The organism is Dialister histaminiformans (assembly GCF_900103425.1).
In the GTDB taxonomy this organism is placed as follows: domain Bacteria; phylum Bacillota; class Negativicutes; order Veillonellales; family Dialisteraceae; genus Allisonella; species Allisonella histaminiformans.
The window spans coordinates 57,672-113,348 of the sequence record NZ_FMXA01000004.1; the positions used below are offsets into that span (position 1 = coordinate 57,672).

General features: G+C 46.4%; 68 protein-coding genes and 1 tRNA gene (2 of these 69 running past the window's edge). 60 read left to right on the top strand and 9 right to left on the bottom strand.

Going from position 1 to position 55,677, the window contains the following annotated elements:
* Together speC and potE (BLQ79_RS01505) are read left to right on the top strand one after the other, a co-directional pair.
* A protein-coding gene (gene speC, locus BLQ79_RS01500) for an ornithine decarboxylase (protein WP_091363110.1) crosses the window boundary here: on the top strand, positions 1 to 706 show its 3' end. 1,517 nt of this gene lie to the left of the window's left edge; 706 of the gene's 2,223 nt are visible here — the last part of the coding sequence; its start codon lies off the left edge, out of view; it ends in the stop codon at positions 704 to 706.
* Positions 707 to 878: 172 nt separating this feature from the next.
* On the top strand, positions 879 to 2,192 hold the full coding sequence (potE, locus tag BLQ79_RS01505) for a putrescine-ornithine antiporter (protein ID WP_091363112.1): 1,314 nt from the start codon (positions 879 to 881) through the stop codon (positions 2,190 to 2,192).
* A 63-nt stretch (positions 2,193 to 2,255) separates the two neighbouring features.
* Here potE (BLQ79_RS01505) and BLQ79_RS01510 read toward each other — a convergent pair whose 3' ends face one another.
* Entirely contained in the window at positions 2,256 to 2,570 is a 315-nt protein-coding gene (locus BLQ79_RS01510; RefSeq protein ID WP_091363115.1) for a YerC/YecD family TrpR-related protein, read from the bottom strand.
* Positions 2,571 to 2,947: 377 nt separating this feature from the next.
* Between BLQ79_RS01510 and hisS the strand changes: the two genes are divergently transcribed.
* From hisS to potE (BLQ79_RS01525), 3 genes are all read left to right on the top strand, one after another.
* Complete coding sequence (gene hisS, locus BLQ79_RS01515) at positions 2,948 to 4,207, top strand: histidine--tRNA ligase (protein ID WP_407639614.1); 1,260 nt, start codon at positions 2,948 to 2,950, stop codon at positions 4,205 to 4,207.
* 231 nt (positions 4,208 to 4,438) lie between these two features.
* Complete coding sequence (gene potE, locus BLQ79_RS01520) at positions 4,439 to 5,752, top strand: putrescine-ornithine antiporter (protein ID WP_200779802.1); 1,314 nt, start codon at positions 4,439 to 4,441, stop codon at positions 5,750 to 5,752.
* 235 nt (positions 5,753 to 5,987) lie between these two features.
* Positions 5,988 to 7,301: a putrescine-ornithine antiporter gene (gene potE, locus BLQ79_RS01525; RefSeq protein ID WP_091363119.1), complete on the top strand. Its 1,314-nt coding sequence runs from the start codon at positions 5,988 to 5,990 to the stop codon at positions 7,299 to 7,301.
* A 144-nt stretch (positions 7,302 to 7,445) separates the two neighbouring features.
* On the opposite strand, the gene BLQ79_RS01530 is transcribed toward potE (BLQ79_RS01525), so the two are convergent.
* A complete protein-coding gene (locus BLQ79_RS01530; protein ID WP_234944885.1) occupies positions 7,446 to 8,507 on the bottom strand; it encodes a threonine aldolase family protein in 1,062 nt (353 codons plus the stop codon).
* A 280-nt stretch (positions 8,508 to 8,787) separates the two neighbouring features.
* Here BLQ79_RS01530 and BLQ79_RS01535 point away from each other — a divergent pair, with 280 nt between their 5' ends.
* Positions 8,788 to 10,020 (top strand): multidrug effflux MFS transporter, encoded by a 1,233-nt coding sequence (locus BLQ79_RS01535; protein ID WP_234944886.1) that lies wholly within the window; start codon positions 8,788 to 8,790, stop codon positions 10,018 to 10,020.
* A 139-nt stretch (positions 10,021 to 10,159) separates the two neighbouring features.
* Here the strand turns inward: BLQ79_RS01535 and BLQ79_RS01540 are convergent, their stop codons facing one another.
* On the bottom strand, positions 10,160 to 10,588 hold the full coding sequence (locus BLQ79_RS01540; protein WP_143270042.1) for a universal stress protein: 429 nt from the start codon (positions 10,586 to 10,588) through the stop codon (positions 10,160 to 10,162).
* 249 nt (positions 10,589 to 10,837) lie between these two features.
* On the opposite strand from BLQ79_RS01540, the gene BLQ79_RS01545 reads away from it, so the two are divergent.
* The 43 genes from BLQ79_RS01545 (at position 10,838) to BLQ79_RS01755 (ending at position 36,971) form a co-directional block, all read left to right on the top strand.
* Positions 10,838 to 11,323, top strand: a complete 486-nt coding sequence (locus BLQ79_RS01545) for a QueT transporter family protein (RefSeq protein WP_200779804.1) — start codon at positions 10,838 to 10,840, stop codon at positions 11,321 to 11,323.
* A gap of 434 nt (positions 11,324 to 11,757) precedes the next feature.
* Positions 11,758 to 12,018 carry a L7Ae/L30e/S12e/Gadd45 family ribosomal protein gene (locus BLQ79_RS01550; RefSeq protein ID WP_234944887.1) on the top strand — a complete coding sequence of 87 codons (261 nt, stop codon included), beginning with the start codon at positions 11,758 to 11,760 and terminating at the stop codon, positions 12,016 to 12,018.
* 133 nt (positions 12,019 to 12,151) lie between these two features.
* Positions 12,152 to 12,526: a 30S ribosomal protein S12 gene (rpsL, locus tag BLQ79_RS01555; protein WP_091363126.1), complete on the top strand. Its 375-nt coding sequence runs from the start codon at positions 12,152 to 12,154 to the stop codon at positions 12,524 to 12,526.
* A 51-nt stretch (positions 12,527 to 12,577) separates the two neighbouring features.
* Positions 12,578 to 13,048 (top strand): 30S ribosomal protein S7, encoded by a 471-nt coding sequence (gene rpsG, locus BLQ79_RS01560; RefSeq protein ID WP_091363127.1) that lies wholly within the window; start codon positions 12,578 to 12,580, stop codon positions 13,046 to 13,048.
* Between the two features lie 20 nt (positions 13,049 to 13,068).
* Entirely contained in the window at positions 13,069 to 15,147 is a 2,079-nt protein-coding gene (gene fusA / locus BLQ79_RS01565; RefSeq protein ID WP_091363128.1) for an elongation factor G, read from the top strand.
* A gap of 31 nt (positions 15,148 to 15,178) precedes the next feature.
* Positions 15,179 to 16,366: an elongation factor Tu gene (tuf, locus tag BLQ79_RS01570; protein ID WP_091363130.1), complete on the top strand. Its 1,188-nt coding sequence runs from the start codon at positions 15,179 to 15,181 to the stop codon at positions 16,364 to 16,366.
* Positions 16,367 to 16,665: 299 nt separating this feature from the next.
* On the top strand, positions 16,666 to 17,064 hold the full coding sequence (locus tag BLQ79_RS01575; protein ID WP_407387981.1) for a PadR family transcriptional regulator: 399 nt from the start codon (positions 16,666 to 16,668) through the stop codon (positions 17,062 to 17,064).
* Positions 17,061 to 17,669: a DUF1700 domain-containing protein gene (locus BLQ79_RS01580; RefSeq protein ID WP_091363132.1), complete on the top strand. Its 609-nt coding sequence runs from the start codon at positions 17,061 to 17,063 to the stop codon at positions 17,667 to 17,669. The genes BLQ79_RS01575 and BLQ79_RS01580 overlap by 4 nt, the downstream gene beginning before the upstream one ends.
* On the top strand, positions 17,666 to 18,010 hold the full coding sequence (locus BLQ79_RS01585) for a hypothetical protein (protein WP_091363134.1): 345 nt from the start codon (positions 17,666 to 17,668) through the stop codon (positions 18,008 to 18,010). Before BLQ79_RS01580 ends, BLQ79_RS01585 begins: the two co-directional genes overlap by 4 nt.
* 56 nt (positions 18,011 to 18,066) lie before the next feature.
* Positions 18,067 to 18,420 carry a hypothetical protein gene (locus BLQ79_RS01590; protein ID WP_091363136.1) on the top strand — a complete coding sequence of 118 codons (354 nt, stop codon included), beginning with the start codon at positions 18,067 to 18,069 and terminating at the stop codon, positions 18,418 to 18,420.
* Positions 18,421 to 18,449: 29 nt separating this feature from the next.
* Positions 18,450 to 19,040, top strand: a complete 591-nt coding sequence (locus BLQ79_RS01595; protein ID WP_091363138.1) for a hypothetical protein — start codon at positions 18,450 to 18,452, stop codon at positions 19,038 to 19,040.
* A 565-nt stretch (positions 19,041 to 19,605) separates the two neighbouring features.
* Positions 19,606 to 19,917 carry a 30S ribosomal protein S10 gene (gene rpsJ / locus BLQ79_RS01600; RefSeq protein WP_091363140.1) on the top strand — a complete coding sequence of 104 codons (312 nt, stop codon included), beginning with the start codon at positions 19,606 to 19,608 and terminating at the stop codon, positions 19,915 to 19,917.
* A 12-nt stretch (positions 19,918 to 19,929) separates the two neighbouring features.
* A complete protein-coding gene (gene rplC / locus BLQ79_RS01605; RefSeq protein WP_091363142.1) occupies positions 19,930 to 20,571 on the top strand; it encodes a 50S ribosomal protein L3 in 642 nt (213 codons plus the stop codon).
* Positions 20,572 to 20,611: 40 nt separating this feature from the next.
* On the top strand, positions 20,612 to 21,238 hold the full coding sequence (rplD, locus tag BLQ79_RS01610) for a 50S ribosomal protein L4 (protein WP_091363144.1): 627 nt from the start codon (positions 20,612 to 20,614) through the stop codon (positions 21,236 to 21,238).
* Entirely contained in the window at positions 21,238 to 21,522 is a 285-nt protein-coding gene (gene rplW, locus BLQ79_RS01615) for a 50S ribosomal protein L23 (RefSeq protein WP_091363146.1), read from the top strand. Before rplD ends, rplW begins: the two co-directional genes overlap by 1 nt.
* A 12-nt stretch (positions 21,523 to 21,534) precedes the next feature.
* Positions 21,535 to 22,362: a 50S ribosomal protein L2 gene (gene rplB / locus BLQ79_RS01620; protein ID WP_091363148.1), complete on the top strand. Its 828-nt coding sequence runs from the start codon at positions 21,535 to 21,537 to the stop codon at positions 22,360 to 22,362.
* Positions 22,363 to 22,380: 18 nt separating this feature from the next.
* Positions 22,381 to 22,677 carry a 30S ribosomal protein S19 gene (gene rpsS / locus BLQ79_RS01625; RefSeq protein ID WP_091363150.1) on the top strand — a complete coding sequence of 99 codons (297 nt, stop codon included), beginning with the start codon at positions 22,381 to 22,383 and terminating at the stop codon, positions 22,675 to 22,677.
* 15 nt (positions 22,678 to 22,692) lie between these two features.
* Positions 22,693 to 23,028: a 50S ribosomal protein L22 gene (gene rplV / locus BLQ79_RS01630; RefSeq protein WP_091363152.1), complete on the top strand. Its 336-nt coding sequence runs from the start codon at positions 22,693 to 22,695 to the stop codon at positions 23,026 to 23,028.
* Positions 23,029 to 23,046: 18 nt separating this feature from the next.
* Positions 23,047 to 23,805 (top strand): 30S ribosomal protein S3, encoded by a 759-nt coding sequence (rpsC, locus tag BLQ79_RS01635; RefSeq protein ID WP_091363155.1) that lies wholly within the window; start codon positions 23,047 to 23,049, stop codon positions 23,803 to 23,805.
* Positions 23,805 to 24,233, top strand: coding sequence for a 50S ribosomal protein L16 (rplP, locus tag BLQ79_RS01640; RefSeq protein WP_091363157.1), 429 nt, complete (start codon positions 23,805 to 23,807; stop codon positions 24,231 to 24,233). Before rpsC ends, rplP begins: the two co-directional genes overlap by 1 nt.
* A gap of 1 nt (position 24,234) precedes the next feature.
* Positions 24,235 to 24,441: a 50S ribosomal protein L29 gene (gene rpmC / locus BLQ79_RS01645; RefSeq protein WP_091363159.1), complete on the top strand. Its 207-nt coding sequence runs from the start codon at positions 24,235 to 24,237 to the stop codon at positions 24,439 to 24,441.
* 27 nt (positions 24,442 to 24,468) lie between these two features.
* On the top strand, positions 24,469 to 24,729 hold the full coding sequence (rpsQ, locus tag BLQ79_RS01650) for a 30S ribosomal protein S17 (protein ID WP_091363161.1): 261 nt from the start codon (positions 24,469 to 24,471) through the stop codon (positions 24,727 to 24,729).
* Between the two features lie 27 nt (positions 24,730 to 24,756).
* Positions 24,757 to 25,125, top strand: a complete 369-nt coding sequence (gene rplN / locus BLQ79_RS01655; RefSeq protein ID WP_091363164.1) for a 50S ribosomal protein L14 — start codon at positions 24,757 to 24,759, stop codon at positions 25,123 to 25,125.
* A 16-nt stretch (positions 25,126 to 25,141) separates the two neighbouring features.
* Positions 25,142 to 25,474: a 50S ribosomal protein L24 gene (gene rplX / locus BLQ79_RS01660; RefSeq protein WP_091363166.1), complete on the top strand. Its 333-nt coding sequence runs from the start codon at positions 25,142 to 25,144 to the stop codon at positions 25,472 to 25,474.
* Positions 25,475 to 25,493: 19 nt separating this feature from the next.
* Entirely contained in the window at positions 25,494 to 26,033 is a 540-nt protein-coding gene (rplE, locus tag BLQ79_RS01665) for a 50S ribosomal protein L5 (RefSeq protein ID WP_091363169.1), read from the top strand.
* An 11-nt stretch (positions 26,034 to 26,044) separates the two neighbouring features.
* Positions 26,045 to 26,314 carry a 30S ribosomal protein S14 gene (gene rpsN, locus BLQ79_RS01670; protein ID WP_091363171.1) on the top strand — a complete coding sequence of 90 codons (270 nt, stop codon included), beginning with the start codon at positions 26,045 to 26,047 and terminating at the stop codon, positions 26,312 to 26,314.
* A 24-nt stretch (positions 26,315 to 26,338) separates the two neighbouring features.
* On the top strand, positions 26,339 to 26,737 hold the full coding sequence (gene rpsH, locus BLQ79_RS01675; protein ID WP_091363174.1) for a 30S ribosomal protein S8: 399 nt from the start codon (positions 26,339 to 26,341) through the stop codon (positions 26,735 to 26,737).
* 18 nt (positions 26,738 to 26,755) lie between these two features.
* Positions 26,756 to 27,295, top strand: coding sequence for a 50S ribosomal protein L6 (gene rplF, locus BLQ79_RS01680; RefSeq protein ID WP_091363176.1), 540 nt, complete (start codon positions 26,756 to 26,758; stop codon positions 27,293 to 27,295).
* Between the two features lie 19 nt (positions 27,296 to 27,314).
* Positions 27,315 to 27,680 carry a 50S ribosomal protein L18 gene (rplR, locus tag BLQ79_RS01685; RefSeq protein ID WP_091363178.1) on the top strand — a complete coding sequence of 122 codons (366 nt, stop codon included), beginning with the start codon at positions 27,315 to 27,317 and terminating at the stop codon, positions 27,678 to 27,680.
* Between the two features lie 18 nt (positions 27,681 to 27,698).
* Positions 27,699 to 28,199, top strand: coding sequence for a 30S ribosomal protein S5 (rpsE, locus tag BLQ79_RS01690; protein WP_091363180.1), 501 nt, complete (start codon positions 27,699 to 27,701; stop codon positions 28,197 to 28,199).
* 13 nt (positions 28,200 to 28,212) lie between these two features.
* Complete coding sequence (gene rpmD, locus BLQ79_RS01695) at positions 28,213 to 28,389, top strand: 50S ribosomal protein L30 (RefSeq protein ID WP_091363182.1); 177 nt, start codon at positions 28,213 to 28,215, stop codon at positions 28,387 to 28,389.
* A gap of 20 nt (positions 28,390 to 28,409) precedes the next feature.
* Entirely contained in the window at positions 28,410 to 28,850 is a 441-nt protein-coding gene (gene rplO, locus BLQ79_RS01700; protein WP_091363184.1) for a 50S ribosomal protein L15, read from the top strand.
* 1 nt (position 28,851) lies between these two features.
* Positions 28,852 to 30,114: a preprotein translocase subunit SecY gene (gene secY, locus BLQ79_RS01705; RefSeq protein WP_091363186.1), complete on the top strand. Its 1,263-nt coding sequence runs from the start codon at positions 28,852 to 28,854 to the stop codon at positions 30,112 to 30,114.
* A gap of 12 nt (positions 30,115 to 30,126) precedes the next feature.
* Entirely contained in the window at positions 30,127 to 30,780 is a 654-nt protein-coding gene (locus BLQ79_RS01710) for an adenylate kinase (RefSeq protein ID WP_091363188.1), read from the top strand.
* Positions 30,777 to 31,529 carry a type I methionyl aminopeptidase gene (gene map, locus BLQ79_RS01715; RefSeq protein ID WP_091363191.1) on the top strand — a complete coding sequence of 251 codons (753 nt, stop codon included), beginning with the start codon at positions 30,777 to 30,779 and terminating at the stop codon, positions 31,527 to 31,529. Before BLQ79_RS01710 ends, map begins: the two co-directional genes overlap by 4 nt.
* Positions 31,530 to 31,601: 72 nt before the next feature.
* Entirely contained in the window at positions 31,602 to 31,820 is a 219-nt protein-coding gene (gene infA / locus BLQ79_RS01720) for a translation initiation factor IF-1 (protein ID WP_022513915.1), read from the top strand.
* Between the two features lie 16 nt (positions 31,821 to 31,836).
* Positions 31,837 to 31,950 (top strand): 50S ribosomal protein L36, encoded by a 114-nt coding sequence (gene rpmJ / locus BLQ79_RS01725; protein ID WP_008859825.1) that lies wholly within the window; start codon positions 31,837 to 31,839, stop codon positions 31,948 to 31,950.
* Between the two features lie 21 nt (positions 31,951 to 31,971).
* Positions 31,972 to 32,349 carry a 30S ribosomal protein S13 gene (gene rpsM, locus BLQ79_RS01730; RefSeq protein WP_091363192.1) on the top strand — a complete coding sequence of 126 codons (378 nt, stop codon included), beginning with the start codon at positions 31,972 to 31,974 and terminating at the stop codon, positions 32,347 to 32,349.
* 18 nt (positions 32,350 to 32,367) lie between these two features.
* Positions 32,368 to 32,745, top strand: a complete 378-nt coding sequence (rpsK, locus tag BLQ79_RS01735; RefSeq protein WP_091363195.1) for a 30S ribosomal protein S11 — start codon at positions 32,368 to 32,370, stop codon at positions 32,743 to 32,745.
* Between the two features lie 52 nt (positions 32,746 to 32,797).
* Entirely contained in the window at positions 32,798 to 33,790 is a 993-nt protein-coding gene (locus BLQ79_RS01740; RefSeq protein WP_091363196.1) for a DNA-directed RNA polymerase subunit alpha, read from the top strand.
* A gap of 21 nt (positions 33,791 to 33,811) precedes the next feature.
* On the top strand, positions 33,812 to 34,150 hold the full coding sequence (gene rplQ / locus BLQ79_RS01745) for a 50S ribosomal protein L17 (protein ID WP_091363198.1): 339 nt from the start codon (positions 33,812 to 33,814) through the stop codon (positions 34,148 to 34,150).
* Positions 34,151 to 34,358: 208 nt separating this feature from the next.
* Positions 34,359 to 35,312 (top strand): L-lactate dehydrogenase, encoded by a 954-nt coding sequence (locus tag BLQ79_RS01750; protein ID WP_091363200.1) that lies wholly within the window; start codon positions 34,359 to 34,361, stop codon positions 35,310 to 35,312.
* A gap of 267 nt (positions 35,313 to 35,579) precedes the next feature.
* Positions 35,580 to 36,971, top strand: coding sequence for an NCS2 family permease (locus BLQ79_RS01755; protein WP_091363202.1), 1,392 nt, complete (start codon positions 35,580 to 35,582; stop codon positions 36,969 to 36,971).
* A 102-nt stretch (positions 36,972 to 37,073) separates the two neighbouring features.
* Here BLQ79_RS01755 and BLQ79_RS01760 read toward each other — a convergent pair whose 3' ends face one another.
* The 4 genes from BLQ79_RS01760 to BLQ79_RS08225 form a co-directional block, all read right to left on the bottom strand.
* Positions 37,074 to 38,051, bottom strand: coding sequence for an AEC family transporter (locus BLQ79_RS01760; RefSeq protein WP_091363204.1), 978 nt, complete (start codon positions 38,049 to 38,051; stop codon positions 37,074 to 37,076).
* 13 nt (positions 38,052 to 38,064) lie between these two features.
* The gene (locus BLQ79_RS01765; protein WP_091363207.1) at positions 38,065 to 39,015 is read right to left on the bottom strand and encodes an AEC family transporter; all 951 of its coding nucleotides are present in this window, start codon (positions 39,013 to 39,015) and stop codon (positions 38,065 to 38,067) included.
* 174 nt (positions 39,016 to 39,189) lie between these two features.
* Entirely contained in the window at positions 39,190 to 41,511 is a 2,322-nt protein-coding gene (locus BLQ79_RS01770; RefSeq protein WP_091363210.1) for a transglutaminase-like domain-containing protein, read from the bottom strand.
* Positions 41,504 to 42,154 (bottom strand): DUF58 domain-containing protein, encoded by a 651-nt coding sequence (locus BLQ79_RS08225; RefSeq protein ID WP_159427813.1) that lies wholly within the window; start codon positions 42,152 to 42,154, stop codon positions 41,504 to 41,506. The genes BLQ79_RS01770 and BLQ79_RS08225 overlap by 8 nt, the downstream gene beginning before the upstream one ends.
* A 58-nt stretch (positions 42,155 to 42,212) precedes the next feature.
* Here BLQ79_RS08225 and BLQ79_RS08230 point away from each other — a divergent pair, with 58 nt between their 5' ends.
* Positions 42,213 to 42,509: a hypothetical protein gene (locus BLQ79_RS08230; RefSeq protein WP_159427814.1), complete on the top strand. Its 297-nt coding sequence runs from the start codon at positions 42,213 to 42,215 to the stop codon at positions 42,507 to 42,509.
* 14 nt (positions 42,510 to 42,523) lie between these two features.
* Here the strand turns inward: BLQ79_RS08230 and BLQ79_RS01780 are convergent, their stop codons facing one another.
* Complete coding sequence (locus tag BLQ79_RS01780; RefSeq protein WP_091363215.1) at positions 42,524 to 43,465, bottom strand: AAA family ATPase; 942 nt, start codon at positions 43,463 to 43,465, stop codon at positions 42,524 to 42,526.
* 221 nt (positions 43,466 to 43,686) lie between these two features.
* On the opposite strand from BLQ79_RS01780, the gene BLQ79_RS01785 reads away from it, so the two are divergent.
* From BLQ79_RS01785 to BLQ79_RS01820, 8 genes are all read left to right on the top strand, one after another.
* Positions 43,687 to 43,776: transfer RNA gene (locus BLQ79_RS01785), tRNA-Ser, on the top strand.
* 84 nt (positions 43,777 to 43,860) lie between these two features.
* Positions 43,861 to 44,736 (top strand): YitT family protein, encoded by an 876-nt coding sequence (locus BLQ79_RS01790; RefSeq protein ID WP_091363217.1) that lies wholly within the window; start codon positions 43,861 to 43,863, stop codon positions 44,734 to 44,736.
* A 154-nt stretch (positions 44,737 to 44,890) separates the two neighbouring features.
* Complete coding sequence (gene tig / locus BLQ79_RS01795) at positions 44,891 to 46,228, top strand: trigger factor (RefSeq protein WP_091363219.1); 1,338 nt, start codon at positions 44,891 to 44,893, stop codon at positions 46,226 to 46,228.
* Positions 46,229 to 46,372: 144 nt separating this feature from the next.
* On the top strand, positions 46,373 to 46,975 hold the full coding sequence (gene clpP, locus BLQ79_RS01800; protein ID WP_091363221.1) for an ATP-dependent Clp endopeptidase proteolytic subunit ClpP: 603 nt from the start codon (positions 46,373 to 46,375) through the stop codon (positions 46,973 to 46,975).
* Positions 46,976 to 46,986: 11 nt separating this feature from the next.
* Positions 46,987 to 48,294 (top strand): ATP-dependent Clp protease ATP-binding subunit ClpX, encoded by a 1,308-nt coding sequence (clpX, locus tag BLQ79_RS01805; RefSeq protein ID WP_327020061.1) that lies wholly within the window; start codon positions 46,987 to 46,989, stop codon positions 48,292 to 48,294.
* 147 nt (positions 48,295 to 48,441) lie between these two features.
* The gene (lon, locus tag BLQ79_RS01810; RefSeq protein WP_091363223.1) at positions 48,442 to 50,766 is read left to right on the top strand and encodes an endopeptidase La; all 2,325 of its coding nucleotides are present in this window, start codon (positions 48,442 to 48,444) and stop codon (positions 50,764 to 50,766) included.
* An 85-nt stretch (positions 50,767 to 50,851) separates the two neighbouring features.
* Entirely contained in the window at positions 50,852 to 51,493 is a 642-nt protein-coding gene (yihA, locus tag BLQ79_RS01815) for a ribosome biogenesis GTP-binding protein YihA/YsxC (RefSeq protein WP_091363225.1), read from the top strand.
* Between the two features lie 5 nt (positions 51,494 to 51,498).
* Positions 51,499 to 51,981, top strand: coding sequence for a hypothetical protein (locus tag BLQ79_RS01820; RefSeq protein ID WP_091363227.1), 483 nt, complete (start codon positions 51,499 to 51,501; stop codon positions 51,979 to 51,981).
* Positions 51,982 to 52,170: 189 nt separating this feature from the next.
* Here the strand turns inward: BLQ79_RS01820 and BLQ79_RS01825 are convergent, their stop codons facing one another.
* Positions 52,171 to 53,004: a MetQ/NlpA family ABC transporter substrate-binding protein gene (locus tag BLQ79_RS01825; RefSeq protein ID WP_091363229.1), complete on the bottom strand. Its 834-nt coding sequence runs from the start codon at positions 53,002 to 53,004 to the stop codon at positions 52,171 to 52,173.
* Positions 53,005 to 53,271: 267 nt separating this feature from the next.
* On the opposite strand from BLQ79_RS01825, the gene BLQ79_RS01830 reads away from it, so the two are divergent.
* Together BLQ79_RS01830 and BLQ79_RS01835 are read left to right on the top strand one after the other, a co-directional pair.
* Positions 53,272 to 54,516, top strand: coding sequence for an O-antigen ligase family protein (locus BLQ79_RS01830; RefSeq protein ID WP_091363231.1), 1,245 nt, complete (start codon positions 53,272 to 53,274; stop codon positions 54,514 to 54,516).
* Between the two features lie 170 nt (positions 54,517 to 54,686).
* Positions 54,687 to 55,677 carry the 5' portion of an acyl-CoA carboxylase subunit beta gene (locus BLQ79_RS01835; protein ID WP_091363233.1) on the top strand. The gene runs 545 nt beyond the window's last position, so 991 of the gene's 1,536 nt are visible here — the first part of the coding sequence; its start codon is at positions 54,687 to 54,689; its stop codon lies beyond the right edge, outside the window.

Genomic DNA, 55,677 nt, shown 5'->3' on the forward strand with positions numbered 1-55,677 from the left:
TAACGTAGAAGATGACTCCTTTGAAGACTTTGGTATTAATGCGACTATCCTCTTCGCATTCCTGCGTGAAAACAACATTACCCCGGAAAAGACTTCTCTGTATAGCCTGCTCTTCCTGATTACTCCGGCAGAAACCAAGGTTAAGCTGGACAACCTTATTGCACAGCTCGTTCGCTTTGAAAAGCTGGTTGATGAAGATGCTCCACTGTATGAAGTGCTTCCAACCACTTACAAACAGTATTTTGCTCAGTACCGTGATTACTCTATCAGACAGCTGTGCCAGGAAATGCATGACTTCTACAAGAGCAATAATGTCAAGGAACTGCAGAAGGAACTGTTTATGAAGGATTATCTCCCAGAACAGGGCATCAGTGCTCAGCAGGCACATAATGCATTGGTTCGCAATGATGGTGAACTGGTTCCGCTGTCCCAGATTGAAGGCCGCATTGCTCTGGACGATGCGCTTCCATATCCGCCAGGAGTTGTTTGCGTAATGTCCGGTGAACGTTGGTCCAAGACAGCAACCAAGTATTTCCAGACTTTGGTAGATGGAATCAATGCGCTTCCAGGATTTGCTCCAGAAATTCAGGGCGTAGTTATGGGAACTGATAAGGATGGCAAAGCCATGGCTTCCGGTTACGTGCTGAAGAAGGAATTGGAAGATGAATATAAGGCTAAATATGTAACCGAACGAGTTAATGACTAATTATCATTGGATTGTAAAAGTTCCTATTTAGATATTCGTAATCATAAGGCGGAAAGCTTTTGAAAACGGAATATAGTGTGTGATTAGAAATGGAGTGAAGAACGCGTGAAACGATCTTCACTCCATTTTTTATGTTCTTTTAGTTATTTCATGAAGGGGTGATGGTTATAAGATGGATAACCACAAAAATAAGATGACTTTATTGCAGCTAACTGTTCTGACGGCTGTAAGTATGATGGGATCTGGTATTATTATGCTCCCAGCAAAACTGGGGCAACTGGGAAGTATATCCATATTATCCTGGCTGGTAACGGCTGTAGGGGCAATGTGTCTTGCTTATGCATTTGGGCAATGTGGTATGTACAGTCAGAAAAAAGGGGGAATGGGAGGTTATGCAGAATATGTTTTTGGTAAAAGCGGTAATTTTATAGCCAATTTTACATATGGTATATCTGTGGTAATTGCGGACGCAGCGATGGCATTAGCTGCGGCTGGATATGGAGCTTCGCTTTTGGGGATAAAGCTGACATCCTTGGAGGCTGCAATCGGGACTGTTTTAATTTTATGGGCGACAACAATTCTTAATTTCAGAGGCCCGGCTGGTACCGGCAGGATTTCAAGTATCACTATCTGGGGTGTTATATTGCCTTGTCTGTTTTTATCTACAGTTGGGTGGTTCTGGTTTTCTCCAGATATGTATTTTTCTAACTGGAATGTGCAGAATCTTTCCCTGGGCGAAGCCGTTTCGCAGGCTATTACGATGACATTATGGGCCTTTCTTGGGTTAGAGACTGCCTGTGCGAATTCTGATGCGGTAGAAAATCCGCATAAAACTGTTCCTAAAGCTATACTGGGAGGGGTACTTCTGGCGGCGGTATGCTATATAGTGACTACTAATGTGATGTTTGGAATGGTACCAGCTCAGGATCTGGCCAATAGTGAAGCTCCCTTTGGATATGTTTACTCTGTGTTGCTTGGGGGAACTGCAGGAAAAGTTGTAGTAGCCATGGTTTTGGTAAATGATTTTGGTTCCCTTATTGGATGGCAGTTTACCGTAGGGAATGTATTTAAAGCGGCAGCGGATGCTAAAGAATTTCCACGTATCTTTGGCTGGATTAATTCCTATTCAGCACCTGTGGCAGGAATGATTATTATTACATCAATTCAGTCTATACTTGCTTTTATGACAGTAAGCCCATCATTAATCAAGCAGTATGAAATATTGGTAGATTTGGCAGTGGTTACTAATGTCATACCGTATATTCTATCTATGTCTGCTTTGGATGTGTTGATGAAAATTGAAGCGAACATTTCCGGGAAGTCTTCGCGAGGATTGTCTGCTGTGGCGCTGATTGGTGCTATTTATAGTATTTATGCTTGCTATGCTGCAGGCGAACAGGCGATGACAGGGGGCGCCATTGTTATTTTTGCTGGTTGGGTAATATATGGAAAAATTCAGAATCGGCAATATGTTTTGTTCAAATAAAAGAAAAAGTACAGGAGGTCTTCTCAAGGGAAGGTCCTGTACTTTTTCTTTAATCTTTAACGATTAATCATTCTGGGTTTTGTAAATTATTCCGTGAAGTTTATTGAAGCGTTTAATTGCAAGTTTATATCCGCCAGTGCCGTATTGATAAGCTCTTTTGATTCGTGATATTGTGCCTGCACTAACGCCTGTTGATTCACGGATGGCGTCATAATTTTCGCCACGATCCAGTAAACGGGCAACTTCAAATCGCTGTCCCATTTCATGCAATTCATCGATAGTGCATAAATCCTGAAAAAAGCCATAAAATTCATCTTTTTCGCTTAAGGTTTTGATTGCATCAAATAAATGATCCAATTCAGCACATTTCATGTTCATCTTTTGAAGTCCCTCTCTTTTTTTATAAACAGTTTATGATAATTATTAGCTTATTAATTATATAACAAAATGAATTGTTATAGAAGATACTTATTTTAAAGGGGCATACGATTAACGGAAGGACGAATTAAAAAATTAAAGTTATATCCATATAGAGAATGAAATTAATCTAAAGTGATAAATAGTGAAGGTTGTTGGTTTTGCATTGACTGGGCTGAGAATAACAGTAAATATCCGGGAAATAGCTATTTAACTCTTTAAAGTATTAACTTGACTACTAGGTAGAGAGTAATAGATAATGTATACAATTCAAATAAAAGAAATTTTCGTATATTTGAATTATTTTTGCTCAAGGATTATTGAAAGGGAGGATCATTATGCAAGCATTAAGAGGAACTCAGGATATTCTGCCGAGAGATATCTGGAAATGGAATTATGTAGAGAAAAAAATAAGAGAATGGTGCAGGTTGTATCGTTTTGGCGAAATTCGTACCCCTATGTTTGAGGCAACCGAGTTGTTCCTCCGTGGGATTGGGGATACTACCGACGTTGTAACGAAAGAAATGTATACATTTAACGATCGTGGTGGTCGATCAATTACCCTTCGTCCAGAAAATACAGCGGCTGTTGTAAGATCCTTCCTTGAACATAAAGCGTATGCCGATGATAATGTACATAAAGTGTTTTATATTGGATCCATGTTCAGATATGATCGTCCACAGGCAGGGCGATTCAGAGAATTTCACCAATTTGGTGTAGAAACATTAGGATCTTACTCTCCAGCTGCCGATGCTGAATGTATTGCGCTGGCGGTAGATTTCTTTCACTCGCTTGGACTCAAGGATTTAAAGCTTCTGATTAATTCTATAGGCCATGTTGAATGTCGAAAAGCATATCGTGAGCGTTTGATAAAGTTCCTTGAACCAAAGAAAGATCAGTTGTGTGATGATTGTAAGGAACGTTTATATAAGAATCCATTAAGAGTGCTCGATTGCAAGGAAGACGGATGCAAGGCCGCATCTGAAGGGGCTCCACAGATTACGGATTATCTTTGTGAGGATTGCCACAATAAGTTTGAGGCCGTAAAGAAATATCTGACTGCACTGGGAATTCCTTACGAAATCGATTCTCGACTGGTGCGTGGTTTGGATTATTATACGAATACAGCGTTTGAAATCCAGTATGCTCCATTGGGGGCGCAAAGCACAATTTGTGGTGGTGGTCGTTATGATGGACTCGTTGAAGAAATCGGTGGGCCGGCAACCCCAGGTATTGGGTTTGCCATCGGCTTGGAACGTCTAATTTTAGCACTGGAAAAACAGAACCTGTTACCGGCAGAACCTAAGGATGAGAATGTATTTGTTGCGGTTATGGGAGAAGATGCTATGGCTGAAGGGCTTCGGATAGAAGACGGATTAAGAAGAAATGGAGTTCCGGCAGAAATTGATTTGCAGAACCGAAGCTTGAAGGGGCAGTTAAAGCAGGCTAACAAGCAGGGGGCTGCCTATGCAGTTATCATTGGAGAACAGGAGCTGAAACAGAAGCTGGGGGTTGTTCGTGATATGAATAACAATTCTCAGGAAAATGTAGCACTGGATGATATTGTAGAATATCTTAAGAAACAGATGCAAAGATAAGGACTTAGATAATCAAATTAAGATAAAAAACCTTCTGATTGATATTATCAGCCGGAAGGTTTTTTATTTTCAGTAGTACTTTAGTTAAGTAAGAATACAAATAGTCATATAGTTAACGAGACAGAAAAACTTATTTAATGACAAATAATTAATACTTTGTTATGATTTGTGTGATAATTTCTTGAAATTAGAGGCACGGAGTGGTGGCGCTCCTCTCGGGACGGAAGAAAGATGAGGGAATTTTTTATGCCACAGAATAACAAAGTAGGACTTATTCAGTTTACGATTTTAACTACGGTGAGCATGACGGATGGAATTATCATGTTGCCAACTATGGTAGCTACCGTGGGAGCTATCTCTATTTATGCCTGGATTGAAACCATTATTTGTGTAATGATTCTTGCTTATGCATTTGCTAAATGTGGCGCCTATAGCAAGAAAAGTGGTGGACTTGGTGGATATGCGGAATATGCTTTCGGAAGATCAGGTAATTTTATAGCGAATTTTACATATGCTATTGCTCTTATGATAGCGAATGTAGGTATTGCTATTTCTGTTGTAGCGTATTCTAGTGCCTTTTTTGATGTTGAGCTAAGTCCGGTTGATGCAGCTTTTTTAGCAGGAGTGGTTATGATTATGACTACTGCAGCTAATTTTTGGGGAACCAGAATGACAGTTAAGCTGGGGTTTACGGCGATGATGTGCAAATTGATTCCGGCAGCAATTATGAGTATCTGCGGATTGTATTTTTTTGATCCTCAGATTTTTAATGCAGCATGGAATCCGCATCACTATACCGCGGTAAGGGCGATTGGTTCAGCTAATTCTTTTACGCTATGGGCTTTTTTAGGATTGGAGTCGGCATGTTCCAATATGGATCGAGTGGAAAATCCAAGAAAAAATGTTCCTGTTGCGGTAATATCAGCTACAGCTATTATTGGGATTTTTTCAATTATATATACTACAGTTATTCAGGGAATAGTACCAAATTCAGTATTGTCGGTTTCTAATGCCCCGTTTGGTGATGCTTTTGCTTATATGTATGGGCCTGTAGCCGGTAGAATTGTCACAGCATTTATGATTTTTGGATGTGCGGGCGCATTAATTGCTTGGCAATTTACTTTAGGGGAATTGCTTCGTGAAGGTGCAGGTGAAGGATATTTTCCTGAAATTTTTGGGAAGGTGACCAAAGATGGCGTACCGGTAAAAGGCATGATTGTTATGGTACTTATTCAGCTGATTATGATTTTTTTCACAATCAGCCCTACAATGGTTAAACAGTTTGATGTATTGATTCAGCTAGCTACGGTGGACAACTTGGTTCCTTACGTGTTGGCTATGGCCTCTCTGGATATTATGCAGAAAGAAGCTGGACATAATGAGCGCACGACCAGATTGGCTGCGGTTATAGGTGGGGCATACAGTATGTATGCTACGTATCAGTGTGGCATGGATGCGGTTACGGCAGGTATGATGACGGTGCTTCTGGGGTATATGATTTATGGAGTATATGCTGGACAGAAACCCTATACAGGTCATTTATAATGGGGAACTTTCCTAAAAGATAGTGTCGTGAAGGTGATATGTTAATATGTTATTAAGGTGCAACATTTAGTAAGACCATATAAAATAATTTGATATATTATGTAAATGCAAACAATTGGCATTTTCTGCTATTATGAGGGGCAGTATTTGACTGCACCATAATTAGCAGATAACGGGTTAAGAGAGGGAGACAGTTTATTTTGTCTCCCTTTTTTGTGTGAGAAGGTGAGATTCTATGGGACATAGTAAAAATAAGGTCGGGGTTATTCAGTTTACTATCCTGACTATTGTGAGCATGACGGATGGTATTATTATGATTCCGACCCTTGCTGCAGGAGTAGGAGCTATTTCGTTATATGCGTGGATTACTACGACATTGGGAGCCGTGATTCTGGCGTATGCGTTTGCCAAGTGTGGGCGATTTAATAAAAAATCAGGAGGCCTTGGAGGATATGCAGAGTATGGTTTCGGTAAGGCGGGGAATTTTCTGGCCAATTATACTTATGCTATTTCACTGATGATAGCGAATGTAGGAATTGCTATTTCCGTCGTTTCCTATGCCAGCTCTTTTTTTAATGCACAGCTATCAACAATGCAGGTCATTATGTATTCTGCAATGATTCTTATACTTACTGCTGTAGCAGTAGTGGGAGGGACCTCTTTTTCCGTGAAGATGAGTTCTCTGTCGATGATTCTTCAGATGGTACCAGTGCTGATTATCAGTATGGTAGGACTTTTCTTTTTTAAACCGGATATTTTTTCAGCAGCATGGAATCCGCATCATTATACGTTTGTACAGACTATTGGTTTGTCCAATTCCTTTACGCTGTGGGCTTTTCTTGGGCTGGAATCCGCCTGTTCCAATATGGAACGTGTAAAAAATCCGGAGCGCAATGTGCCGATTGCAGTCATTGCGGCTACCGTGGCTATTGGGGTATTTTCCATTTTGTATACTACGGTGATACAGGGAATAGTCCCCAATGCGGTACTGGCACAGTCTAATGCACCGTTTGGGGAGGCCTGTGCCTATATGTTTGGCCCGAAGGCAGGGCATGTGGTGACGGCGCTTATGATTTTCGGGTGTGGCGGTGCACTGATAGCCTGGCAGTTTACCCTGGTGGAACTTCTTCGTGCAGGAGCACAGGAGGGATACTTCCCAAAAGTGTTTGGTCGGGTTAATGCCTATGAAATTCCGATTCGGGGAATTGCAGTGATGTTACTTGTTCAGATGATGCTGTTATCTATGACCGGAAGTCCATCCATGGTGGCGCAGTTTGATGCGCTTATCAAGTTGTCCACGGTAGCTAATCTCGTTCCTTATGTACTGGCTATGGCCTCTCTGGATATTATGCAACGACAGGCAGGGAAAGATTCCGATTTAACCCGTATGGCTGCCGTAGCCGGGGGAGCATACAGTATTTATGCCTGTATTCAGTGTGGAATGGATTCTGTGACCTATGGTATGGTAACAGTTCTGGTGGGGCTAATGATTTATGGATTATATGCTGTTCGTTTGCAGACACCATATCGCTCTCGTCGGATGCGGTAGGTAAGAGGGCGAAGTACGGATGATTTTATCCGGTAAAGGAAAAGGACGCTGCCTGTCAGGGCAAACGTCCTTTTATTATTGCATATATTCATTTACTGAATCGTCATTTGGTATGGAACAGCAAATTACATGGCTGCAGCTGAATCAGTCACTAACTGCTAACGTTTTAAAAACACGACAGAGGCAATCAGTTTCTTCTTTGGTAGTGGCCCAGCTGGTGGCGAGGCGGATGACGGTGTGGGCTTCGTCGTATTTTTCCCAGAAGCTGTAAGATACTTCTTTGGCCAGAGGATTCAGCAGCTGGTTGGGAAGGATGACAAAAATCTGGTTCGTGGGGGCGTCGAAGAATAACCTGTATCCGCTTTCTCTGAGTACATGGCGGATGGTATTGGCTGCTTCGATGGCAGGTTGTCCAATCGTTTCATAGAGATGATTGGTAAACAGGGTTTCAAACTGCAGTCCGAGGAGCCATCCTTTGGCCAGCAGGGCGCCATGCTGTTTTATGATGGTGAAAAAATGGGGAATGGTGTTTTTGCGTGGAAGGACGACAGCTTCGCCAAACAGGGTTCCGCATTTGGTACCACCGATATAGAACGCATCGCAGCATTCCGCAATCAGGGGCAGGGTCAGTTCATTTTCCGGAGCGGCGAGGGCGTAGGCCAGGCGGGCACCGTCCAGATACAGCGGGATGTGATGCGCTGCACAGACTCTGTGCAGCGCTCTGAGTTCGTCTGCTGTATACAGAGTGCCGTATTCTGTAGGATGGGAAATGTACACCATGCCAGGCATAACCATATGATCCCGGCTGCCATCCTGTGTCCAGTTGCTGAGGTAAGTTTCCACATCTTCGGCGCGCAGCTTGCCGAGGGTATGCGGCAGAGGCAGCACCTTGTGTCCGCCCCATTCGATGGCGCCGGCTTCATGAACACTGATATGACCGGTATTGGCAGCGATTACGCCCTGGTAGGAAGCCAGCATGGCGTCAATGACGGTAGCGTTGGTCTGCGTGCCGCCTATGAGGAAAAATACATCCGCGTTCGGGGTATGACAGGCGTTTCGAATCCTGTTCCGGGCACTTTCGCAGATATCATCTGAACCGTAACCAGGCATAGGAATCCGGTTTATTTCAGAAAGACGTCTGATGATTTCCGGATGCGCGCCTTCCATATAATCGGAAGCGAAAGGAAGAAGAGTGGACATGGTCATAACGGAGGCCTCCTGATATTAATGACTGCTGAACAGTCAGTTAATAGATGGTTTCTTGTGACTAAGGTGAAAAATCTGTCAATATCTGAATTATAGAAGATACTCAATTGATGCACAAGTGGGGAGCCTTGTGCAGGATAGAGAAATATCCGGTGGGAGAGGGGCAGTAGCCGAGCTGTAGTCGCCAATTCATATGAATTTCATTTTTAAATGTGTTAAAATAGCCCATGAAAAAGAATGCTATCTATGCATTTTTCGGGGGCTGATGATGAATAATCGAATGAAATGTTTTCTTATTGTGTTTCTCGGGATGCTGGCGGCTATGGCACCGCTTTCAACGGATATGTATCTGCCGGCGCTTCCGGAGTTTTCCAATGATTTCCATATATCCGCATCGCTCGCGCAGCTGACTCTTACCATGACGCTCATTGGGATGGCTGTGGGGCAGATACTGGGCGGTCCGGTGAGTGACTATCTGGGGAGAAGAAACCCGCTTTTGCTTGGGATGGCTGTTTTTACAGCGGCATCTGTATTGTGTTTTATCACCTCATCGATTCATATGTTCCTTGGTCTTCGCCTTATACAGGGAATTGCCGGAGCGTTTGGTATTGTAATCAGCCGGGCGATTGCCAGAGATGTAGCCAGCGGACCGGAACTGCTTCAGTTTTATTCCATTCTGATGATGGTCAATGGGCTGGCTCCTATCGCGGCACCGGTAATTGGCGGACAAATACTCCGATTCACTTCATGGCATGGCATTTTTGCCGCTATGGCTGTGGTAGGCGGTCTGATGTTCCTGTTAACCATGGTGTATCAGGAAACACTTCCGCCACAGAAACGTATATCCGATATTAAAAGCAGCTTTAAATCTTTTCCGCTGCTGCTGAAAAACCGGTATTTCTGCGGCCAGTGTCTGATTCAGTGCTTTGTCTTTGGTGGGGTCTTTACATATATTGGAGGATCTTCCTTCCTGTTTCAGAACATTTATCACGTATCGGCGCAGGTTTACAGTTATATTTTTGGCTTTATTGGACTGGGACTGCTCTTTATGGGAGCCCTGCCGGCCAGACTGTCCGGTACGGTAAGCGGCGCGTCCATGCTGCGGGCTGCCCTGTGGGGGCATCTGACAGGCGCAGTTCTATTTCTGGCAGGAGTATTACTTTTTGCTCCGCTCTGGTATAGCATAGTTTCCCTGTTTATAGCCATTGTGCCGTTGTCTGTGCTGGGCGCTTCTTCTACCTCTATGGCACTGGAAAGCTGTGGTAAGAACGCGGGCAGCGCTTCCGCCATACTGGGATTTTCTTCCATGGTATTGGGCGGCGTACTTATGCCGGTAGCCGGAGCGATGGGAGAAAACTCTGCTCTGCCTATGGCTCTCATTATGGTTTGCTGTTTCGCCCTCGGGCTCGGCGCGTTTTATCATTATGTGGCACCGGCGCACAGAGGAAAAGACGGAGGGCTGACATCTAAGCGTGAAGAGGAACAGCCAGCCGCTGCGGAGAATCAGAACTGATGATGAATGAAAAAGGGATTCCGGTGGATATATCCGGCGTCTGTCCTTAGCGGCTGTGCTCTGGGATATCTGTTAATACGGACATAAAAAAATGGAGTGGTCATGCCATATGGCATAATCACTCCATTTTGATTATCGTTTATCTGATTACAAATACCGGACATTCAGCGTTGTGAACGATTTCAGTACTTACGCTGCCCATGAAGAAGCGGCGTACGCTGCCAAGTCCACGGCTTCCGAGAATAATGCAATCGGCTTTGCCGGTTTCCTGTTCTTCAATAATGGCCTTTGCCGGATCACCATAAAGAACTACTTTGGTGAGCTTTACGTTTTCCGGAACATCTTTGACTACAGAGTCAATAACGGCCATACCCTGTTTCTGCAGGCCTTCTTCAGTGAATTTTTCCAGATTGCCCAGGGACAGAATCGGCTGTTCGTTATTGAAATTAATAACGGTAACAACTTCCAGTTCAGCACCATATTTCAATGCCAGGTCTGCGCCTGTGCGGAATGCATCAATAGAAGGATTAGAACCATCAACCGGGACAAGAATTTTTCTGAATTCCATAATAATAACCTGCCTTTCCTGTACGGAAAACAATATATTGCCTTCTTATATACTGAGTAAAAGCGGGATAGAATATATAGATATCCTGCTATTCATATTTTACTTTATAGTAAGGAGTTTATCAATATAAGATTCGAATTTTCCTGCTTATATTCCAGGTGGGACGGCAAGGCAGGAAAATAGTATACGTCCTTGCACATGTGGTATGATGGTAATGCATGCTTCATTTTGTTTTTCAGGAGATTGATATTGAAAAATATACAGAGTTTATTAATGAATGCGGTTATCGCGGCAGTTTATGCAGTTCTTACTATAGGATTGTCACCTATCAGTTATGGGCCTATACAGGTCAGATTATCTGAATGTATGGTTCTGCTGGCTTTTTATAACAGAAAATGGATTCCCGGCCTGACCATAGGGTGTCTGCTGGCTAATTTAAACAGCCCGTTTGGAGTGACAGATATGGTTGTGGGAACCACAGCCACATTAGTATCCCTCCTCCTCATGCGGTTTGCACCTAATGTGTTTACCGCGTCTCTGGCACCGGTACTGATTAATGGGATATTTATCGGGCTGGAACTGGCCTGGCTTTCACAAATTGGGCCGGGAGATTCCCTGGCCGGAGTTATGGCCTATATCGGACTGGGAGAATTTGTGTCTGTCTCTGTAGTCGGAGTCGTCCTTTTCCATGTACTGCTGAAAAATCCGGTACTGAAGAAGTACATCATGGATTAATATCCGGCTAAGCGGGCTGGCAGGAACCGTAGGAGTGACTGGCAGGGAAGCCTTTTTATGAATCGTACAGGACGGAGCCTTTTTGTATCCTGCATAGAAGGAATATTTTATATATAGAAGATGCAAGCGTAAAATATTTTTCGTTAAACAAAAAATTAAGATCATGGAAGAACTTATTTCCCTGTTCAAGATTAAGAATAGTATGAAACAGGCTGAACAGAAATAAGGCAGAGTGGGATATATGAAAAGCTGTGGACATCCATGGCTTTTTATTTTGCCTGAAAATAACTTGGGAAAAGAGAAAAAGATACGCACGGATACGTGGTAAAAAGATAGACGATAAAATCTTAAAAAATTGCGATAAAAAAGTTGACACGCAGAATTTCTAATGCTATACTTCTCTTGTTGCCTCAAGGCAGCATCTTTTAAAGTAGGTGATAGATTTGAATTTGGAAGACCTGAAGATTTCCCATGTAGCGGTAGGAATCAAGGAAACACATCGCGCGCTGGAAAAGCAGAATGTAAAATGTGTATTCATTGCTTCTGACTGTGATGAGTTTATGACTCAGTCAGTTCGTGAATTGTGTGAATCTCGTCAAATTCCGGTTATATCTGCATTTACCAAGAAGGAAATTGGCAGGGCGTGTGGCATTAAAGTAAAAGCTGCAGCGTGTGCTGTCATTGAACCCCGGTAATATTCATTATCGTATGGAAAAAGTGAAGGATTATTCCTTCGGTTTCTTCTTTTATCAGAAACAGGCTTTTTTGCAGATTCTGCGATTTTGAATTAATTATAAATTTACTCTCTGAAGAAAGGAGGTGCCCATTTTGCCGACAATCAATCAGCTGGTTCGCAAAGGAAGACAGGTTCTGTCCACCAAAGCGAAGACCCCGGCTCTTAAAGGATCCCCGCAGAAGCGTGGTGTCTGCACAAGAGTTTATACAGCTACCCCGAAGAAGCCGAACTCTGCTCTTCGTAAGGTTGCCCGTGTCAGATTGACCAACGGAATTGAAGTTTCCGCTTACATTCCAGGTATTGGCCACAATCTGCAGGAACACAGCGTCGTTCTCATCAGAGGCGGCCGTGTCAAGGATCTTCCAGGTGTTCGTTATCACATCATCCGCGGTGCTCTCGATACCGTAGGTGTTGCTGGCCGTATGCAGTCCCGTTCTAAGTACGGTGCTAAGAGCGAAAAGAAGTAATTTCGCAGAATTAAAGTGATTAACAAACAATTTTTTTAGGAGGATACTTGTATGCCGAGAAAAGGTGCTGTACAGAGACGTGACGTACTCCCGGATCCAGTATACGGTTCCAAGGTAGTAACACGTTTCATTAACAAGGTTATGCTGGATGGCAAGAAGGGCGTCGCTGAATCTATCGTTTATGGCGCTTTCGATATCTGCCACAGCAAGCTCAACAAAGAACCGCTCGAAATTTTCGAACAGGCTCTTAATAATGTTATGCCGGTTCTGGAAGTTCGCGCTCGCCGTGTCGGCGGTGCTAACTATCAGGTACCGATTGAAGTCAGACCAGAACGCCGTCTGACTCTGGGCATCCGTTGGATGGTCAACTATGCTCGTCTCCGTAGCGAACGTACTATGGAAGAACGTCTTGCAGGTGAACTGATGGACGCTTTCAATAACACAGGCGCAGCAGTAAAGAAGAAAGAAGATACTCATAAGATGGCAGAAGCCAATAAGGCATTTGCTCATTATCGCTGGTAATTGAAAGAAGGAGAAAAATCGTGGCTAGAGAATTTCCGCTTGTAAAAACCCGTAATATCGGTATCATGGCACACATCGATGCCGGCAAGACAACTACCACGGAACGTATTCTTTATTACACCGGTGTAAATCATAAGATTGGTGAAGTTCATGATGGCGCAGCTACCATGGACTGGATGGAACAGGAACAGGAACGCGGGATTACCATTACTTCCGCAGCTACCACCTGCCATTGGAAAGGATACAGAGTAAACATCATTGATACCCCAGGGCATGTAGACTTCACTGTAGAAGTTGAACGTTCTCTGCGCGTACTTGATGGTTCCGTAGCAGTATTCAGTGCTAAGGACGGCGTTCAGACTCAGTCTGAAACCGTTTGGAGACAGGCAGATCATTACCATGTACCGCGTATCGCATTTATTAACAAGATGGATACCGTAGGCGCAAATTTCCTTCACGCAGTTCAGACCATTGACGACAGACTTCATGCTAAGGCTATTGCAATGCAGCTCCCGATTGGCGCCGAATCCACATTCAAGGGCATTATCGACCTGCTGGAACGCGAAGCTGAAATCTACGACAGTGACGACGGAAAACAGTTCCATAAGGAACCAGTATCCGACGACATGAAGGATATGGTTGAAGAATATCGTGATAAGATTGTTGAAGCCGCTGCTGAAGGCGACGACGACCTTATGATGAAGTATCTGGAAGGCGAAGAAATTTCTATTGATGAAATCAAAGCTGCCCTCCGTAAGCAGGTTCTGGCTTGCAAGCTGTTCCCGGTATTCTGCGGATCCGCTTACAAGAATAAGGGTATTCAGATGCTGCTGGACGCAGTAATTGATTACCTGCCAAGCCCACTGGATGTACTGCCGGTTAAGGGAACTGACCCGAAGACCGGAGAAGAAATCTCCCGTAAGGCAAGCGACAAGGAACCACTGGCTGCTCTTGCATTCAAGATTATGGCCGATCCTTTCGTTGGTAAGCTCGCTTATTTCCGCGTTTACTCCGGTATTATGGAACAGGGCACCTACGTTCTGAATTCCACTAAGGGCAAGAAGGAACGTGTAGGCCGTCTGCTCCAGATGCATGCAAATCACCGTAAGGAAATTGATGTTGCATACACCGGCGATATCGCTGCAGCTGTAGGCTTCAAGGATGTCACCACTGGTGATACCCTCTGCTCTGAAGATCAGCCAATCATCCTGGAAAAGATGGAATTCCCGGATCCGGTTATTTCTGTAGCCGTTGAACCGAAGACCAAGGCTGACCAGGAAAAGATGGGCATTGCGCTCCAGAGACTGGCAGAAGAAGACCCGACATTCCGCGTACATACCGATCCGGAATCCAGCCAGACAATTATTTCCGGCATGGGTGAACTTCACCTGGAAATCATTGTTGATCGTATGAAGCGAGAATTCCATGTTGAATGTAATGTTGGTAAGCCGCAGGTTGCATACCGCGAAACCATTCGCAAGACCGTTGAAGCTGAAGGTAAGTTCATTCGTCAGACCGGCGGTCATGGTCAGTATGGTCACTGCTGGCTCCGTCTGGAACCGATGGAAGCAGGCAAGGGCTTTGAATTCGTTAACGAAGTTGTCGGCGGCGTAATTCCGAAGGAATTCATTAAGCCGGTACAGCAGGGTGTTGAATCTGCTATGGAAGATGGCGTTGTTGCCGGCTATCCAATGGTAGATATCAAGGTTGCTGTATATGATGGTTCTTACCATGATGTCGACTCTTCCGAAGCAGCATTCAAGATTGCCGGTTCCATGGCATTCAAGGCTGCTGCCAAGAAGGCAAACCCGGTTCTGCTCGAACCTTATATGAAGGTTGAAGTAGACGTTCCGGAACAGTACATGGGTGATGTAATCGGATCCCTGAACTCCCGCCGTGGACGTATCGAAGGCATGGAAACAGAAAATGGCGAATCCAGAATCAATGGTTTCGTTCCGCTGTCTGAAATGTTTGGCTACGCAACTACACTCCGCAGCTCTACTCAGGGCCGTGGTACATTCACAATGACATTTGATCATTATGAAGATGTTCCGAAGGCAATCGCTGACAAGATCACCGAAGAACGCCTTGGAAAATAAATTTTAATCCCTATATTGGAGGAATTTAAAAATGGCAAAAGCACATTATGAAAGAACTAAGCCGCATGTTAACATTGGTACTATCGGCCACGTTGACCACGGCAAGACAACTCTGACTGCAGCAATTACCAAGGTACTGGCTGAAGAAGGTAAGGCAGACTTCCTCGACTATGCAGCCATTGATAAGGCTCCGGAAGAAAGAGCTCGTGGTATTACCATCAATACTTCCACTGTTGAATATGAAACCGAAACCCGTCACTACGCACACGTAGACTGCCCAGGGCACGCTGACTATGTTAAGAACATGATCACCGGCGCAGCTCAGATGGACGGCGCTATCCTGGTTGTATCCGCAGCTGACGGCCCGATGCCGCAGACCCGCGAACACATCCTTCTTGCTAAGCAGGTAGGCGTTCCGGCAATCGTAGTATTCCTGAACAAGGCTGACCAGGTTGATGATCCGGAACTGATTGAACTGGTAGAAATGGAAGTCAGAGACCTCCTGACCGAATATGGCTATCCAGGCGATGAAGTACCGATTATCGTTGGTTCCGCACTTGGCGCTCTCAACGGCGATCCGAAGTATGAACAGTCCATCCACGACCTCATGAAGGCTGTTGATGAATATGTTCCAACTCCAGAACGTGATACCGACAAGCCATTCCTGATGCCAGTCGAAGACGTATTCACCATTACCGGCCGTGGCACCGTAGCAACTGGCCGAGTAGAACGTGGTACTGTCAAGGTAGGCGACGCAGCAGAAATCGTTGGTCTCCAGGATAAGCCAACTGAAACTGTTGTAACCGGCGTAGAAATGTTCAGAAAGACCCTTGACCAGGCACTGGCTGGTGATAACATCGGCGCACTGCTCCGTGGTATCGACCGTAAGGACATTGAACGTGGTCAGGTACTGGCTAAGCCGGGCACTGTACACCCACACACCGAATTCACCGCTCAGGTATACGTTCTGACCAAGGAAGAAGGCGGCCGTCATACTCCGTTCTTCAACGGCTATCGCCCGCAGTTCTTCTTCAGAACCACTGACGTAACCGGCGACATTCAGCTGCCGGAAGGCACCGAAATGTGCATGCCAGGCGATAATGTAGAAATGGACGTTAAGCTCATTACTCCAATCGCTATGGAAGAAGGTCAGCGCTTCGCAATTCGTGAAGGCGGCCACACCGTAGGTGCAGGCGTTGTAGCTAAGATTGTTAAGTAATTAACAACTTTGAAACCTATAAAGCCATAAAAAAGGATGAGGATTTGATTCCTCATCCTTTTTTGCGTTGAAACAAAATAGATTTTTAATCTGGCGATGAACCGGAAAACTTACGAAACAGGAAATAAAAATGGAACACATTTTTATTTCCGTTCAAAACACTTAAATGAATTTACCTATAATTTATAGAATGGTACCTTGCAATGCAAAGTACCATGTGATATAGTAGTACCATCAACCGGTAATGAAATCATTCCTCATATACACATAGATTTACGGGTGTAAAAAAGCAGGATGGAATGCTGGTGAAATGCGGCGGAAAAGTGATTTTCCGGGAAAGGATAGATCCAATGAACATTCAGCTGAAGAAGGGGGTCATGGAAATCGTTGTATTGTCCATGCTGCAGAGAAAAGATTTTTATGGATATGAGCTGGTAACCGAAATCTCTAAGTATATTGAAATGTCAGAAGGAACCATTTACCCGCTTCTGAACCGGTTTAAAAAAGATGGACTGGTGGAAACGTATCTGGCAGAATCACATAGCGGACCGCCGAGAAAATATTATCGAATTACAAAGGACGGTAAGGTTGAATATCAGGAGTCTGTCAGAGAATGGATTGAATTTACGAAAGCAGTGCAGAAACTGTTGGAAGAGAATAAAAAGCTGAGTATGAGTAAAGGAGGTCAGGCAGAATGACAAGAGAAGAATTTATGGACCTGCTGAGATACTATTTTCGGAATATTAATCAGACCCAGGTCAATGAAATCCTGGCTGACTATGAATCTCATTTTGAGGAAGGTAAAGCGGCGGGGTTATCTGAAGAAGAAATTGCACGCGAACTGGGCTCTCCAAAAGAAATATTCGAAATGTATCAGGATGAAGGAATGATTCGGGAGAAGAAGTCCACGACATTTATGGATGTTGCATCACAGGCGGAGAAAACAGCCTCCCAGACATGGGAAGAAGTAAGTGCACAGCTCCCGGAGAAAGTGAATCATGCAACACATGTCATGGTCAAAGGGTTTAGAATTGTCTGCGATGTTATTGCCGTTCTGATTTTAGGATTCACACTCCTTCTTGTATTTCTGCTTTCCATGCAGTTCCAACCGGTGATGGGAATGGATCCACTTCCTGTATTTTCACCGATTACCATGGGTGCATTTGGATTCTCCGGATTCTTCCTTGCACTGGCAGTTTTCTTTGTAGGGGAAGAAGGAAAGAAGATTTTTGAAGAGAAGTCTGTACAGAGAGAAAAAACACCATCCGGAGATACAGACAAGGAAGGAGAGGAGCAGAAATGAGAAAAGTAACAATATGTCTGGTACTTGCATTTGCATCGTTTCTGATAGCCATCGGCTCTTTCTTTACTCATGATGTGGCCGCCTATCATAAGTGGATGAGTACTAATGGTCCGAGAATGATGGAGCGCTTCCATCCGGGAGATAGAAATCATATGGGACGTGGTCCTGAAGACAGGCATGGACCGGGTGAACATGAAAGAAGGTCTGAAGACATGAATGCGGATGAAAATCACATGGGACCAGAAGGGGATCATATGAAAGACAGGGGACCACACATGAGTGATGAAATGGCAGGAAATAATGCAGGTGGTAATAATTCCCCATCAGCCGTTAATTCATAATCAACATAAAATGGATAAAGTGGTTGTAACGTATAAACTATTAAAGGAGGGGTATCATGAATAAGAAGATTATTGCAGCCGTAATGGGCCTTGGTTTTCTGACATTTGCAGCAGGACTGGTTTCTGAAGTTTCAGCAGCCGGTGTACCGGAACCACAGGCGTATGCGCAGCAGACACAGAATAACCGACATCCTGACAATCATAAGTCGAAAGTAAAAAAGGTTAAAAAAGCTCCTCAGAAAAAAATAAAGAATAAGAAGGCACCGAAAAAACAGGTCAGCAAATACAGAACAGATAATAAAGGAAAGCCGCAGGAAATAAACGGAGTAAAGAAGGGCGAACCTCGTCCGAATATCAATCCGGCGGATAAGGATAACCAAGATGTACATGTACAGCACCTGGATAGATAATTGAAAGGTTTCAGAAAGGGGAAAACAAAATGAAAAGATATATGACAAGACAGTTAGCTGCATCTATTATCGGTCTGGTTTTACTTGGTGGAGCAGGCTTTGCACAGGTATCCGCGCAGGAAGTAGCTCCGGCGCCGGTTGACAGCTCTGAGATCAGCAACATTGGCCGCGATTATCGCATTGCCCTCATCAACGCAAGAAGAGGTTATACGCCAGCAGTTCAGCGTCAGATAGCTGAAGCAGAAAAGAATGATGAAAAGGCAAAACCTGATTTTAGAAAAGAAAAATCCACCAGGCCAGACGGAAATAATAAGCGAGAAAGACCTGAGCGGATAAAAGGCATTCCTCCCACCGATGCCATGGGGCCTAAGGACCCAGCGGATATCCATAGAGGCCGGGCGGATGACTCCAGGAGACCTGAAAGGCCTTTGGGCAGGGAAAGAGTAAAGCATGCTCACAAGGATGATGGCCGGAGAGATGTACACAGGCATGAAAAGAAGGCGTTCCGGGACAAAGACAGGAGAGGGGATTTCAGAAGGCATAAAGGGGATGGTAAACATCACATGCCACAGGAACATAGGGACAATGGTCCACATCATGAAGTGGACGATGATAAATAAATTGTTATGAAGCCTTCACCCCCTAAGATTAATATGTAAAGAAGGAAAGGCACAGCGGTCAGGCAGGAACTGTGCCTTTTTTATTGCTCTGAAATGTTTCTGGAGAGCAGAAGGCACAACAGAGATATCTGAGGAACCTGAACCGTATGATAAAAGAAAGGGGTGCGGCTGCAGAATAAAGAGGATGGCCTTTAGCTTATGGTCGGCAGCATGAAGAAATTCGCCCTCTTGTACATTAGTAATTCATATGTTAAAATAACATCTGTGCATTTTTGACGGGTAAACCGCTCAGAGAAGTTTACTGCCAGTGGTTGAAAAACGACACCTCCAGCCGGGTGAAGAATTTCAAAGCGGAAAAGATTTGCTAAATTTTCTGTAAACTGGTTGCAAAAATGTCGGATAAATAGTATTATTTAAAGGCTGGGCACAAGCCCGTATCAGTATTTCGAATACTGCAATGCGCGGCTGGGTGTATTTAAAACTATGAAGTGGAAGGTGGCCTGTATTACAGGGGAATTTCCACGGAGCAGTTCATTCCAGAAATGAACGTCAGGAGGTTTACGAATTGGCAAAGCAGGAAAAAATTAGAATTCGCCTCAAGGGCTATGATCACAAAGCTGTTGATCAGAGCGCGGCGAAAATTGTGGAAACCGCAGTAAGAACCGGTTCCAGAGTCTCTGGTCCGATTCCGCTCCCAACCGAACGGAACGTGTACACAATTCTTCGTTCACCACATGTTAACAAGGACAGCCGTGAACAGTTTGAAATGCGTACTCACAAGAGACTGATTGACATCCTCGATCCATCTAAGAAGACCGCGGATGCGCTGATGAGACTGGAACTTCCAGCAGGCGTCAGCATTGAAATTAAAGCGTAAGGAGGTGCGAATATGTCTAAAGCTATTTTGGGTACAAAATTAGGAATGTCTCAGGTATTTGCAGCAAATGGAGATCTGATTCCAGTCACTGTTGTAGAAGTAAAGCCAAACGTTGTCGTAGCTGTTAAAAGCGTAGAATCCGACGGATATAACGCAGTCCAGCTCGGTTACGGCGAAGTTAAAGACAAACATTTGACCAAGCCGGTTAAGGGCCAGTTTGAAAAGGCTGGTGTCGCACCGGTTAAGTATCTGCGTGAATACAGACTGGCTGAAAAGCCGGAATACACAGTGGGCCAAACTCTGGCTGCTGATATTTTCGCAGAAGGCGAAGTTATCGACGTAATCGGCACCAGCAAGGGCAAAGGCTATGCAGGTACCATTAAGCGTTGGAACTTCCGCCGTGGACCGGAATCCCACGGTTCCAAGAACCATCGTCAGCCGGCATCTCTTGGTGCTCGTATGTCTGGCGGCGGCGGCAAGGTGTTTAAGGGCAAGAAGCTCCCGGGTCATATGGGCCACGCAAGAGTTACCGTGCAGCATCTGACTGTCGTTAAGGTAGATACAGCACGTAATCTTATGCTTGTTAAGGGCGGAATTCCTGGTGCTAAGGGAAGTCTCGTCATGGTTCAGTCTACAGTAAAGCCTGTAAAGTAATCGGTAGGCAAAATAACCGTTCTGAAAGGGAGGAACATCAATGCCGAATGTAACATTGTATAATGTAGCCGGCCAGGCAGCCGGTGAAATAAAGCTGAACGACAGCGTATTTGGCGTAGAATACAATGAAGCTGTCATTCATCAGGCAGTGGTGCGTCAGATGGCTAACGAACGCCTTGGCACACACGCTACCTTAACCAGAGGCCTTGTTCGCGGCGGCGGCAAGAAACCATGGAGACAGAAGGGCACAGGTCGTGCCAGAGTCGGATCCATCCGCTCCCCACTGTGGGTTGGCGGCGGTACAGTATTTGGACCGACACCAAGAAGCCATGCTAAGAGCATGAACAGAAAGGCTCGTCAGCTGGCAGTTAAATCTGCTCTGTCTGAAAAGCTCCGTTCCAATGAAATCGTTGTTCTCGATAAGATTGGTTTCGCAGCTCCAAAGACTAAGGACGCAATCAAGATGCTCGCTGCTTTCCATGTTGAAGGCAAGGCTCTGATTATCGATGGGGATGAAAGTGTTATGAACACGGTTCTTTCCGCTCGTAATATTCCGGGCGTTAAGGCTATCGCTCCGAGCGGCATCAACATCTATGATCTCGTTCATTACACCAAGCTCTTTATTACTAAGAGTGCAGTAGAAAAAATTGAGGAGGTACTCGCATAATGGAAGCTCGTGACATCCTCATTCGCCCAATTATCACCGAAAAGACAACAGCTCTTATGGAAGAGGGCAAGTACACATTCCGCGTACCGCTGGCAGCAACCAAGGTTGATATCCGCAACGCGGTAGAAGAAGTTTTCCACGTTAAGGTAACTGCTGTAAACACCATGCGCTATGAAGGCAAACTTAAGCGTATGGGCCGTACTCAGGGTCGCCGCAGCGATTGGAAGAAAGCAATTGTAACCCTTAAGCCGGGCGATGCAATTGAATTCTTTGAAGGGGTCTAAGGAGGAACATAAATGGCTTATAAAACATTTAAACCGTACACTCCAGGACGTCGTCAGATGACTGTTTCCACTTTTGAAGAAATTACAACTAACAAGCCAGAAAAGTCCCTGCTTGCACCGTTGCATAATCATGGTGGTCGTAACGGCTCTGGCAAGATGACAGTTCGTCATCAGGGTGGCGGCCATAAGCGTCAGTATAGAATTATTGACTTCAAGAGAAACAAGGACAACATTCCGGCAACTGTTGCAACCATTGAATACGATCCAAACCGTACATGCCGTATCGCTCTTCTGCACTATGCAGATGGTGAAAAGCGCTACATCCTCGCTCCAAGAGGACTTAAGGTTGGCGACGTAGTAACAAGCGGTCCGGAATCCGATATCAAGCCGGGCAATGCACTTCCACTGCTCAACATTCCACTCGGTACTACCGTTCATAATGTAGAACTGAAGATTGGTAAGGGCGGCCAGATGGTTCGTTCCGCAGGTGCAAGCGCTCAGCTCATGGCTAAGGAAGGCGACTATGCACTTCTCCGTCTGCCAAGCGGCGAACTGAGAAAAGTACATATTCGTTGCCGTGCAACAATCGGTGCGGTTGGTAATGAAGATCATGAAAATATCACAATTGGTAAGGCAGGCAGAAACCGCTGGCTCGGCGTTCGCCCGGCAAACCGTGGTGTAGTAATGAACCCGAATGACCATCCACACGGCGGTGGTGAAGGTAAGTCTCCGGTTGGACGTAAGCGTCCGGTTACTCCGTGGGGCAAGCCAGCTTACGGCGTGAAGACCCGCGATCACAAGAAGGCTTCTACCAAGCTGATTGTTAAGAGACGTAAGTAATTAATAAGGGGGATAAAAGTGTCCAGATCTATTAAGAAGGGCCCGTTCGTCGCATCCTCTCTCGTAAAAAAGATTGATGCACTGAACGCAGCTAATGAAAACAAAATTGTAAAAACCTGGTCCCGTGCTTCTACTATCCTTCCGAGTTTTGTAGGACATACCATTGCGGTTCACGACGGAAGAAAGCATGTACCGGTTTACGTTACTGAAGATATGGTTGGTCATAAGCTCGGCGAATTCGCTCCGACTCGTACATTCAAGGGGCACAACAAGAGCGATCAGGCTGCTGCTCCGAAGGCAGCTCCACAGGCTTAATGAGGAGGAAATATAATGGAAGTTCAGGCAATCTCTAGAAATATCCGCATTTCGCCTCGTAAAGTTCGTATCGTAGTCAACCTGATCCGCGGTAAGAACGTAAGAGAAGCTTTGGCTATTCTTCGCAACACACCAAAGGCTGCTTCCAAGGTTGTTGAAAAGACCCTGAGAAGTGCTATGGCAAATGCTGAAAACAATAATAATATGAACATTGATAATCTGTATGTTTCAACTACTTTTGTAGATGCAGGCCCAATTATGAAGCGTATTCATCCACGTTCTCGTGGACAGGCTTTCGGGATCATGAAACGTACCAGTACACTTACTGTAAAAGTTTCTGAAAGAAACTAATTAAAGGAGGGACACGTTTTGGGTCAGAAAGTAAATCCGCACGGAATGCGCGTTGGCGTAACCTGTGACTGGGACTCCAAGTGGTTTGCAGAAAAAGATTTTGCTGCAAAGCTCATTGAAGACGCAAAGATTCGTCAGTTTTTGAAGAAACACCTCTTCATTGCCGGCATCTCCAAGATTGGTATCAAGCGTGCAGGAAACCGCATTAAGCTGTCTATCTACACAGCTAAGCCGGGTATGGTTATCGGCCGCGGCGGCGCAGGTATTGAAGATATCAAGAAGGCTCTCAAGCCAATTACCAGCAGTGAAGTAGATATTGATATCGTTGAAATCAAGTCCATGGACATGAGCGCTATTCTGGTTGCTGAAAACATTGCTGCTCAGCTCGAAAAGCGTATCAGCTTCCGTCGTGCTGTTAAGCAGGCAGTTGGCAGAACCATGCGTGCTGGTGCCAAGGGTATTAAGGTAGCAGTCAGCGGCCGTCTCGGCGGTGCTGAAATCGCTCGCAGCGAAAGCTATCGTGAAGGTTCCATTCCGCTGCAGACACTGCGTGCCAACATTGATTATGGCGTAACAACCGCTCATACAACATTTGGTGCTATCGGTGTCAGAGTCTGGATTTACAAGGGCGAACTTGCTCCAGGCGAAATGGTTCCGGAAAATGAAAATGTTCGCGACAACAAGTCTCGTGGCAACAACCGCCGCGACAGACGTGGTGGCCGCAGAGGCGACCGCAGAGATCGCAGACCGAGAAATCAGGAAAGGGGTGACGACTAATGTTAATTCCAAAGCGTACTAAGTATCGCAAGCAGTTCCGTGGCCGTATGAAGGGCAGAGCTCACAAGGGCAATACCGTAACTTACGGTGAATATGGTCTGGTTGCTCTGGAACCAGCATGGGTCACCAACCGTCAGATTGAAGCCGCACGTATTGCTATGACTCGTTATACCAAGCGTGGTGGTAAGGTTTGGATCAAGATTTTCCCGGATAAGCCAGTTACCTCTAAGCCAATCGGCACTCGTCAGGGTAATGGTAAGGGTTCTGTTGAATATTGGGTAGCAGTTGCAAAACCTGGCCGCGTAATGTTCGAAATGGGCGGAGTCCCTGTCGAAGTAGCTAAGGAAGCTATGCGTCTGGCTAGTTACAAGCTGCCGATTAAGACCAAGTTTGTAGTTAAAGGTCATGAAGAAGTGGTAGGTGAATAAAATGAAGGTAAATGAAATTCGTAACCTCTCCACTGCCGAATTGAATGAAAAGATCGTCAGCTTAAGGGAAGAACTGTTTAACCTCCGTTTTCAGCTCGCTACAGGTCAGCTTGATAATCCGATGCGCATTCGTGAAGTAAGAAAGACAATCGCTCGTATCAAGACTGTTCAGCGTGAAGAAGAATTGAAGGCTGCTCAGAAAGCATAACAGTAAACCCCAAAGGAGGATCTAACCGTGGCAGAAGAAAGAAATTTGCGCAAGGTGCGCCAGGGAATCGTTGTCAGCGACAAGATGGACAAGACTGTCGTAGTTGCCGTTGAACGTAAGGTTCCACATAAGCTTTATAAAAAGTCTATTAATACCACAACCAAGTTTAAAGCGCATGACGAAAACAACGAATGCCGTGTCGGCGATACCGTCCGCATCGTAGAAACACGCCCGCTGTCCCGTGGCAAGCGTTGGCGCGTCGAAAAAATCGTTGCCCGTCAGAATTAAGGATAGATATATAGGAGGATTGGCACGATGATTCAGCAGGAAAGCAGACTCAACGTTGCAGACAATAGCGGAGCAAAAAATGTCCTGGTAATTAAGGTACTGGGCGGCTCCTTCCGCAAGAGCGGAAATATTGGCGATACCGTTGTTGTTACCGTCAAAGATGCAGCGCCTGGTGGCGTTGTTAAAAAAGGTCAGGTATGCAAGGCAGTCATCGTTCGTACAGTGAGCGGAATTAACCGTCCGGACGGCTCTCATATTCGTTTCGATGAAAATGCAGTTGTCCTGATTAAGGATGACAAGAGCCCGATCGGCACTCGTATTTTCGGACCAGTTGCAAGAGAACTTCGTGATAGAGATTACATGAAGATTATCTCCCTGGCACCGGAAGTGCTCTAATTTTTGGAGGTACACGATGAGTCAGAAATTGCATGTAAGAACCGGAGATACTGTTGTCGTTATCGCCGGCAAGGAAAAGGGCAAGCAGGGTAAAATCAAGGCTTGCGAACCAAAGAAGAATCGCGTAGTCGTTGAAGGCGTTAACATGGTGAAGAGACACACCAAGCCAAGCCAGGCTAACCCACAGGGCGGCATTATTGAAAAGGAAGCTCCGATCAACGTATCCAATGTTATGATTTTGGATCCGGAATCCAAAAAGCCGACCCGTATCAGAAAAGAAAAACAGGCCGACGGCTCTTATGTAAGAGTTGCTGTTAAGAGCGGCGCTGTTTTGGATAACGTAAAGTAAGCGGGAAGGAGGATAACAAGTGTCCAGATTAAGTGATTTGTACAACAAGCAGATCAGAAATGAAATGCAGGAAAAATTCGGATATACCAACGTTATGGATATTCCGAAGCTGGAAAAGATTGTAATCAACATCGGCGTTGGTGAAGCAACTGAAAACACCAAGACTGTTGATGCAGCAGCTTCTGATTTGGAAGCTATCACTGGCCAGAAGCCAATGATTTGTAAAGCTCACAAGTCCCTCGCAGCATGGAAGATTCGTGAAGGAATGCCACTCGGCTGCAAGGTCACTCTCAGAGGCGAAAGAATGTATGAATTCCTCGACCGTCTGATTAATATCGCTCTTCCCCGCGTTCGCGACTTCCGCGGCATCAGCTCCACCAGTTTCGATGGCAGAGGCAACTATGCTTTCGGTGTTAAGGAACAGCTGATTTTCCCGGAAATCGACTTCGAAAAGATCGACAGAGTACGTGGTATGGATATTATCGTAGTGACTACGGCTAAGACCGACGAAGAAGCAAGAGAACTGCTCACCAAGTTCGGTATGCCGTTCAAGAAATAACAGGAGGAACTATGGCAAAGAAGTCTATGTTGGCCCGTGAAAAGAAGAGAGAACTCATGGTCCAGAAATACGCAGCTAAGCGTAAGGCGCTCAAGGAAGCCGGCGATTATGAAGCTCTTAGCAAGCTTCCGCGCGATGCATCCCCGACTCGTCTTCATAACCGTTGCAAGCTGACAGGTCGTCCGCACGGTTATTTACGTAAGTTCGGAGTTTGCCGCAATCAGTTCCGTGAACTGGCTTACCGCGGAGAAATTCCGGGCGTAAGAAAAGCCAGCTGGTAATTTAGGTTTTAGGAGGATATTTAAATGGTAACAACCGATCCGATTGCGGATATGCTCACTCGTATTCGCAACGCGAACGATGCATATCATGCAACTGTAGATATGCCCGCTTCTAGAATTAAAGCTGCTGTGCTGGAAATCTTGAAGAACGAAGGCTTTATCAAAGATGTAGAACAGGTTGAAGTTGACAACCATCAGCACCTCAGAGTAACCCTCAAGTACGGCGCAAACCGTGAAAAGGTTATCAAGGGTCTGAAGAGAATTTCCAAGCCAGGTCTGAGAGCCTATGCAGGCAGAGAAGAACTGCCGAAGGTTCTTGGCGGACTGGGAATCGCAATCATCTCTACATCTAAGGGAATTATGACAGACAAGGCTGCCCGCAAGGCTGGCCTTGGCGGCGAAGTACTCGCTTATGTCTGGTAAGCAATTGGAGGTTATAAGATGTCAAGAATAGGCAAGAAACCGATTGCGGTACCGGCAGGCGTTGAAGTCAAGATTGACGGCCGCAAGGTTACTGTAAAAGGTCCAAAGGGTGAAATTTCCCGTGAATTCAATCAGGGCATGAACATTGCTCTGGAAAATAACGAAATCGTTATCACCCGTCCAGATGAAGAAAATGAAACCCGTGCACTCCACGGTCTTACCCGCGCACTGCTCCACAACATGGTTGTAGGCGTAACCGAAGGTTTCTCCAAGAAGCTGGAAATCGTTGGTGTTGGCTACCATGCTAAGATGCAGGGCAAAAACCTGAATCTGACCCTTGGTTTCTCTCACCCGGTAGTAGTAGTTCCACCGGAAGGTGTTGAAATTTCTACCCCATCTTCTATTGAAATCGTCGTATCCGGCGTTGATGCTCAGAAGGTTGGCCAGGTTGCTGCAGAAATCCGCAGCTGGCGTGAACCAGAACCATACAAGGGCAAAGGTATTCGTTACTCCGGTGAACATGTCCGCCGTAAGGCAGGCAAGACCGGCGCAAAGTAAGACAGGAGGTTACTAATAAATGCGTAAGAATGATAGCAGAAGCGCAGTGGTTCGTCGCCACCTGCGTCTTCGTAAACACATCTCCGGTACTGCACAGCGTCCGCGTCTCAACGTTTTCCGCAGCCTGAACAATATCTATGCTCAGGTTATTGATGACGAAGCTAAGGTGACACTGGTATCTGCTAGTACCTTGGATAAGGAAATCAAGGCTGCTTGCCCGAATGGCGGCAATGTAGCAGCTGCTAAGGAAGTTGGCAAGCTCGTTGCTAAGAGAGCTCTTGAAAAGGGAATCGATACCGTCGTATTCGATCGCGGCGGCTACATTTATCACGGCAGAGTACAGGCACTTGCTGAAGGTGCTCGTGAAGCCGGCCTGAAATTTTAAGGTAAAGGAGATAAGCACATGCCAAGATTTGAAAAACAGGAATCCGATCTGCAGGAAAACGTCGTTTTCATCAACCGGGTTGCTAAAACTGTTAAGGGCGGTCGTCGCGCATCCTTTGCTGCCGTTGTCGTTGTAGGCGATGGAAAGGGTAGAGTCGGAGCTGGTATCGGCAAGTCTGCTGAAGTTCCGGATGCTATCCGTAAGGGCGTTGAAGACGCTAAGAAGAATATGATTACCGTGGCAACGAAGAACGGAACCATTCCGCACTCCGTTACCGGTGAATACGGCGCAGGCCGTGTATTTATGAAGCCGGCTGCTGAAGGCTGCGGCGTTATCGCAGGCGGTCCAATTCGTTCCGTACTTGCTCTTGCAGGTATCCGCAACATCCTGACCAAGTCTCTGGGCTCCAATAACCCAATCAACATGGTCAGAGCAACTCTTGATGGACTTTCCCAGCTTGAAAATGCTGAACATGTTGCAGCACTTCGTGGCAAGACAATCGACGAAATTTATAACTAATAGGAGACTGATCATGAAGGTAACAATTACATTGAAAAAGAGTGTGATCGGCTCCAAACCTGATCAGGTTGCAACTGTGAAGGCTCTTGGACTTAAGAAGACCAACTCTTCTGTTGAACAGGAACTGACACCCCAGATTAAAGGTATGCTTCATAAAGTACGCCATCTGGTAGAAGTTAAAGAAAACTAATACAAGGAGGTGCTACTTTTATGAAATTGCATGAACTTAAGCCGGCAGAAGGCTCCAGAAAGCCAAGACGTCGTGTAGGTCGTGGTATCGGTTCCGGCATGGGTAAAACATCTACTCGTGGTACCAAGGGTCAGTTCTCCAGAACTGGCGGCGGCACCCGTCCGGGATTTGAAGGCGGTCAGATGCCTCTGTACCGCAGACTTCCAAAGCGTGGTTTTAAGAATACTTTCGCTAAGAAGTATGCAGAAGTAAATGTTGAACAGCTCAACTGCTTTGACAACGGCGCTGTTGTTGATCCGGCAGCTCTGATTGAAGCAGGCATTCTCAAGAATGTTCTTGATGGTGTTCGCGTCCTCGGCAATGGTGAACTGACCAAGTCCCTGACAGTTCAGGCACAGGGCTTCACCAAGTCCGCTCAGCAGAAAATTGAAGCAGCAGGTGGAAAAGCTGAGGTGATCTAATATGGGTAATCTCTTTGCAAATATTTTTGCGAACAAGGAACTCAAAGATCGCATCGTTTACACCTTTATGATGTTTATCGTCTTCAGGCTTGGGGTGCACATCCCTGTGCCTGGGGTTGATGCTTCAGTTATTGAAAATATTTTCCAATCCGGTAATCTGTTTGGATTCCTGGATTTATTCTCCGGCGGCGCTCTCAGCAAGTTCTCTATCTTCGCTATGAGTATTACCCCATTCATCAACGCACAGATTATTATGCAGATGCTTGTTGCGGTAATTCCGTCGCTTGAAGAATTACGTAAAGATGGTCAGGAAGGATTTAAGAAAATCCAGAAGATGACCCGTTATTTCACCATTTTCCTGGCATTTGTCCAGTCATTCGGGATTTCCTATGGCCTTCGTGCCAATGGAGCCCTGGTGGATAACAGCTGGTTCTTCCTTTTCTTTGTCTGTGTAGTACTTACAGCAGGCACATGCCTCCTCATGTGGATTGGTGAAAAAATCACTGAACACGGAATTGGCAATGGAATTTCCCTGATTATTTTTTGCGGTATCGTAGCTCGTTTCCCGGAAGCGCTGCAGACGATTGTTCAGTACCTCGAAGTAGGTACTATTACTCCTCTGCAGGCACTCCTCTTCGCAGCCATTGCCCTGGCTATGATTGTTGTTGTCATTGAAGTCAATGAAGGACAGCGTCGTATTCCGGTGCAGTATGCCAAGAGAGTTATCGGACGCAAGATGTATGGTGGTCACAGCACTTTCCTGCCTCTCAAGGTTAATCAGGCCGGTGTTATTCCGATCATCTTTGCATCTTCCATCCTTATGCTTCCTGTGACCCTGGCACAGTTCGTTCATGTGGGCTGGGTACAGGCGCTGGCCAAGTTCTTTGGCTGGGGAACCTGGGCTAATACTTGTCTCTATGCTATCCTCATTGTTATCTTCACCTATTTCTATACGGCGATTACCGTCAACGTTACAGAACTGGCTGATAACATGAAGAAATATGGCGGTTTCATCCCGGGCATCCGTCCTGGTGAACCAACCATGAGATATGTAGACAAGGTATTGACTCGAATTACCCTTACGGGTTCTGTTTTCCTTGCGTTTATTGCTATTCTTCCGAACTTTATCGGAAGCATTACCAATATTCAGGGGGTATACTTCGGTGGTACAGCATTGCTGATTATCGTCGGGGTAGCTCTGGACACTATGCGTCAGGCACAGTCCCTTATGGTAACACGCAACTATCAAGGCTTTATTAAATAAGGAGTTGGGATTATGTATATCTTATTAATGGGACCTCCTGGTGCCGGCAAGGGCACACAGGCGGAACGATTGATCCGTGAATACGGTATCCCTCAGATCTCTACCGGCGATATGTTCCGCGCTGCAGTTAAAGAAGGAACACCGCTTGGTAAAGAAGCCAAGAGTTATATGGATAAGGGGGCACTGGTACCGGACAGCGTTACTGTTGGTATCGTAAAGGAAAGACTTTCCAAGGATGATTGCAAGAAGGGCTGGATTCTGGATGGCTTCCCGCGCACAACCGCGCAGGCAGCTTCCCTGGACGCTATTCTTCATGACCTGGGAATTTCCCTTACCGCTGTCATTGGAATCAATGCAAACCGTGAGGATCTCGTAAAGAGAGTTAGCGGCAGACTTGTCTGCCGTAAATGCGGAGCTTCCTTCCACAGGGAATTCCGTCCACCGGTTAAAGCAGGCGTCTGCGATAACTGCGGTGGTGAACTGTATCAGCGCGCTGATGATAACGAAAAGACCATTCGTTCAAGACTGGCTGTGTACGATGAATCGACCAGACCGCTTATTGATTACTACAAGGCCAGCGGCACTTATGTAGAAATCAATGGCAATCAGCCAATGGACAAGGTCTTTGACGATATCAAGCAGGCACTGAAGAAGGCTAACGCATGATTAACATCCGTACGCCGGAAGAAATAGAAAAGATTGCCCGCGCAGGTAAACTGACCGCGGACACTCTTTCTTTTCTTGCCCAAAACATAAAACCAGGAATCAGTACCCTGGATATAGACAGAATGGCGGAAAAATACATCAGGGACCGTGGTGGTATACCCAGTGAAAAAGGCTATTATGGTTATCCTGGATCCATCTGCGCTTCAGTAAATGAAGTTGTAGTACATGGAATTCCGTCGGCTCGCAAAATTCTTCGAAAAGGTGATATCATTTCTCTCGATCTTGTGGTAGAATTAAATGGTTACATGGGAGATTCCTGTATCACTGTTCCTGTAGGACATTGCAGCAAGAAGGTGGCTCAACTTTTGAAGGTTACCGAAGAGTCACTGTATGCAGGTATTAAGCAGGCGGTTGTCGGCAATCATATTGGCGATATCGGTCATGCAGTGGAAAGTACCGTAAAGCCGTATGGATACGGTGTTCTGCGTGATTATGTAGGACATGGTATTGGTACGGAAATGCACGAAGACCCTGAAGTACCGAACTATGGTCAGCCAGGACATGGACCTATCCTTGAAGAAGGAATGGTTATCTGTATTGAACCTATGATCACCATGGGCTCCCCGGATACCTATACCCTTCGCGATGGTTGGGGTGTGGTAACTTATGACGGACTTCCGTCCGCTCATTTCGAACACACAGTAGCTATCACCAAAGATGGTCCGCGAATTCTGACAATGCGGTCATAATGTTACGGGGCCCTGTAATTCCCAGCCATCCGGCTGGGGGTTTGCAGGTTAAATCATCAGAAGGAGGCTCCCATGAGCAAGGAAGACGTCATTGAAGTGGAAGGTTTGGTTGTTGAAAAACTTCCAAATGCAATGTTCCGCGTCAAATTGGAAAATGGTCATATCGTACTGGCGCATATTTCCGGCAAGATGCGTATGAATTTCATTCGTATTCTGCCTGGGGACCGGGTGACCCTGGAACTGACCGCCTATGATTTGGACCATGGTAGAATCACCTACCGCTTCAAATAAGTAAGGAGGAAACAAGATGAAGGTCAGACCGTCCGTCAAGAAGATGTGTGACAAGTGCAAGATCATTAAGCGCAAGGGCCGTGTTATGGTCATTTGTGAAAATCCGAAACATAAGCAGAGACAAGGTTAATTAAAAGGAGGTACAGAGTAGATGGCACGTATAGCTGGTGTAGACTTACCAAGAGATAAGCGCGTTGAGATCGGCTTAACTTATATTTATGGAATTGGCCTCACTCTTTCCAGAGAAGTATTGAAAAAAGCCGGAGTAAATCCGGACGTCCGTGTTAGAGATCTGACAGAAGACGATGTAGCTAAGTTGCGTAACGTACTGGCTGATTATAAGGTAGAAGGCGATCTTCGCAGAGAAGTATCCCTCAACATTAAGCGTCTTGTAGAAATCGGTTCCTACAGAGGCATCCGTCATCGCGAAGGACTGCCAACCCGTGGACAGCGCACCAAGACAAATGCTCGTACACGTAAGGGTCCGAGAAAGACCATTGCAGGCAAGAAGCTTGCAACTAAGAAGTAATGTTGAAGGAGGAATAAAATGGCTACAGTAAAGAGAAAAGAAAAGAAACATGTAGAAACCGGTGCCGCTCACATTCGTTCCACATTCAACAATACGATTGTAACGATTACCGATTCCAACGGAAACACAATTTCCTGGGCATCAGCTGGTGGACTCGGTTTCAAAGGATCTCGTAAGAGCACTCCGTTTGCAGCACAGATGGCTGCAGAACAGGCTGCTAAGGTTGCTATTGAACATGGCATGCGTTCCGCTGACGTATTCGTTAAGGGACCAGGCGCAGGCCGTGAAGCAGCAATCCGCGCATTGCAGGCTGCTGGCATTGAAGTAAGCAGCATTAAGGACGTTACCCCGATTCCGCACAACGGCTGCCGTCCTCCAAAGCGCAGAAGAATTTAATATTGGCTTTTGCGTACATTAGCGCGGTACAGCGCGGAAGGAGGACTTTCGGATGATCGAAAATAGAAGCTTCACGATTGAAACTGTTGTACTTGACAATGATGACCGTCATGGAAAGTTCGTTTGCGAACCACTCGAACGCGGTTATGGCATTACTCTTGGCAACAGCCTTAGACGTGTATTGCTTTCATCTTTAAGCGGTGTGGCTATCACATCCATTAAAATTGATGGCGTACTTCATGAATTTTCTACCATTAACGGTGTTAGAGAAGACGTGACAGACATGATTCTGAACCTGAAGAAGATTCGTTTCATCGCTCATGATGAAGCTGAATTCCCAATCAAGTGCAGAATTGATGTTACCAAGGAAGGCATCCTGCATGCCGGCGATTTAGCGCTGCCGTCTGAAATCGACGTCCTGAATAAAGATTTGGCTATTTGTACCCTGGATACCGATGCTCATCTCGGAATGGAGATTACCATTGATCAGGGTCGTGGCTACGTACCTTTTAGTAAGAATAAGAGAGAAGACGACGTAATTGGCGTCATCCCGATTGATTCCATTTATTCTCCGGTTATTAAATGTAACTATGAAGTCAGCGATACCCGCGTGGGTAACGAAATGGATTTCGATAAGCTGACTCTGGAAGTACTGACAGACGGTTCTATTTCCGCTCCAGATGCAGTTGCAGTAGCAGCTAACATTCTGATTAACAGCTTCAAGAATTTCCTGTCTCTCGGTACCAAGGAAATCCCGTTGGAATCTGCTGAAGATAATCATGCAGCGGAAGCTGCTGATGTTGCAGAACAGGAAGAACCAAAGGTAGATATTTCTACTATTCCGATTGAAGATCTGGAACTGTCTGTTCGTGCATTCAACTGCCTCAAGAGAGCAGATATCAATACTCTTGATCAGCTGACAGCAAAATCGGAAGATGAATTAACCCGTGTACGCAATCTCGGTAAGAAATCTGTTGATGAAATCAAGGCTAAGCTTTCTGAATTCAGAGGGCTCGGACTTCATCTCAGAGATCCAAAAGATTGATCACTATTTAGGAGGAAAGACATGGCTCACAGCAAATTAAGAAGAACCAGCGGACCACGTAAAGCCGTTCTCCGCAGCCTGGTAACCGCTCTTTTCCAGAATGGTCGTATTCAGACTACAGAAGCTAAGGCTAAAGAACTGCGTAAGACTGCAGACAAGATGATTTCCCTCGCTAAGAGAGGCGATCTTCACGCTCGCCGTCAGGCAGAAGGCTTCGTAATGGACAAGGCAGTAACCAAGAAACTGTTCAATGAAATCGCTAAGAAGTATACCGACCGTAACGGCGGCTATACCCGCATCATCAAGCTCGGACTTCGTCAGGGCGATGCTGCTCCAGTAGCAATTATTGAATTGGTTTAATGACCTGAATAAAACGCTGAAAGCAAACGCTTTCAGCGTTTTTTGTTGGTCTGACATAAGGATTATCCATACTGACCTGCTATAGCTTTATTGAATAGAGAGCAATGATATATTATAATATTCAAAAGCATTAATGCGTGAGATATAATTATCTGAAACACATGCTTTGTGAATAATGTATATATTTAAATGGAATGGAGTGGTAAGGATGAGTATTAAACCAAGAAAGGTTGGCGTACTTGGCGCAGGAAATGTAGGCTCCCATGTGGCATTGCAGATTGCTGTGCAGGGACTGGCGGACGATATCGTATTCTTCGATACCAACAATGGTAAGGCTGAAGGGGAAGCTATGGACCTTCGGGACGCGGTAAGCTATATGCCTCATCATGTGACCTGTAAGGCCGTGGATGGGGATGAACTGGGAGACTGCGATATTCTTGTAGTGGCCATTGGTAAAACCAGACAGCCGGGGCAGACCCGCCTGGATATGCTTGCCGACTCTGTGGAAGAATGTAAGAAGCTTATTAAGGTCATTCAGCATTCCGGCTTTGACGGAATCATTATATCCATTACCAACCCATGCGATGTTATTACCGAATACCTGGCAAGAAAACTGAACTGGCCGAAGAATCATATTATCGGTTCCGGCACAGCTCTCGATTCTGCCAGATTGCAGATGCAGCTGTCAGAACAGCTTAATGTCAACAGAAGATCGGTTACTGCCTATGTACTCGGTGAACATGGGGACAGCAGTATGGTTCCATGGAGCCATGTAACCGTAGGTGGCAAACCGATTCGTGAACTTCTGGAAGAAAATCCGGATAAGTATCATATTGACTCCTTTGAAGAAGTGGTTTATAAGGTACATCGCGGTGGTTATTTTGAAAATGCGAACAAGGGCTGTACAGAGTTTGGTGTAAGTTCTTCCACAGCGGAACTTATCCGTGCTATCTTCCATAATGAACACAAGATTCTGCCATGTTCTACCTGGCTGAACGGACAGTATGGTATTCATGATACCTTTGCCTCCGTTCCGGTTAAGCTGGGAGCCGATGGGGTAGAAGATGTCATTGAAATTCACCTGACAGAAGAAGAACAGAAGGAACTGGATAATTCCATTGATATTCTTCAGCAGCATGTAAAGAAGGCACTGGCCCTCTGATACAGAATCATGATATGGATTCTTCAAGAAAAAGGACATGAGGACTTGAACTCATGTCCTTTTTGCATCTTTGAATAAAATTTATGACTGGAGCTTTTCTATAAATTGCGCAAACAGGTAAGATTGGCTATTGTTACCTTAATAAAAAACGCTTATAATATGACTGATTCACTTTTTTCTGAGTTCCGTTCGTGAGGCGAATGAATTACGCTATTATCAGGATTATATATGCTTGCCCACGAAGCGGACTTTAGTTAAGGAGGACCTATGAACAACTCTTCTTTTCTTGACCGGGTATTTCACCTGGCAGAGAATGGTACTACCGTTAAAACTGAAATTTTAGCGGGTATTACCACATTTATGACCATGGCATATATTCTGGCGGTCAATCCGATTGTCATGGGATCTATCGGTATGGATAAGGGGGCCGTTCTTACCGCCACCTGTATTGCATCGTTTATCGGTACATTACTGATAGCCGGACTGGCTAATTATCCATTCGCGCTGGCTCCGGGGATTGGACTTAATGCCTTTTTCGCATATACCGTGGTTATGTCTATGGGATATACCTGGGAAATGGCGCTTTCTGCCGTGTTTATTGAAGGGATTATCTTTATTGCCTTAACGCTCACAAACATCCGTGAAGCCCTGTTTAATGCGATTCCGATGAACCTGAAGAAGGCGGTATCTGCCGGTATTGGTCTTTTTATCTGCTTTATCGGTCTGGGCAGCGCTCACCTGGTTGTAGCCAGCAAAGCGACAAAGATTGCCCTGTTTTCTTTCAAGCAGGCAGCGGAATCCGGTACATTTTATACCACAGGGACTCCGGTAGTCATTGCCGTTCTGGGGATATTCCTTACTGCGTTCTTTATGATTAAGAATATCCGCGGCAATATTCTCTGGGGAATTCTGTCTACATGGATTCTCGGTATGATTGCGGAAGCTACCGGATTCTATATCCCGGATCCGTCTGTGGGAGCATTTTCTACTTTCCCGCAGTTCCATGGCCTCGCTTCTTTTCTGCCACAGAGCATCGCACCTGTGTTTATGAAAATCGATTTTTCAAAAATTGGATCTCTTGACTTTTTCGCAGTATTGTTTGCATTCCTCTTTGTAGATATTTTTGATACCCTGGGAACCCTGGTAGGCGTATCCCAGAAGGCTGGCATGCTGGATAAGGAAGGCAAGCTGCCACGTATCAAACCAGCCCTTCTTTCTGATGCTATTGCCACATCCATTGGTGCCGTTCTTGGGGTAAGTACTACAACTACCTACGTAGAAAGCGCGGCTGGTGTCGGTGAAGGCGGACGTACAGGCCTTACTGCCATAACGGTGGCAGTGCTGTTCTTGATTTCCCTGTTCTTCTCTCCGATTTTCCTTGCGATTCCTGCGTTTGCTACAGCACCTGCATTGATTATTGTAGGTTTCCTGATGTTTACTTCTGTAGCTACTACAGAATTTGGTGATCTGACAGAAGCTATTCCGGCATATATTACCATTATTGCCATGCCATTCTTCTACAGCATTTCTGAAGGTATCTCCATGGGTATTATTTCCTATGTAGTACTGAATCTTATGGCAGGGCACCGTGAAAAAATCAGTCCGCTGATGGCGGTTCTGGCGGTGGTATTTGTCGTTAAATACTTCTTTATAGGCTGATTTAAGGAAACTAAAAGCTCTCCGGATGGATTTCCGGAGAGCTTTTTTATGCCTCTTTATTCAGCACGGTATGATGATTTATATGGAATAGGGGGAATAGGTCTAGCCTACAGGGAAAAGGATCTGGGAGAGATAAATCGTCAGGGTCATCGTGATAACGGAAGCTACTGTACTCATGACTACGATTTCTGTAGCGAAATCCACATAATTCTGGAATTCAATTGCGTAAAGGACGGAATTGGCAGGGGAAGGAACACAGGCCATAATCATGATAACCTGACAGACAATGGGAGAGAACCCCGGGCCCCAGGTATTCCATAAAGTGAGAAGGCAGAATACAATCAATGGTCCGCCGAAAAGCCTCCAGGCGGCAGCAACCCACGCATCCACATCGGCAGCGTGAAAACGGCTGTGATGCATTTGCATTCCCAGCGCCATCATAACGATGGCTACCAGTGCCTGGGCACTGTATTGGAACATAGGCCATATGAACCAGTGAGTCATATCGATGTCAAGGAATTTAATGGTAAATACGGAAACCAGCACATAGACAACCGGCATATGGAAGATGACATACAGCGCATCCCGGGGAGTCAGTTTTCCCTTTCCGGCCTGATAAAGGCCCAGCGTGTTAAGGAATATGTTCATCTGAATCAGCAGCATGGTTGCCGCGCTGATTGCGGGGATAAGATAAGGGGTTTCCCCATTAAGCAAATAAGGGGGATTGGAAAACACAAGGGCGACCAGCGCGATACCGATATTGCCTGTGTTGGAAAACATGGTGGCGTTTTTAAAAGCTTCCGTCTTACCGGGAGTAAAATGCCGCAGCTTCCCATAAAGGGTACCGCCCAGGGCAAGAAAGAACATTTCCACGCAGCCGACAATAAATACCGTAATCATGGTCATGTCAATTTTTGCGGAATAAACGCTGTAGAAGATAAGGCTGGGGAGAACAACGAAGAATGTAAGCTTATTCAATGCCTTTACATCCAGGTTGAATTTCTTATCCAGCATATAGCCTATGGTGACAAAAACAAGCAGTGGCAGTATGTTATTGGAAATAATCTGTAAAAAAGCCATAAATCCACCTTCCTTATATTACCGGGAAAAGCACTCGAGCCAGGACGGCCGCCAGCGGGCACCCCAGGAGATAGATAATAAGCGATGGCTGTATGAAAGCCGCTGTGGGATTGATTCCTGTACTGGTGCCGTGATCGGTGAGCGCGATGATGGCAGGGATGGAAGCCGCGATAAATAATACCTGAGACTCTGCTGGTGAGAAAATTCCTGAAAAATGAATAACCGCATAGGAAATGCCAAGCATCAGTACGAAACGTACCAGCATAAGCAGGGCGGGAGCCCATTTGAATTCCGGACTATAGGATTTATGGAGCCAGATGCCGGTCATGATGCAGGTGAGAATAACGAAAACTCCATCATAATGCAGCAGAACCGGCCAGAGAAAGCTGTGTTCCAGTGGAATGTTAAAGGACCGTAAAATAACGGCAGCCACCGCGGTATACAGAGAAGGAACAGAGAAAAAGGCGCGTATCATTTCGGTAAGGGAATGGGTACGTCTCCCAGCCAGCAGGACACTGTGGATGATCATGGATGTGAGAAGAAGGAGGGACGACACAGAGACGAAGGGGATAATAAAGGTTTTAGGGGTTCCCATACCGGTAAAATACGGTACATGGGAAAACACCAGAATAAGGAAAACGACCCCGGTAAGCTCTGTATCGGAAAGCATAAATGGGGAAATAAAATCCCGGATGGTTCCCTCTTCCGGGAGAATTTTCTGGAGCAGCCATCCCAGCAGGCCGGACAGGCAGAGAATTCCGGCAAATGCCGCGGGAATAAGCGTGACATGAGATGGAATATAACGATACAGGGACAGAAAGATAAATAAGGGCATGACAGCGTATCGGGTCACTATATCATATGTGCGTACGTCCAGGCTGAAATGCTTGTCCAGCAGATAGCCAATGAGGAACATTATAGCCATGGGAAGTGAAGCGTAAATAAAAACAGACAGACAGGCCACAGAATGCCTCCTTTTCAAAAAGGGAATATAAAATATTAAATATGCTTACCAGTATAGTACAGAAACCGGCTTTGGTAAATACAGAGTACGAAAGAATACCAAGCGGTACCGGACAAAATAAAAGGCTGACATATTCCACCAGGGGAATGTCAGCCTTTTGGCATGGTTATGAGGTTACAGCTTTTTCAGGTAAAACAGCCATTGTTCCTTTCTGCGAAGAGGAGACAGGCAATGGGAGCGCATGGATGAAAGGATATCCACCACATGGCGCATGTCCTCAGGTGAAATCTTCTGGCCGCTGTACCGGAGCTTCAGAAGGAGAGGCGTCAGTTCAGTGATAGAAGCGAATCGTTTATCCCTGGCCACCTGGGAAGTCCATTCCTCGTACGTAGTGGTTACGCCAGGCAGTCCGGCCCACAGGAAAAGCCTGTGTAGATAGGAAACCAGCTGGCGGAGGGATTCCTGGGACGGGTTCCTTAACGCTTCTGCAAAGAGGTTACCGGCAAATTCCCGGCGCTGGCGGATGATAAAGAACAACGCACCAGCGGCCAGTGTAAGTAAGGCCACAATCATAAGGAGAGGCATAAGGAAGGAGGACAGAACAGAAGGGGATGGCAGCGGATGAATCGGCTCTTCCGGAGCCGCGTTCTGAGGTTGCTGCTGCTCATTCTGCTGACCTGACTGATTGTCCGGTGACTGTTTGTCAGGCTGATCCGGTGACTGCTTTTCATCGGCTGGCGCCGGGAATGGGTCGGCAGCTCCATCATATCCCGGAGTCAGTTCAGCTGGACGCCAGCCTATATTATCCACATATACTTCAGCCCACGCGTGGGCATGGTGGTCATTGATATCCAGGGTATGGAAACCATTGGCAATGTCTGCGTTGTTTACTTCATCCGTAGATACCGTAAGTCCGGTCACATACCGTGCCGGGACTCCACCGGCGCGGAGAAGCATGACACCGGCAGAGGCAAAGGCTGTGCAGTAGCCTTCCTTCTTGTTAAACAGGAAATCAGAAATAAAGTCTTCCCCTGCGGCAGTGCGGCCCGGATGGGTCGTATAGCGGTAATTATTCTGCAGGAACTGACTTACTGTATGGTACCATGCTCTCTTTTCCTCATAGGTTCTGGCGTGGGGAACAGGAAGGAGCGTACGGATACGGCTTCGCAGCGCCTCCGGAATATCCAGATAATGAGAATATACAAAACGCCGGTAGGCGGATTCTCCGTTTTCGTAAGTGAGCAGGTAGGGATCGGAGGAATGATTGGTCCGGAGGAAAGTAATCATAGCTCCGGAAGGCATATCCATGATATAGGAATTATATGCTTTAGGTCCGGTTCCCTGCGGAGCCCAGTCAAAGACAAATCCATTGAAGGATATATCCAGGTCATAAGGAATGAAATAATATGGCGTCTGGATATAGACGGAGGTTACACGGAATACACGACGGAAATTTTTAAAATCCACAGCTCTGGGATCATAGGCATACAGAGCGGAGGAAAGGTCCTCACTATGGCCCATGACTTCCATAAGCCACGCGCCCTGATCGTACCATTCGCCCTGATTATGGGTGAAGAGTGGTTCAATCTCTTTATAGTCTGATGCTGGCAGAGTGCTCCACTGGTTGTCTTTGTACTTACCGGCAGTAAAACTGCGGATGTACAGACGGGAGGAGATGTCTTCTGATGCAATCTGGGCGATAACCTGTCCGGTATAATGGACACTGTCTGTTTCCCCCAGTTTGTTTTTTCCGTTAACTCCGCTGGTTACACTGGAAAAGGCAGTACCGGCGTGGAAGATGGGGTCATAAGGATCCGTAAGAGTGATAATTTCCTGTGCTGCCGCCGACAGAATATCCGGTTCTGTATAGGATGAGGGAACAAGAATCGACAGAAGGCATCCGGCTAAGAGAGTGGAAGTAAAGACCGCTCCCTGCTGTGCTGGCGAATCTTTACCAGGAAGGGAAAAAATCCGGCTGAGCCAGTATGCCGCGGCAATTGACAGCGCCAGTCCTGCCGGCGCTGAGCCGAAATAAAACCCCATAAGGCAGAGCGGGATGGACAGCAGAACACTGAAAATCCTGAAAAATCCTGAGAGAGAAGCCCCGGAAAAAACAGAAGACGTCATAAGCAGGCACCAGATAAGGGCAGGCAGCGAAGAAGTGATTTCCCTGGGGGACTGCGTCACTGCCAGATCCAGTGCATAGGGTTTTTCCAGTGCAGGGGCCATACTGTTCCAGAGAGAAACCAGACTCTGGAACCCGGTATGATGCAGAAAGGCGGCCAGCACAATCAGGAGTCCAGGGAGCAGCAGGGAAAAATAAGTATTCTTTTCCCTGTACAGCTCACAGAGGATAAGTGTGAATATACCGGCAACGAGGCCATAGGCCCAGCTCATTAATGGAAACGCGCTGGAAAAGAAGGCGGTTACCGTGCCGAAGGCTCCGACCGTACAGATTACGTATTCCCGCATAAGAAGTGACAGATACTTATGCATGAATATCACCTCCCAGCTTGGTCATAATGTCGTTCCTTCCGGCCATATCCGCATTGTCACAGGGGGAAGCGGACCAGATTACCGGATGGAGTGCCGGTGGTATGAAGACATGACTTTCCCCAGTGAGATAAAGCAGAGGCGACTGGGCAGGGATAAGCTTTTCTGCCTGTTCCAGCACATTTCCCGACAGGCCGCTGCCTATGCATTCTTCCAGAGCGGTGTAAAATTCATCGACGGAAGTGATGATTTCCTTCCGTGGCCCTGTGGAAGAAAGGAAAAGCAGAGTAAATGTTTTCCCATTATGAAGCAGGGCGAGACCTGCGGAAAGCAGGGTATCGCCGATGGTATCCCGCTGGTCAGGAGACTGCGGGATGGAGCAGGCTATCAGCAGATCGGTACCATTGGCCGGTTCAGAATCACGGACATATACGTCATCGGTTCTGGCGGTCATTTTCCAGTTGATAAGCCGTGGATTGTCGCCTGGCTTGTACTGCACCGCACCATAATAATATTTTTCATCAGGAGTCATAATATGGGATAACACCTGAAGAATCTGGCTTTCCGTACCGATACGCGCCGGGAAGACAAAACCATTCAGAGCGGTTAATGGCATATGGAACCGACAGAGATGAAAAGGATCCATATACCAGGCTTCTCCCTTATGTATGGAGAAAAGGCCGCAGTGAGGAATGGTGAGAGGTATGGTGCAGGCAGCGGGCAATGAGGAAGGAGATGTGGTAAATTCCAGTTCCTCCGTAGATATGAAAAAGGAAGGGATGTACCATGAAGGGCCGGAAATCAGCAGCTGGCACTGCGAAGGAGTGGCCCTGGTGATTCCCCTGGGAATCTGCCAGGAGCAGCGTATCCTTTTATGGGCCTTCCAGGCCAGGACTATTCCCGGCAGCGGCGCCAGGATGCAGGCAAGCCCCAGAGAAAATGCCTGTGGCATATCATACATTATTAAGAGAAACAGCCCGGCCAGGCAGAGTATACAATAAGAAGTACGGCGCATTTATGCCTCCGTCAGTCTGGGGAGCGGGAGCGTGCGCAGAATGGATTGCAATACCGTGAAAGCGGTTTCTCCCTCTCTCCGGGCTTTTCCTGAGAGAAGAATACGATGAGGCAGTGTATCCGCCGCTACCTGAAGAATGTCATCCGGAACCGCATAGTCCCGCCCCGCGAGGAAGGCATGGGCTTTGGTCATGGAGGCCAGCGCCATGGTGCCGCGCGGACTGATGCCAAGGGTGATGGACTCTGAGGTTCTGGTAGCGTTGGCGATGGACACCATGTATGCGTACAGAGAATCATCCACATGGACAGAGGCCGCTTCCTGGCGGATGGTCAGCAACTGAGAAGCGGTGATTACCGGAGTCAGGTCGGATGGTTTAGTGAGATGGGTTCCCTTGAGAATCTGCAGTTCATCTTCCTTACGCGGATAGCCTACGGTAAGGCGGACCATAAAACGGTCGGTCTGGGATTCTGGGAGCTCCTGCGTGCCAGAAGATCCTACCGGATTCTGTGTAGCCATTACAATGAACGGCTGCGGGACGTTGTGCGTGTTTCCATCAATGGAAATACGTCCTTCCTGCATGACTTCCAGCAGCGCGGACTGCGTTTTAGGGGACGCGCGGTTGATTTCATCGGCCAGCAGGAAATTGGTCATGGCTGCGCCGGGAACATAACGGAAAGATCCGGTGTTTTTATCATACATGGAAAAACCGGTAATATCTGACGGCAGCACATCCGGTGTGAACTGAAGCCGGTTGTAGGACAGCCCCAGAACATGGGAGAACGCCATGGCGATAGTGGTTTTTCCTACGCCGGGGATATCGTCAATAAGGATATGGCCGCCGGCGATAATGGCGGTTAAAATCTTTTTCAGTACATCTTCCTTGCCTAATACGGCTTTGCCGGTTTCTTCAAGGATGGCAGAAATAACAGAGTGATTGTCCATAGAAAATGCCTCTTATAAGTAGTAAAAATATACGGATACTGACTCATACATATTCAGCAGTCCGGTATAGGTGAGCAGTACAGAACGATATCATGAACGTCTGTTTATGGCATCGTTTAATCTACACATTATACAACGTATGAGGAAGTAACGGTATCCGGAGGCGTTAAATTTCACATTGACAGTTTATTTTATATCCTATAAAATAAATAAAGTCTCATGGAGGGGTGTCCGAGTGGTTTAAGGAGGCGGTCTTGAAAACCGTTAACCTCTCACGAGGTTCATGGGTTCGAATCCCATTCCCTCCGCCACGAGAAAAGCACTGCCAAGGCGGTGCTTTTTGTTTTACCTGAAACAGGTAATATAGCCGGTATATCCGGTAAAAGGAGGATGTTATGCTTGAGCACATAAAGAGTATTTCCCTTAGGTCGCTGCTTTTGAAAATCCTCGGACTTACTATAGGCGCGATGATTTATTCTGCGGGACTGAATCTGTTTCTGGTGCCGAACAGCATCATTGACGGGGGCGTGGTTGGTATTGGTCTGATTCTGGCTAAACTTACCAGCGTTTCCTTTTCCGTCTGGGTGGTAGCGTTGAACATACCGTTCTTTTATCTGGGCTATAAGCGGCTGGGTAAAAGTCTGGCGTTCAGCGCGACCTTTGCGGTAATCATCCTTTCCTTCTGGAGCCATCTGTTTGAAGGGATGGCCCCAGTTACCACAGATCCATTTCTGGCCACAATTTTCGGCGGTATGATTATCGGAATCGGTGTGGGACTGGTTATCCGCAGCGGAGGTTCTCTGGATGGGACAGAAATCGTAGCCATCTGGCTGGACAGACAGGTTTCCTTTTCTGTCGGTGAAATTGTGATGTTCTTCAACATTTTCATCCTTGGCACTGCCGGATTTGTCTTCAGCTGGAACAGCGCCATGTATTCCCTGGTGGCTTATTTCATTTGCTCCAAGATGATTGACGTGGTCAGCGTGGGCCTCGATGAATCCAAAGGGGTCCTTGTGGTTACCGATAATGGCGATGCCGTATCCGACGCACTGAATCATCTGGGACGTTCTGTGACCCTGTTATATGGGCAGGGCGGCTACCGGAAAAATGAGAAGAAGGTGCTTTATCTCGTAGTCAACCGTCTGGAAGTGACCGGACTTAAGCAGGTGGTACATTCCATTGATCCGCAGTCATTCATTTCCATATTTGATGTCAGCGAAGTGCAGGGCGGATTCACCAAGAGGCATTCCATTTCCCATCAGCCGGACTGAAGTAAGAGGATACAGACAGCATAAGGGATTATCACACATATTCATTGTACTTTTGCACATTATATGCTATCATATATGTTGCGATTTACTGTATTGAAGAGTTTCAAACAGGTATCATTTGTCGGTAACAACCGGCTTAAGGAGGAGTAAATAAATGAACGTAAAGGTAGAAGCATTGGACCAGCACAAGGTCAAGGTAACGGTGGAAGTACCTGCTGCTGATGTAGTTAAAGGTTACAAACAGGCAGTTTCCCGTTTCGCAAACCAGATCAGACTGAAGGGTTTCCGCAAGGGCAAGGCACCGCGCAAGGTACTGGAAATGTATCTGGGCAAGGAAGCTATTGAAGGCGAAGCTAAGGAAATCGTATTCAACCGCGCACTGGAACAGGCACTTCAGGATGAAAAGCTTGTACCGGTAACCCAGCCGGAAGTTAAGGATGAATCTTTCTCTGAAAAGGACGGCTCTACATTTACAGCTACATTCGTTAAGCGTCCGGAAGTTAAGCTTGGCGAATACAAGAACCTGGATGCAAAGCATGCAGAACCAGTTGTAACCGATGACGACGTTATGGCTCAGCTCAAGCAGCTGGCTGAAAACAATGCCCGTCTGGAAGTAGTAGAAGGCGCTGAACTCAAGGATGGCGACTTCGCAATCATCGACTTCAAGGGCACTGTAAATGGCGAAGCATTTGAAGGCGGCGAAGGCAAGGCTTATCCGCTGGAAATCGGTTCCGGCAGCTTCATTCCGGGATTTGAAGATCAGCTGAAGGGTCACAAGGCTGGCGATGATGTAACAGTTAAGGTTACTTTCCCGGCCAACTACTTCGTTAAGGATCTGGCTGGCAAGGAAGCAGAATTCGCTGTACATGTAAACGATGTTAAGCAGAAGGTTCTGCCGGAAATCAACGATGAATTTGCTAAGTCCATCAGCAAGCAGGACAGCCTGAAGGACCTCATGGAAACCATGAAGGCTGAAATGCAGGGCAGAGCAACTTTCCAGGCAAACCAGGCTTATCGTCAGGCACTGGTAGACCTGGCTGTTGCTAACGCGCAGGTTGATATTCCGCAGGAAATGATTGATCAGCGCCTGGATGACATGATCGATGAAATCCGTCAGAATATTGAAGCCCAGGGACATTCCTTTGAACAGTACCTCAAGCAGATTGATAAGACAGAAGAAGATCTGCGTAAGGATTATACAGAAACTGCAGAAAAGAATGTTCGCGAAGGTCTCGTACTCAATGCCATCGCTGACAAGGAAGACATTCATGCAACCGATCAGGACCTGAGCATGGAAGTATTCACCATGGCACAGCAGTTCAATGCTGACCCGAACGAAGTGGTTAAGATTATCCGTGAACAGAACCGTGTAGGTATGCTCATCGATAGCGTAACCAGAAAGAAGGCAGCAAACTTCCTGGCTGAACAGGCTAAGAAGGAAGAAAAGCCGGCAGCTGAAAAGGAAGAAAAGGCTGAAGCTGAAAAGGAATAATTTTCCGGTTTAATTTCATATCCACGCAGAAGGTATTTTCTGTGTACAGAAGGCGCACACATGACGGTGCGTCCTTCTGTGTCTAGTAAAGAAAATAAATTATGTCAGAAAAGACATCAAAATTCATAAGAAAGGAATGATTATATGGCATACGTACCGGTTGTAGTAGAACAGACTGCACATGGAGAAAGATCTTATGATATTTATTCCCGTCTGTTAAAGGACCGCATTGTTTTCCTGGATGGGGAAATTAATGATCAGGTGGCCAATATTGTAGTGGCTCAGCTTCTGTTCCTGGAAGCGGAAGATCCGGATAAGGATATTTATCTTTACATCAACAGCCCTGGTGGTGTAGTTACTGCCGGTCTGGCTATTTACGATACTATGCAGTACATCAAGCCGGATGTATCCACCATCTGTATTGGTTCCTGTGCCAGCATGGCGGCCGTACTTCTTACGTCCGGCGCCAAGGGCAAGCGTTTCGCCCTTCCGCATTCCAATATCATGATTCACCAGCCGCTGGGCGGCGTACAGGGCCAGGCTACGGAAATTGAAATCCACGCCCGGGAAATCCTGAGACTGCGCAAGGAACTGAACACGATTCTGTCCAAGCACAGCGGTCAGCCTCTGGATGTAATTGCTCATGATACAGAACGCGATAATTTTATGACTGCGGAAGCAGCGTTGAAGTACGGATTGATTGATAAGATTCTGGAAAGAAACAATATCGTTACATCCGGTAAATAAGGAGGCTCATTGTGGCAAATAATAAGATGACCCCACAGCCAATTTGCAGTTTCTGCGGACGCACTTCCGATGAAGTAGAGCGTCTCATTGCCGGACCTGGTGTCTATATCTGCAATGAATGCATCGAAGTATGCGATAGCATTCTCAAGGAGGAACATCGTAAGGCGGAAGTGGATTCTGTCAAAGGCATGAAACTTCCTGTTCCACAGGAAATCAAGAAATATCTGGATCAGTATGTAATCGGTCAGGATGAGGCTAAGATTGCCCTGTCAGTGGCTGTGTACAACCATTACAAGCGCATTATGTCACAGTTCCGTAACGATGATGTGGAAATTCAGAAGTCCAATATCATCATGCTGGGACCGACAGGCAGCGGTAAGACACTGCTTGCGCAGACCCTGGCACGTTTTCTCGATGTTCCCTTTGCCATTTCCGATGCCACAAGCCTTACGGAAGCCGGCTATGTAGGGGAAGATGTGGAAAATATCCTCCTTCGCCTTATTCAGGCGGCAGATTACGATATTGAAAAGGCACAGCGCGGTATTGTCTACATTGATGAAATCGACAAGATTGCCAGAAAGTCTGAAAATCCATCCATTACCCGCGATGTATCCGGTGAAGGGGTACAGCAGGCATTGCTTAAGATTCTGGAAGGAACCGTAGCCAATGTTCCACCGCAGGGGGGAAGAAAGCATCCGAATCAGGAAATGATTCACATTGATACCACCAATATCCTGTTTATCTGCGGCGGGGCGTTTGATGGTATGGAACGGGTTATTGAACGACGGATGACCAGAAATACCATAGGCTTTGGTGCGGATATCCATACAAAGGAAGAAAAGGATTCCGATGTGGTACTCAGCCAGGTTCAGCCGGAAGATTTACTGCATTTCGGACTGATTCCGGAATTCATTGGCCGCCTGCCTGTAGTAGTCACACTGAATAAGCTGGACGAAGACGCGCTGGTCCGTGTACTTACGGAACCGAAGAACGCGCTGATCCGTCAGTATCAGTCCCTGCTGGCTATGGACGGGGTGGAACTGGAATTTGAAGATGCTGCCGTCAGAGCCATTGCCAGAAAGGCTATTGCAAGAAATACAGGTGCCAGAGGACTGCGTTCCATTATTGAAAAAATAATGCAGAATGTGATGTTCCAGGTACCAAGCATGCATGACGTCTCCAGGTGCATTGTCACGGAAGAGGTAGTAAGCAGCGGAAAACAGCCTGTACTGGTACATGGCAAAAAGGCAGAACCGGCTGCTTCCCATGCCGCAGCGGATGCTGAAAAAGATACAGAAGCTCCGGGAAATAATGCATAACCAGGTGAAAAACGGAACATATCTGTTCTGAAGTTTTCAGGGGAAGAGGAGGATTTTCAGAATCCTCCTCTTTTTTGCAGAATATTTTTTCAGGCAGAGAATTCCGTTCTCTCCATATGGTACAATAATCACAATGGAGGATTAACTATGACAGATTTGATAAATAAAGAAGGGCTGAAGTTGCCTTTAGTTGCCCTGCGGGATATGGTGGTTTTTCCGCGGGTTTCGACCAGCCTTGATGTAGGCCGCAAAGAATCCGTGGCCGCTGTGCGTAGCGCGGCAGGGAACGACCGTTACCTGATTATGCTGATGCAGAAGACACCGGAAGTGGAAATGCCGCTGCCGGAAGATCTTTACACCATAGGCACGGTAGCTAAGATTGAACAGATGCTTCAGCTTCCTGGCGGTATTATCCGTATCCTGGTGAAAGGGGTATCCCGTGTCCGTGTCAGCGATATAGAACGCAACACAGGACATCTCACAGGGACTGCTGTTGATATAGAGGAAACTCATGAAAATCCGATGGAAGAAGAAGCGTATCGCAGAAATATCATGCATCGGTTCTTCGATTTTCTTCATGAGACCAAACAGGGACTGCCGGATAAGGCAATAACAGAAATCAGAAACATTACCAACCCGGGACATCTTGCGGATTTCGTAGCTTCCCAGATGCAGATGCCTGCCGATAAGAAGCAGAAAATCCTCGAAGACACTGATGTAACGGACAGAATCAAACAGGTTTTCCAGCTGCTGAATGAGGAAATTGAAATCGGGGAGATTGAAACCCGTATCAATGCGCAGGTTCGCAGCCATATGGAAAAGGAACAGCGTGACTATTTCCTGCGTCAGAAGATTAAGAGCATTCATGACCAGCTGGGCGATAATATCTCCGAAGAAGAAGAAGCGGAAGAATATCGTCAGAAGCTGGAAAAGAGCGGTATTCCAAAAGAATACAAGGCAAAGCTCAGAAAAGAGATTGCCCGTCTGGAAACTATGCCGCCTATGATGGCGGAATCAGCCATCATCCGCAATTATCTGGACTGGGTATTTGATATTCCATGGACAGAAGAAAGCAAGGACAATCTGGATCTGGAAAAGACAAAGCAGATGCTTGACGAAGACCATTACGGACTGGAAAAGATTAAGGAAAGAATTCTGGAATATCTCTCCGTACGTATACTGTCCCCTGAATCCAAGGGTCCTATCTTATGCTTTGTAGGACCCCCTGGTGTGGGCAAGACCAGTCTGGCACAGTCCATTGCCCGCGCGCTGGGAAGAAATTTCGCAAGAATTTCCCTTGGCGGCGTGCACGATGAAGCAGAAATCCGCGGACACAGACGTACATACATTGGAGCCATGCCTGGACGTTTCATCGAAGCGATGCAGCAGGCAAAGACGATTAACCCGCTTCTTCTTCTCGATGAAATCGATAAGGTAGGCAATGATTTCCGGGGCGATCCGGCATCGGCGCTTCTGGAAGCACTGGATCCGGAACAGAATAAGGAATTCCACGATAACTATATTGATATTCCTTACGATCTGTCCAAGGTATTCTTTATCGCCACAGCCAATACACTGTCCACTATTCCGGCCGCTCTTCTGGATAGAATGGAAGTTATCAGCCTTTCCGGATATACAGAAGGAGAAAAGCTGGAAATTGCCAAGAAATATCTTGTTCCAAGACAGAGAAAGCAGAATGGCCTGAAGGCAAGTCAGATTAAATTCAGCGACACCCTGCTTCGTAAGATAATCCGGAACTATACCCGGGAAGCCGGTGTCCGTGAACTGGAACGAACCATTGGCTCTCTGTGCAGAAAAGTCGCTAAGAAAGTAGTAATGCATGATGAATCCATGCCTGAACTTTCCGCGCGCACTTATGAGAAGTATCTGGGACCGGTTAAGTATATGCCGATGGCAGAAGAACATCCTTCCGCAGTGGGCCGTGTCAACGGACTGGCATGGACTGCGGCAGGCGGCGAAGTACTGGATACGGAAGCCGTAGCCATTCCGGGGAAGGGTCGTCTGATTCTTACCGGACGTCTGGGCGATGTAATGAAGGAATCGGCAACCGCCGCATATACTTATGTGAAGAGTCGTGCCTCTGATCTGAAGCTGAAAGAGGATTTCTGGGAAAAGCTGGACCTGCATCTTCATTTCCCGGAAGGCGCTGTACCTAAGGATGGACCTTCTGCCGGTGTAACGATTGCCACAGCTATTGCGTCTGCCGTTACGGGACGCAAGGTGCGTAGTGACACCGCTATGACCGGGGAAATCAACCTGCTGGGAGAAGTACTCCCTATCGGTGGTGTGAAGGAAAAGGTACTGGCTGCTGACCAGCTTGGAATCAAACAGGTTCTCCTTCCGGAAAAGAATCGCAAGGATCTGGAAGAAGTACCGGACGATGTAAAGAAGAGAGTGCATTTTGTATTCGTTAAGAATGCGGATGATGTGCTGAAACATGCACTGATGTAATAAATAACCAGAAGCGGTGAAGACAATTCCATAGTCTTTCACCGCTTTTTTGCAGAAGAATTATTTTATTAAGGAGGCGATAAGGATGGGAGAAATTAAGAATATAGAGAAATTTCATATATTTTCCGCGGTATATTATGGGTCTTCCGTAAACTGGAAACAGTTCGCACAGGAAGGAAAAATGGAAATTGCCTTTATAGGCCGTTCCAATGTAGGGAAATCATCACTGACCAATTCCCTTTGCGGCAATAGAAAGCTGGCCCATGTAAGCCGGGAACCGGGGAAAACACGAACAATCAATTATTATGATGTGCAATCACGTAGAACCGTAGACGGGACAGAAGAAAGACAGTCATGGTTCCTGGTGGATCTGCCGGGATATGGATTTGCTAAAACCAGTGGAAAGAATGCAGAAGACTGGTCATCCTTTATAGATGATTACATCATGAATTCACCGGAACTGGCACTGATCTGTCTGCTCATTGATTCCCGCCATCCCGATCTGGATATTGATGAAAAAGCCTATGCGTGGCTTGGTACTTCCGGAGTACCTGTACTGGTCATAGGGACCAAGGGAGATAAGCTGAAGGCCAGTGAAAAGCAGCAGAACCGCCGGAAACTGGCTTCCAATTATCCGTCAGTGTATCCACCGGTCATTTATTCCTCCCTCAAGGGGACCGGAAAGGGTGAGGTGCTCCATATTATTGAATCCATTGTATGCAGGTGATAACTATGAAACGATGGGAACTTTTACTTGCCGGACTCCTCTTATGCTCGTTTCCGGTAAGTGCCTATAATGTATTCGCGCCCAACAGCTTTGAAGATGTGCAGCCTGACTCTTATGCGTATCAGACGCTCAGGGATATGTGCGGACAGGGAAAGATTCCGGGCTATTCCGCTTCCTTTTTTGACAGTGGCCGGAAAATAAGCAGATATGAACTGGCCGGGGTGTTGCAGAGCGCGCTGAAGGACGGTAAGGATTTATCTTCTAAAGATAAAGAGGCACTGCAGCGGCTGAAAAAAGAATATGCCCGGGAGCTGGAAGCGAGAGGATACAAAGAGGACAAACCCAGACAGGACCCAGTACTGGAAATTCACGGAGATGCAAGACTCCGTGAAATCAAAGGGGAGGGGGCGGATGCACGTCTTCGAACCCAGGTGACCTGGCACCTATCTGGAAATACCAGTGTACAGGGACAGGAAACGGTGGAATGACCTGCAGACATCAGATGATGTGTCTGACAAAGTGCGTCAGACCATCTGACTGGGACCAGGACATGCTGGTCTTCTGATAACCCCTGTGGACAAAATAAAATCCGGAAAGGATCTGATAGTTATTTCAGATTCTTTCCGGATTTTTTTTAGGAACAGATACTTACTGATTCTGAGAGAATATTTTATATTTTACTTAGTGGTAAAAGCAGGAATTACACTGCCGTTATACTTCTTGAGGATAAATTCCTTGGCTTCTTCACTGTTAAGCGCCTTGATGAGCTTCTGGAGTTCCGGACGTTTTTCATCACCCTTGCGGACAGCCACGATATTAACGTATGGGGAGTCCTTGCCTTCGGTGAGGATGGCTTTCTTTGGATCCAGCTTAGCGTCCAGTGCGAAGTTCATGTTAACAACTGCTGCGTCTGCATCATCCAGAGCTCTTGGAACCTGAGGAGCTTCCAGTTCACTGAATTTGAAGTGGTGTGGGTTGGAGGCAATATCCTTAGGAGTAGAGGTAAGGGAAGCGCTGTCCTTCAGTTTAATCAGACCGGCACTCTGGAGCAGGAGGAGTGCGCGTCCTTCATTGGTTGGATCGTTAGGAATAGCAATTAATGCGCCGTCTTTAAGATTCTTGATATCCTTAACCTTGTTGGAGTATACGGACATAGGTTCAATATGAACGCCGCCCAGAGATACCAGGTCAAGGCCTCTGTCTTTGTTGAATTCATCCAGATATGGCTGGTGCTGGAAATAGTTGGCATCCAGGCTGCCATCATTCAGTGCCAGATTCGGCTGAACATAATCGTTGAATTCAACAACCTGAAGGTTTACACCTTCCTTAGCCAGCTGATCCTTTACCGCGTTAAGGATTTCCGCATGCGGGGATGGGGAAGCACCGACTTTAATGGTTACCGCCTTATCAGAAGATGCCGGAGCGGAATCGCTGCCGCCGCAGGCTGTGAGAAGACCAGCGCAAAGGGCACCGGCACAGAGAATGGTTAAGAGTTTAGCAGATCTTTTCATAATTCATATCCTCCTTGAATTTCGATTGGATTGTTGTTTCTGTGTTATGTGAATAGGATAGCAGAGTTCACTGATTTTGAAAAATAACGCTTTTACATGATTCGATATAGTTTAAATGCATATCTGAATCACAAACATAACGCAAGAACATATTGACTAAAATCTATATAATCAGAAGGTTTGCCCGGTGTCATAAACTCCTATATAATAAACAGAGTTAATAATTATAACGATAAATGGAATTTCCATTGAGATAAAGGAGAAGAAATGACGGGTTCTGTTTTTACAAAGCCATATACGTCGGCACACAATATTGTCAGTCTGTTGTATGCTGTCGTATTTTTATTGCCTTTTACCCATTTGTTTTATGTTCCGCTGGTGATAGCGCTTCTGCTGGCCCTGTGGCGTGTTAGGGAGCATGGAAAACAGGAACTGCGGATTGGCTCTCTGCGGCAGGCAGGAGCGGCTTTTCTGCTCTGCTCTTTCCTGTCGGTGATTAATTCACCGGATAAGCTGTTCTCTCTGTTTAACTGGTGCTTTCTTCCGCTCATGTACGCGGTCCTGTACATACTGATTGTGACTTACGCGGACAGCCGGGACATACGGAAGAATCTGATGCTGTCCTTTTTTGCAGGCGCGGTACTGGTGATGGTATATGGCGTATGGCAGTATACACATATTATCGATATGGCTACGGATATGGCGGCTCACGACTGGGTGGACGCCTCCCGGTTCCCCATGCTGTACCGCCGGTTTTATTCCACTCTGGAAAATCCGAACCTGTGTGCTACGTATCTGCTTATGATGACCAGTTATAGCGGAGCCTTCTTCCTGTTTGAGAAAAGGAGACGGCAGAAGGGGCTGCTTCTTCTGCTGACGATGGGGCTGGTTGTCTGCCTGGCGCTCACCTATTCCCGGGGGGCCTGGATCAGTCTGCTGTTTATTCTGGCGGTATACGGTCTGGAGTATGATAAACGTCTTTTTGCCCTGCTCCTTCTGGTTCCGGTGATTCTGTTCTTTTATCAGGGACAGGTGGCGGTACGGTTCTTATCTTTGTTTTCCGCCCAGGATACATCCATTGGCATGCGGTTTACCATGTGGAGAAATACCCTTCGCATGATCAGTGACCACCCGCTGCTTGGCTGCGGATGGGGTGCTTATTATCTGGTCTATCCGGATTATGATCTGCTTATCCGGAGGGCGGGAGTCACTATTTTCCATGCCCACAATATGTATCTGTCTGTTATGGCGAATGTGGGGATTCCCGGGGCTATTGCTTATTTCTGGTTTTATTTTGGTCATATCCGCTATGCCTGGAGAGTCTACAGAAAATCGCAGGATACCTTTTATAAGGCCATAGGGCTGGGGACTATTGCGGCGATTACCGCAGTGGCTGTGAACGGAATCGGGGATTATACGCTGTTCAGCATCGCGGTGTCCATGTGTTTCTGGGCTTTAATGGCCATCGGGATGTCTTCCTACGAAGACAGACTGGAGACGGACAACCGCTGATATCATGAGCCGGCCTGAGGGCCGGTTTTTCATTATCACGTGGTGTTAATACAAGGTGAAATGTGTTATAATAATGGCCGATATATCTGGTTAGATAAGATAAAGATTGATATAAAGTAAGTTCATTGAAAACTGCCTTGTGAGGCAGGACAGGTAATGGAGGTACAGATATGGCATCTGTTGATGAAAAGATTAATCTCCTTCATCAGAAGCTGGAACATATTCAGCAGATGGGCGGGGAAAAACAGGTGGAAAGACAGCATTCCCGGGGAAAACTGACAGCCCGCGAACGTTTACATTTGTTATTTGATGAAAATTCCTTTGTCGAAACCGGAGCTTTGAGAAAACATAACTGTCATTATTTCGGACAGGAAAAGAAGGATATTCCGGCAGATGGCGTAGTAACAGGCTATGGTACAGTGGATGGCCGTCTGGTCTTTGCCTTCGCTCAGGATTTTACGGTCAGCGGCGGCTCCCTTGGGGAAGCCCATGCGGCAAAGATTGTTGAACTGCAGAAAATGGCCATGAAGGTAGGTGCTCCGATTATCGGAATGAATGATTCCGGCGGAGCACGTATTCAGGAAGGGGTAGCGGCCCTTTCCGGATTCGGTGATATGTTTATGCAGAATACCCTGGCTTCCGGGGTTATTCCGCAGATTTGTGCCATTATGGGTCCATGTGCCGGCGGTGCAGTTTATTCTCCGGCACTGATGGATTTTGTTTACATGGTTAAGGGAACCAGCCAGATGTTCCTCACCGGACCGAAGGTAGTTGAATCCGTAACCGGAGAACAGATCAGTGCGGAAGACCTCGGTGGCGCCATGACCCATAACAGCATTTCCGGCGTTTCCCAGTTTGCCGCGGAAGATGATGAAGACTGCATTCGTCAGATACGCTATCTTCTTTCTTTCCTCCCGGGAAACAATATGGAAGATGCTCCGGTAGTGGATACCGGTGATGATCCGGCACGTACCGATCCGGCACTGGACCATATTATTCCGGATGAAGCCAACATGGCTTACGATATGTACGACATCATAAAATCCCTGGTGGATAACGGGGAATATTATGAAGTATTGAAGCACTGGGCTAAGAATGCCATTACCGCGTTTGCCAGAATGGATGGTCAGACCGTAGGTGTTGTAGCCAACCAGCCGAAGA

Bases quoted from the DNA above. Each gene is read 5' to 3' on its own strand.
- rplX (WP_091363166.1), top strand. From the start codon at position 25,142: ATGAGTCAGAAATTGCATGTAAGAACCGGAGATACTGTTGTCGTTATC.
- rpsG (WP_091363127.1), top strand. From the start codon at position 12,578: ATGCCGAGAAAAGGTGCTGTACAGAGACGTGACGTACTCCCGGATCCA.
- BLQ79_RS08230 (WP_159427814.1), top strand. From the start codon at position 42,213: ATGGTGCAGGCAGCGGGCAATGAGGAAGGAGATGTGGTAAATTCCAGT.
- BLQ79_RS01510 (WP_091363115.1), bottom strand. From the start codon at position 2,570: ATGAACATGAAATGTGCTGAATTGGATCATTTATTTGATGCAATCAAA.
- rplN (WP_091363164.1), top strand. From the start codon at position 24,757: ATGATTCAGCAGGAAAGCAGACTCAACGTTGCAGACAATAGCGGAGCA.
- BLQ79_RS01580 (WP_091363132.1), top strand. From the start codon at position 17,061: ATGACAAGAGAAGAATTTATGGACCTGCTGAGATACTATTTTCGGAAT.
- rpmJ (WP_008859825.1), top strand. From the start codon at position 31,837: ATGAAGGTCAGACCGTCCGTCAAGAAGATGTGTGACAAGTGCAAGATC.
- tuf (WP_091363130.1), top strand. From the start codon at position 15,179: ATGGCAAAAGCACATTATGAAAGAACTAAGCCGCATGTTAACATTGGT.
- BLQ79_RS01590 (WP_091363136.1), top strand. From the start codon at position 18,067: ATGAATAAGAAGATTATTGCAGCCGTAATGGGCCTTGGTTTTCTGACA.
- rplV (WP_091363152.1), top strand. From the start codon at position 22,693: ATGGAAGTTCAGGCAATCTCTAGAAATATCCGCATTTCGCCTCGTAAA.
- BLQ79_RS01790 (WP_091363217.1), top strand. From the start codon at position 43,861: ATGCTTGAGCACATAAAGAGTATTTCCCTTAGGTCGCTGCTTTTGAAA.
- rpsE (WP_091363180.1), top strand. From the start codon at position 27,699: ATGCCAAGATTTGAAAAACAGGAATCCGATCTGCAGGAAAACGTCGTT.
- BLQ79_RS01780 (WP_091363215.1), bottom strand. From the start codon at position 43,465: ATGGACAATCACTCTGTTATTTCTGCCATCCTTGAAGAAACCGGCAAA.
- rpsN (WP_091363171.1), top strand. From the start codon at position 26,045: ATGGCAAAGAAGTCTATGTTGGCCCGTGAAAAGAAGAGAGAACTCATG.
- BLQ79_RS01535 (WP_234944886.1), top strand. From the start codon at position 8,788: ATGAAATGTTTTCTTATTGTGTTTCTCGGGATGCTGGCGGCTATGGCA.
- BLQ79_RS01825 (WP_091363229.1), bottom strand. From the start codon at position 53,004: ATGAAAAGATCTGCTAAACTCTTAACCATTCTCTGTGCCGGTGCCCTT.
- BLQ79_RS01755 (WP_091363202.1), top strand. From the start codon at position 35,580: ATGAACAACTCTTCTTTTCTTGACCGGGTATTTCACCTGGCAGAGAAT.
- infA (WP_022513915.1), top strand. From the start codon at position 31,602: ATGAGCAAGGAAGACGTCATTGAAGTGGAAGGTTTGGTTGTTGAAAAA.
- rpsM (WP_091363192.1), top strand. From the start codon at position 31,972: ATGGCACGTATAGCTGGTGTAGACTTACCAAGAGATAAGCGCGTTGAG.
- BLQ79_RS01530 (WP_234944885.1), bottom strand. From the start codon at position 8,507: ATGACCATGTCCACTCTTCTTCCTTTCGCTTCCGATTATATGGAAGGC.
- rplW (WP_091363146.1), top strand. From the start codon at position 21,238: ATGGAAGCTCGTGACATCCTCATTCGCCCAATTATCACCGAAAAGACA.
- yihA (WP_091363225.1), top strand. From the start codon at position 50,852: ATGGGAGAAATTAAGAATATAGAGAAATTTCATATATTTTCCGCGGTA.
- potE (WP_091363112.1), top strand. From the start codon at position 879: ATGGATAACCACAAAAATAAGATGACTTTATTGCAGCTAACTGTTCTG.
- lon (WP_091363223.1), top strand. From the start codon at position 48,442: ATGACAGATTTGATAAATAAAGAAGGGCTGAAGTTGCCTTTAGTTGCC.
- rplD (WP_091363144.1), top strand. From the start codon at position 20,612: ATGCCGAATGTAACATTGTATAATGTAGCCGGCCAGGCAGCCGGTGAA.
- potE (WP_200779802.1), top strand. From the start codon at position 4,439: ATGAGGGAATTTTTTATGCCACAGAATAACAAAGTAGGACTTATTCAG.
- secY (WP_091363186.1), top strand. From the start codon at position 28,852: ATGGGTAATCTCTTTGCAAATATTTTTGCGAACAAGGAACTCAAAGAT.
- BLQ79_RS08225 (WP_159427813.1), bottom strand. From the start codon at position 42,154: ATGGATCCTTTTCATCTCTGTCGGTTCCATATGCCATTAACCGCTCTG.
- BLQ79_RS01770 (WP_091363210.1), bottom strand. From the start codon at position 41,511: ATGCATAAGTATCTGTCACTTCTTATGCGGGAATACGTAATCTGTACG.
- potE (WP_091363119.1), top strand. From the start codon at position 5,988: ATGGGACATAGTAAAAATAAGGTCGGGGTTATTCAGTTTACTATCCTG.
- BLQ79_RS01830 (WP_091363231.1), top strand. From the start codon at position 53,272: ATGACGGGTTCTGTTTTTACAAAGCCATATACGTCGGCACACAATATT.
- rplQ (WP_091363198.1), top strand. From the start codon at position 33,812: ATGGCTCACAGCAAATTAAGAAGAACCAGCGGACCACGTAAAGCCGTT.
- tig (WP_091363219.1), top strand. From the start codon at position 44,891: ATGAACGTAAAGGTAGAAGCATTGGACCAGCACAAGGTCAAGGTAACG.
- BLQ79_RS01740 (WP_091363196.1), top strand. From the start codon at position 32,798: ATGATCGAAAATAGAAGCTTCACGATTGAAACTGTTGTACTTGACAAT.
- BLQ79_RS01595 (WP_091363138.1), top strand. From the start codon at position 18,450: ATGAAAAGATATATGACAAGACAGTTAGCTGCATCTATTATCGGTCTG.
- hisS (WP_407639614.1), top strand. From the start codon at position 2,948: ATGCAAGCATTAAGAGGAACTCAGGATATTCTGCCGAGAGATATCTGG.
- rplP (WP_091363157.1), top strand. From the start codon at position 23,805: ATGTTAATTCCAAAGCGTACTAAGTATCGCAAGCAGTTCCGTGGCCGT.
- map (WP_091363191.1), top strand. From the start codon at position 30,777: ATGATTAACATCCGTACGCCGGAAGAAATAGAAAAGATTGCCCGCGCA.
- rplR (WP_091363178.1), top strand. From the start codon at position 27,315: ATGCGTAAGAATGATAGCAGAAGCGCAGTGGTTCGTCGCCACCTGCGT.
- BLQ79_RS01540 (WP_143270042.1), bottom strand. From the start codon at position 10,588: ATGGAATTCAGAAAAATTCTTGTCCCGGTTGATGGTTCTAATCCTTCT.
- rpmC (WP_091363159.1), top strand. From the start codon at position 24,235: ATGAAGGTAAATGAAATTCGTAACCTCTCCACTGCCGAATTGAATGAA.
- rplO (WP_091363184.1), top strand. From the start codon at position 28,410: ATGAAATTGCATGAACTTAAGCCGGCAGAAGGCTCCAGAAAGCCAAGA.
- rpsH (WP_091363174.1), top strand. From the start codon at position 26,339: ATGGTAACAACCGATCCGATTGCGGATATGCTCACTCGTATTCGCAAC.
- BLQ79_RS01820 (WP_091363227.1), top strand. From the start codon at position 51,499: ATGAAACGATGGGAACTTTTACTTGCCGGACTCCTCTTATGCTCGTTT.
- rplF (WP_091363176.1), top strand. From the start codon at position 26,756: ATGTCAAGAATAGGCAAGAAACCGATTGCGGTACCGGCAGGCGTTGAA.
- rpsK (WP_091363195.1), top strand. From the start codon at position 32,368: ATGGCTACAGTAAAGAGAAAAGAAAAGAAACATGTAGAAACCGGTGCC.
- BLQ79_RS01760 (WP_091363204.1), bottom strand. From the start codon at position 38,051: ATGGCTTTTTTACAGATTATTTCCAATAACATACTGCCACTGCTTGTT.
- BLQ79_RS01750 (WP_091363200.1), top strand. From the start codon at position 34,359: ATGAGTATTAAACCAAGAAAGGTTGGCGTACTTGGCGCAGGAAATGTA.
- rplB (WP_091363148.1), top strand. From the start codon at position 21,535: ATGGCTTATAAAACATTTAAACCGTACACTCCAGGACGTCGTCAGATG.
- rplC (WP_091363142.1), top strand. From the start codon at position 19,930: ATGTCTAAAGCTATTTTGGGTACAAAATTAGGAATGTCTCAGGTATTT.
- clpP (WP_091363221.1), top strand. From the start codon at position 46,373: ATGGCATACGTACCGGTTGTAGTAGAACAGACTGCACATGGAGAAAGA.
- BLQ79_RS01575 (WP_407387981.1), top strand. From the start codon at position 16,666: ATGCTGGTGAAATGCGGCGGAAAAGTGATTTTCCGGGAAAGGATAGAT.
- rpmD (WP_091363182.1), top strand. From the start codon at position 28,213: ATGAAGGTAACAATTACATTGAAAAAGAGTGTGATCGGCTCCAAACCT.
- BLQ79_RS01710 (WP_091363188.1), top strand. From the start codon at position 30,127: ATGTATATCTTATTAATGGGACCTCCTGGTGCCGGCAAGGGCACACAG.
- BLQ79_RS01585 (WP_091363134.1), top strand. From the start codon at position 17,666: ATGAGAAAAGTAACAATATGTCTGGTACTTGCATTTGCATCGTTTCTG.